Origin of the sequence: Coleofasciculus sp. (assembly GCF_046565525.1) — a bacterium.
GTDB lineage: Bacteria > Cyanobacteriota > Cyanobacteriia > Cyanobacteriales > Coleofasciculaceae > Coleofasciculus.
Genome location: NZ_JBKHUP010000073.1, coordinates 1 through 41,828 on the forward strand (window position 1 = coordinate 1; position 41,828 = coordinate 41,828).

38 protein-coding genes, 2 tRNA genes and 2 pseudogenes are annotated in these 41,828 nt (G+C 45.7%); 18 read left to right on the forward strand and 24 right to left on the reverse strand.

The window, feature by feature from the left end; translation table 11 throughout:
- Window positions 1-112, forward strand: a 112-nt coding sequence (locus ACLGGO_RS23655; RefSeq protein ID WP_446421151.1) for a ribbon-helix-helix protein, CopG family, incomplete at its 5' end; no start/stop codon positions are given.
- Window positions 113-173: 61 nt separating this feature from the next.
- Here the strand turns inward: ACLGGO_RS23655 and ACLGGO_RS23660 are convergent.
- On the reverse strand, window positions 174-677 hold the full coding sequence (locus tag ACLGGO_RS23660) for an AI-2E family transporter (RefSeq protein ID WP_446421138.1): 504 nt from the start codon (window positions 675-677) through the stop codon (window positions 174-176).
- Between the two features lie 261 nt (window positions 678-938).
- On the opposite strand from ACLGGO_RS23660, the gene ACLGGO_RS23665 reads away from it, so the two are divergent.
- On the forward strand, window positions 939-1,241 hold the full coding sequence (locus ACLGGO_RS23665) for an RNA recognition motif domain-containing protein (protein ID WP_446335075.1): 303 nt from the start codon (window positions 939-941) through the stop codon (window positions 1,239-1,241).
- A 72-nt stretch (window positions 1,242-1,313) separates the two neighbouring features.
- Window positions 1,314-1,481, forward strand: a complete 168-nt coding sequence (locus tag ACLGGO_RS23670) for a hypothetical protein (protein WP_446335076.1) — start codon at window positions 1,314-1,316, stop codon at window positions 1,479-1,481.
- A gap of 135 nt (window positions 1,482-1,616) precedes the next feature.
- Here the strand turns inward: ACLGGO_RS23670 and petA are convergent, their stop codons facing one another.
- Entirely contained in the window at window positions 1,617-2,606 is a 990-nt protein-coding gene (gene petA, locus ACLGGO_RS23675) for a cytochrome f (protein WP_446335077.1), read from the reverse strand.
- A gap of 76 nt (window positions 2,607-2,682) precedes the next feature.
- On the reverse strand, window positions 2,683-3,225 hold the full coding sequence (gene petC / locus ACLGGO_RS23680; protein ID WP_446335078.1) for a cytochrome b6-f complex iron-sulfur subunit: 543 nt from the start codon (window positions 3,223-3,225) through the stop codon (window positions 2,683-2,685).
- A gap of 466 nt (window positions 3,226-3,691) precedes the next feature.
- Here petC and ACLGGO_RS23685 point away from each other — a divergent pair, with 466 nt between their 5' ends.
- On the forward strand, window positions 3,692-4,009 hold the full coding sequence (locus ACLGGO_RS23685) for a DUF3067 family protein (protein ID WP_446335079.1): 318 nt from the start codon (window positions 3,692-3,694) through the stop codon (window positions 4,007-4,009).
- A gap of 35 nt (window positions 4,010-4,044) precedes the next feature.
- Here the strand turns inward: ACLGGO_RS23685 and ureA are convergent, their stop codons facing one another.
- From ureA to ACLGGO_RS23705, 4 genes are all read right to left on the reverse strand, one after another.
- Window positions 4,045-4,350, reverse strand: coding sequence for an urease subunit gamma (gene ureA, locus ACLGGO_RS23690; RefSeq protein WP_446335080.1), 306 nt, complete (start codon window positions 4,348-4,350; stop codon window positions 4,045-4,047).
- A 6-nt stretch (window positions 4,351-4,356) separates the two neighbouring features.
- Complete coding sequence (locus ACLGGO_RS23695) at window positions 4,357-5,367, reverse strand: AI-2E family transporter (RefSeq protein WP_446421139.1); 1,011 nt, start codon at window positions 5,365-5,367, stop codon at window positions 4,357-4,359.
- Window positions 5,368-5,632: 265 nt separating this feature from the next.
- On the reverse strand, window positions 5,633-6,511 hold the full coding sequence (locus ACLGGO_RS23700) for an urease accessory protein UreD (protein WP_446421140.1): 879 nt from the start codon (window positions 6,509-6,511) through the stop codon (window positions 5,633-5,635).
- A 90-nt stretch (window positions 6,512-6,601) separates the two neighbouring features.
- Window positions 6,602-7,288 (reverse strand): GDSL-type esterase/lipase family protein, encoded by a 687-nt coding sequence (locus tag ACLGGO_RS23705; protein ID WP_446335087.1) that lies wholly within the window; start codon window positions 7,286-7,288, stop codon window positions 6,602-6,604.
- A gap of 205 nt (window positions 7,289-7,493) precedes the next feature.
- Between ACLGGO_RS23705 and ACLGGO_RS23710 the strand changes: the two are divergent.
- The 5 genes and pseudogenes from ACLGGO_RS23710 to ACLGGO_RS23730 all read left to right on the forward strand — a co-directional run.
- Window positions 7,494-7,607: pseudogene (locus tag ACLGGO_RS23710) on the forward strand (Uma2 family endonuclease); the annotation flags it as partial.
- A 137-nt stretch (window positions 7,608-7,744) separates the two neighbouring features.
- A complete protein-coding gene (gene ppk2 / locus ACLGGO_RS23715; protein WP_446335141.1) occupies window positions 7,745-8,545 on the forward strand; it encodes a polyphosphate kinase 2 in 801 nt (266 codons plus the stop codon).
- 169 nt (window positions 8,546-8,714) lie between these two features.
- Window positions 8,715-10,052 carry an adenylosuccinate synthase gene (locus ACLGGO_RS23720; protein ID WP_446335088.1) on the forward strand — a complete coding sequence of 446 codons (1,338 nt, stop codon included), beginning with the start codon at window positions 8,715-8,717 and terminating at the stop codon, window positions 10,050-10,052.
- A gap of 260 nt (window positions 10,053-10,312) precedes the next feature.
- Window positions 10,313-10,921, forward strand: coding sequence for a 50S ribosomal protein L25/general stress protein Ctc (locus ACLGGO_RS23725; protein ID WP_446335089.1), 609 nt, complete (start codon window positions 10,313-10,315; stop codon window positions 10,919-10,921).
- Between the two features lie 107 nt (window positions 10,922-11,028).
- Window positions 11,029-12,567 (forward strand): bifunctional aminoglycoside phosphotransferase/ATP-binding protein, encoded by a 1,539-nt coding sequence (locus tag ACLGGO_RS23730; RefSeq protein WP_446421141.1) that lies wholly within the window; start codon window positions 11,029-11,031, stop codon window positions 12,565-12,567.
- 94 nt (window positions 12,568-12,661) lie between these two features.
- Here the strand turns inward: ACLGGO_RS23730 and ACLGGO_RS23735 are convergent, their stop codons facing one another.
- Window positions 12,662-12,829, reverse strand: coding sequence for a metallothionein (locus ACLGGO_RS23735; RefSeq protein WP_446335091.1), 168 nt, complete (start codon window positions 12,827-12,829; stop codon window positions 12,662-12,664).
- Window positions 12,830-13,287: 458 nt separating this feature from the next.
- Between ACLGGO_RS23735 and ACLGGO_RS23740 the strand changes: the two are divergent.
- Window positions 13,288-13,347: pseudogene (locus ACLGGO_RS23740) on the forward strand (PEP-CTERM sorting domain-containing protein); the annotation flags it as partial.
- A gap of 9 nt (window positions 13,348-13,356) precedes the next feature.
- Here the strand turns inward: ACLGGO_RS23740 and ACLGGO_RS23745 are convergent.
- Window positions 13,357-14,781 (reverse strand): protein adenylyltransferase SelO, encoded by a 1,425-nt coding sequence (locus tag ACLGGO_RS23745; protein ID WP_446421142.1) that lies wholly within the window; start codon window positions 14,779-14,781, stop codon window positions 13,357-13,359.
- Between the two features lie 376 nt (window positions 14,782-15,157).
- On the opposite strand from ACLGGO_RS23745, the gene ACLGGO_RS23750 reads away from it, so the two are divergent.
- Window positions 15,158-15,409: a chlororespiratory reduction protein 7 gene (locus ACLGGO_RS23750; RefSeq protein ID WP_446335093.1), complete on the forward strand. Its 252-nt coding sequence runs from the start codon at window positions 15,158-15,160 to the stop codon at window positions 15,407-15,409.
- 133 nt (window positions 15,410-15,542) lie between these two features.
- On the opposite strand, the gene ACLGGO_RS23755 is transcribed toward ACLGGO_RS23750, so the two are convergent.
- Complete coding sequence (locus ACLGGO_RS23755; protein ID WP_446421143.1) at window positions 15,543-15,734, reverse strand: DUF2795 domain-containing protein; 192 nt, start codon at window positions 15,732-15,734, stop codon at window positions 15,543-15,545.
- Between the two features lie 203 nt (window positions 15,735-15,937).
- Here ACLGGO_RS23755 and ACLGGO_RS23760 point away from each other — a divergent pair, with 203 nt between their 5' ends.
- The gene (locus tag ACLGGO_RS23760) at window positions 15,938-17,185 is read left to right on the forward strand and encodes a cation:proton antiporter domain-containing protein (RefSeq protein ID WP_446421144.1); all 1,248 of its coding nucleotides are present in this window, start codon (window positions 15,938-15,940) and stop codon (window positions 17,183-17,185) included.
- A gap of 144 nt (window positions 17,186-17,329) precedes the next feature.
- Here the strand turns inward: ACLGGO_RS23760 and ACLGGO_RS23765 are convergent, their stop codons facing one another.
- The gene (locus ACLGGO_RS23765; RefSeq protein WP_446335095.1) at window positions 17,330-17,881 is read right to left on the reverse strand and encodes a DUF2854 domain-containing protein; all 552 of its coding nucleotides are present in this window, start codon (window positions 17,879-17,881) and stop codon (window positions 17,330-17,332) included.
- Between the two features lie 353 nt (window positions 17,882-18,234).
- Between ACLGGO_RS23765 and ACLGGO_RS23770 the strand changes: the two genes are divergently transcribed.
- Together ACLGGO_RS23770 and ACLGGO_RS23775 are read left to right on the forward strand one after the other, a co-directional pair.
- The gene (locus tag ACLGGO_RS23770; protein ID WP_446335096.1) at window positions 18,235-18,495 is read left to right on the forward strand and encodes a hypothetical protein; all 261 of its coding nucleotides are present in this window, start codon (window positions 18,235-18,237) and stop codon (window positions 18,493-18,495) included.
- 141 nt (window positions 18,496-18,636) lie between these two features.
- Complete coding sequence (locus tag ACLGGO_RS23775) at window positions 18,637-18,822, forward strand: hypothetical protein (protein ID WP_446335097.1); 186 nt, start codon at window positions 18,637-18,639, stop codon at window positions 18,820-18,822.
- A 401-nt stretch (window positions 18,823-19,223) separates the two neighbouring features.
- Here the strand turns inward: ACLGGO_RS23775 and ACLGGO_RS23780 are convergent, their stop codons facing one another.
- Genes ACLGGO_RS23780 through ndhC form a run of 3 tightly spaced genes read right to left on the reverse strand, consistent with a single transcriptional unit; the run spans window position 19,224 to window position 20,852 of the window.
- Window positions 19,224-19,757, reverse strand: a complete 534-nt coding sequence (locus tag ACLGGO_RS23780) for an NAD(P)H-quinone oxidoreductase subunit J (RefSeq protein WP_446357735.1) — start codon at window positions 19,755-19,757, stop codon at window positions 19,224-19,226.
- A complete protein-coding gene (locus tag ACLGGO_RS23785; RefSeq protein WP_446366325.1) occupies window positions 19,750-20,493 on the reverse strand; it encodes an NADH dehydrogenase subunit K in 744 nt (247 codons plus the stop codon). The genes ACLGGO_RS23780 and ACLGGO_RS23785 overlap by 8 nt, the downstream gene beginning before the upstream one ends.
- Window positions 20,490-20,852, reverse strand: coding sequence for a photosynthetic/respiratory NAD(P)H-quinone oxidoreductase subunit C (gene ndhC, locus ACLGGO_RS23790; protein ID WP_446335100.1), 363 nt, complete (start codon window positions 20,850-20,852; stop codon window positions 20,490-20,492). The genes ACLGGO_RS23785 and ndhC overlap by 4 nt, the downstream gene beginning before the upstream one ends.
- Before the next feature lie 332 nt (window positions 20,853-21,184).
- Here ndhC and ACLGGO_RS23795 point away from each other — a divergent pair, with 332 nt between their 5' ends.
- A complete protein-coding gene (locus tag ACLGGO_RS23795; RefSeq protein WP_446421145.1) occupies window positions 21,185-25,012 on the forward strand; it encodes an N-6 DNA methylase in 3,828 nt (1,275 codons plus the stop codon).
- A 93-nt stretch (window positions 25,013-25,105) separates the two neighbouring features.
- Here ACLGGO_RS23795 and ACLGGO_RS23800 read toward each other — a convergent pair whose 3' ends face one another.
- Window positions 25,106-29,161: an amino acid adenylation domain-containing protein gene (locus ACLGGO_RS23800; RefSeq protein WP_446421146.1), complete on the reverse strand. Its 4,056-nt coding sequence runs from the start codon at window positions 29,159-29,161 to the stop codon at window positions 25,106-25,108.
- Window positions 29,162-29,765: 604 nt separating this feature from the next.
- On the reverse strand, window positions 29,766-31,214 hold the full coding sequence (locus ACLGGO_RS23805; RefSeq protein ID WP_446335102.1) for an amino acid permease: 1,449 nt from the start codon (window positions 31,212-31,214) through the stop codon (window positions 29,766-29,768).
- A gap of 1,053 nt (window positions 31,215-32,267) precedes the next feature.
- Here ACLGGO_RS23805 and ACLGGO_RS23810 point away from each other — a divergent pair.
- A complete protein-coding gene (locus ACLGGO_RS23810; RefSeq protein WP_446421147.1) occupies window positions 32,268-32,738 on the forward strand; it encodes a GNAT family N-acetyltransferase in 471 nt (156 codons plus the stop codon).
- Here the strand turns inward: ACLGGO_RS23810 and ACLGGO_RS23815 are convergent.
- The 7 genes from ACLGGO_RS23815 to ACLGGO_RS23845 form a co-directional block, all read right to left on the reverse strand.
- A complete protein-coding gene (locus ACLGGO_RS23815; RefSeq protein WP_446421148.1) occupies window positions 32,683-33,687 on the reverse strand; it encodes a sensor histidine kinase in 1,005 nt (334 codons plus the stop codon). The genes ACLGGO_RS23810 and ACLGGO_RS23815 overlap by 56 nt on opposite strands.
- 146 nt (window positions 33,688-33,833) lie before the next feature.
- Complete coding sequence (locus tag ACLGGO_RS23820) at window positions 33,834-34,451, reverse strand: L-threonylcarbamoyladenylate synthase (RefSeq protein WP_446421149.1); 618 nt, start codon at window positions 34,449-34,451, stop codon at window positions 33,834-33,836.
- A 236-nt stretch (window positions 34,452-34,687) separates the two neighbouring features.
- Window positions 34,688-35,533, reverse strand: a complete 846-nt coding sequence (gene prmC, locus ACLGGO_RS23825; protein ID WP_446421152.1) for a peptide chain release factor N(5)-glutamine methyltransferase — start codon at window positions 35,531-35,533, stop codon at window positions 34,688-34,690.
- Between the two features lie 130 nt (window positions 35,534-35,663).
- On the reverse strand, window positions 35,664-36,401 hold the full coding sequence (locus ACLGGO_RS23830; protein ID WP_446335106.1) for a Tic22 family protein: 738 nt from the start codon (window positions 36,399-36,401) through the stop codon (window positions 35,664-35,666).
- A 148-nt stretch (window positions 36,402-36,549) separates the two neighbouring features.
- A complete protein-coding gene (locus ACLGGO_RS23835; RefSeq protein ID WP_446335107.1) occupies window positions 36,550-37,341 on the reverse strand; it encodes a Tic22 family protein in 792 nt (263 codons plus the stop codon).
- 634 nt (window positions 37,342-37,975) lie between these two features.
- Window positions 37,976-38,049: transfer RNA gene (locus ACLGGO_RS23840), tRNA-Pro, on the reverse strand.
- 59 nt (window positions 38,050-38,108) lie between these two features.
- Window positions 38,109-38,645: a GNAT family N-acetyltransferase gene (locus tag ACLGGO_RS23845; protein ID WP_446335108.1), complete on the reverse strand. Its 537-nt coding sequence runs from the start codon at window positions 38,643-38,645 to the stop codon at window positions 38,109-38,111.
- A gap of 745 nt (window positions 38,646-39,390) precedes the next feature.
- Here ACLGGO_RS23845 and ACLGGO_RS23850 point away from each other — a divergent pair.
- Together ACLGGO_RS23850 and ACLGGO_RS23855 are read left to right on the forward strand one after the other, a co-directional pair.
- Window positions 39,391-40,116: a hypothetical protein gene (locus tag ACLGGO_RS23850; RefSeq protein ID WP_446335109.1), complete on the forward strand. Its 726-nt coding sequence runs from the start codon at window positions 39,391-39,393 to the stop codon at window positions 40,114-40,116.
- An 86-nt stretch (window positions 40,117-40,202) separates the two neighbouring features.
- Window positions 40,203-41,165, forward strand: a complete 963-nt coding sequence (locus ACLGGO_RS23855) for an alpha/beta fold hydrolase (RefSeq protein WP_446421150.1) — start codon at window positions 40,203-40,205, stop codon at window positions 41,163-41,165.
- Window positions 41,166-41,334: 169 nt separating this feature from the next.
- Here ACLGGO_RS23855 and ACLGGO_RS23860 read toward each other — a convergent pair.
- Window positions 41,335-41,407 (reverse strand) — tRNA-Arg (locus ACLGGO_RS23860).
- Window positions 41,408-41,828: the final 421 nt, after the last annotated feature.

Here is a 41,828-nt window from a genome sequence, read left to right on the forward strand (position 1 = left end):
CAGATTAACTAAGTATGAAATGCGACAACTAAAGGAAGAGGCTACCAGGCGGGGAATGAGCAAGTCTGAGTTGATCAGAAGCTTGATAGCTCGTTTAAGAGCACCTTTGTAATTTGGTCATCTACGTCCCTCCGATGACCCGCCTCATATCCTACGCTTAAAAGACGTGGGTTTTACGGCGCTTCTATAAATAGGCTTAGCCCATCCCAGAGAAACTTGAGTCCGCCCAACGCTTCATTGGTTAATTGACCCTGGGAACTTTGTGAAGATAACTGTTCAACGGGAAGCCCCCGTTGTCTTGCCCAAGCCATGGCACCCTCGAACATCTGCTGCAAGCGCTCCAGGTATTGGGGTGCCTTAGGTTCCACGATTTCCGCACTCAATAGCAGTGCGCCGATGGCTAACCCAACAACGCTAGCCAGGACTACCATGACAATGACCAAGCTAAGCCAATGGGGTAAGTGACGGTTAAGCCAACATTGCAGGGGATGAACTAACACCGCGATGAAAAAGGCAAACGCCAAGGGTATCGTAATCGCACTGGTTGCCTTAAGAGCCGCGATCGCTAGGATAGTGGCAATGATCGCCAGTAAAATTTGAATCGTTTTTCCCGATACGCGCATAGGCACTGCTTGAGCGATCTCACTATTGTTGGCAACGATGCCTTCCCCTGTCATCTACCTCAAGACTTGAGTTGAAAATGCTGATGCTGTAAGTATCTAAGTTGAATGTATCAGGGATAGCTCCCGAAAAGCGCAGGAATTCGTTACAAGATAGCTCCCGAAAAGCGCAGGAATTCGTTACAATATATATTGAGACTCAAAGCGGTGACTACGTTTGTTTTCAGTATTCATAGGTTTTTCCCCTAAAGTATTGACAGGCTGTTCTCCGAAATCTTGGCTCTCGACACACTTTCTGATTGGGGAGAACATCAATCGATGTCAATTTATGTAGGCAATCTCGACTACTCCGTTACCTCGGAAGACCTTTCCGAAGTCTTTGCCGAGTACGGTACCGTCAAGCGGGTTCATTTGCCGACTGACCGCGAAACCGGCCGCCTGCGGGGGTTTGGCTTTGTGGAAATGGGGACAGAAGACGAAGAAGCCTCAGCAATTTCTGAGCTAAATGGCGCTGAATGGATGGGTCGTGAACTCAAGGTCAATCAAGCGCGACCTCGTGAAGATGGTGAAAAAAGAGGCTCTTTTGGTGGTGGTGGCGGTCGTAGAAACAACCGCTTCTAGACTTTGAGTTGACTTTGGCGCTTATGTGTGAATCTACAGAAGCGTTTTGTTGTATTGATGGAGACATCCGAAATGGCTAAACGCCGCAATTTGAAAAAAGAGAAAGCTTCTCGCAACCAAGCTTATGCTCGACAGTTTCGCAAGAAGTCATCATCTTCTTCTTTCTCAAGAAACAAGCGTTATTTTGGGAATCGCGATAATAAAAGCGAAAATGAAGGTGAAGAACAAGAAACTGAGTAGTAATCACTCATAAGTTTTGTCTTGGGTCAAGTTAACCCGATAAAACACCGATCAAACAAGGGACAGGCTAGCTAACCTGTCCCTTTTTTTATTGGAATACTAATGAGTTGGCTGGGAAATAGCCAATCGCTGAACTTAGAAATTCATTTCAGCCGCTTGTACCTTCTCAATCTGCTTCTTCTTCAAGACGAGAAAGAGTTGAGAAAGCATAATTGCGCCAATGAAGACCATCAGCCACTTAATTCGAGTCGGGTCTTGTAAGACGATTTCACTGTCTACCTGACCAAATCCACCTACATTGGGATCGGTGGTTAAAGCCTCACCGGCTGCGATTTCTTGCCCTTGTGAAATCACTAATTCCGGTCCAGGGGGAATGGTATCCACAACTGTCCCCGCCTCAGGGGTTTGAATAGTTACTTCGTAGCCCCCTTCCTCCAATTTGGTAATTTGAGAAATTACACCGGCTTTCGATGCATTGTAGACGGTGTTGTTACTCTTATTACCTGCGGGATAAACCTGACCGCGACCTCGGTTTGCCCCAATGTGAACTGAGTATTTGCCAAAATAGACGTCTTTTTCCGTTTTGGGATTGGGAGAAAGAACGGGGAAAACAATTTCTTGATACTGTTCACCCGGTAGGGGACCGACAATGACTACATTTTCCTGATCGGCGCTATAGGGTTGGAAGTAAAGTCCGCCAACTTTTTCCTTTAATTCTTCAGGAATACGGTCTTCGGGAGCAATTTTAAAGCCATCGGGCAACATAACCACGGCACCCACATTGAGACCGCCCTTGGAACCGTCTCCTAAAACCTGTTGTGTGTCAAGGTCATAAGGAATTTTCACTACGGCTTCAAAGACGGTATCCGGTTTAATGGATTGGGGAAGTTCAACTTCTGTGGGTTTCGCGGCTAAGTGACAGTTAGCACAAACAATCCGTCCTGTTGCTTCGCGAGGGGTTGCTGGGGCAGTTTGCTGCGCCCAGAACGGATAAGCCGCAGCAGATTGGGGAAGGGAAATATCACTAATGAAGAAAAATGCCACAGTTGCCAAAGTCAGCAAGAGGGTTTGGGTAATGATCCGCTTGCTGCTTTTGTACATCACCGATAAAGAAGGTGTTCTCATCGCTTAAGGAAAAAATTCACAATTCAAAAATGGGCTATGTCATTTGCCAATCACCAAGGACAAATGACGAAAATAATTAAGTCCACCACGGATTGTCGCCCGTGCGGAAATCGGTTTCAGTCCACTGGGAGAAGGTGAGGGTATCGTCTTCGGTGACGTTGGCGTGAACTAACGCTAAAGACAACGGTGCCGGTCCGCGTACCACTTTGCCCTGACTGTTGTACTGAGAACCATGACAAGGACAGATGAACTTGTTCTCACTGGCATTCCAGGGAACAACACATCCGAGGTGAGTGCAGACGGCGTTGATCCCGTAGTCAGCAATCGCTTTGTCTTCGGTCACCACTACATAGGTGGGATCGCCTTTGAGACCTTGAGCCAAGGTGCGCTCGCCTGGGTTATGGCTGCCTAAAAACTCGCTCACCTTGATATCATTGCCCAAAGCATCTTTGGCACTGACACCACCGCCAGTACCACCACTCGATGGGGGAATAAAGTACTTGACGACTGGATAGAGGGCACCAACGAGAGTACCCGTAATCGTACCAAACGTCAAGAGGTTCATGAATTGACGACGCCCCATATCGGGGACATCTGGGGAGCCAGATACTTGAGCCATAACTGAATGCCTAAGGGTATATTTTTTTTAACAACTCTGGGATGATTCCCAGCATTTTCTTTACCCCGCTCCTTTTATGAAGAGGGATTCAACCGCGAGCAGGGTTGCCACAATCCTTATGTAAGTAAGGATTTACAGCTTAAGCTATGAGTATTATTACATTCTTTGTACCCTTCTCATAAATTGACCTCTCCTTGGTGTAACTAAGGATTCTCAGCAGATAGTTATGGACGGACTACAGTCACGTCCCTGCCTGTCTTATCTGGCTTAGAGTTCCAAGGACTATAGAAAGCCTTGGCTTGATTTCATGTAGACCTCGTAGGTCTTAGGCGGGTCAGGTTTGGGCTCCCTTCAAGCCCTCGGAACCTATAGCAGTGGGGTTCCTGACCCTTACCTTTGAAAAAGGAAGGCTGTTATCATCGTGCCTTTGTCAAAAAATGTAAACACTCAGCTAGGTAAGGGATCTATGACAGGACAACAGTTGCACCAAATCCTGCTCAGCAAGTGGGGACGCTCTTATGATATCCAGCTTCGGCGGACTCAAGGGAAAATCTTTGTTCAGGTGATGTGGAAGTACCTAGAGCAGAAGTCGTTTCCCCTCTCCGAAGCTGAATATTTAGAGCATCTGGACGCCATTGCCCATTATCTTCATGGTTGGGGTGCGGTTCCCCAAGTGCAAGAGTACATCGAGCAAACTCGTGAACGTCCCCGACTGGGGAAAGCTGTGAGTATTCCCATTGAGATGGGTGAGCGGGCGTCGGAATGGATGTTGGATGATTTTTAGGGGTTTGGTGACCTAGGGGTTTGGTCACCAAACCCCTACGAGCGGATGGGATTATGAACCGTGACGAGTTTAGTCCCATCAGGAAAGGTGGCTTCAACCTGAACTTCCTGCACCATCTCTGGTATCCCTTCCATGACCTCATCCCTTGTTAAAAGAGTAGTTCCATCACTCATTAACTCTGCCACAGTACGCCCCTCTCTCGCCCCTTCTAAAATAGCCGCAGAAATATACGCTACGGCTTCTGGATAATTCAGCTTGAGTCCGCGTGCTTTGCGTCGTTCCGCTAATAGGGCGGCGGTGAAAACCAGTAATTTATCTTTTTCCTGGGGTGAGAGTTGCATAATAACTTAGTCTGTTCCCTTCATTTCATTGATTTCAAACAAACTGATCATAACTCCAGCCAGAGGAATTGCCAGAAAAACTCCCAGAAGTCCGGCAACTCTCGCACCTACTAATAAAGCAAAGAACATGACAACTGGATTCATATCAAGTGAGCCTTGCATAATTCGAGGCATCAGCAAATTCTCTTCGACTTGTTGTAAAATTACACAAATTGCTAAAACAGTGATACTTAGCAAAATTCCTTGAGGTAACACAATTAATGCGACAATGGTAATCCCTAAAGTTGCGCCAATTGCCGGAATCAGATCAAACACTCCCGCGATCGCGGCTAAAACTAAGGCATAGGGAATTCTAAACAGTACAAAAATAACAAAGGCAGAAATGCCAAAAAAAGCTGATAGTAGAAGTCGTCCCCAAAAAAATCCTAAAAAGTTGCGTTGAATAGCAAGGCTTAGCTTATTTCGCAGGGGAGGGGGAAATCGTTGAAGAATGAAAGACCAAAGCCTTCCTCTATCTAGCAACATAAAAAATGCGACAACAGCAATCAATATAAGATTGACGAACTGGGTTAGTAACTCGGATAATATTGCTAAAATAAGGGCAATTCCTGCAAGGGTTTGATTGCGTAAAAACCCTTCAATTGCTTCGAGGTCAATTTGTAGATTCCATCTCTCCAAAAACCTCTCAATTTGTCCTCCTATAAATATAACTTGATCGATAATACCCGGTAATTCATTAATTAATTCTTGCCCTTGAGATAAGAGTGCAAACCCTATTGTAACCGTAAAAATAAAAACTATAATAATGAGAATTAAAAATACCACAACAACGGCAATAGTATGTGGTATAAAATGCTGCAACCATCTCACTGGATAGGTGAGCAAAAATGCTAATACTGCGGCTAATGCAAAAACAACTATAACGGTTTCAAAATAAACAATGACTTTAAAAAAAATCAATCCTAAAACAATTAAAAGTAAATATCGAATTAATTCACGGTTAGTTAAATTAATCATAAATATAATCGATTCAGTGGTGTTGAGTTCATTCTACATTTACCGAATAATCTAAAATTAGAATGACAGTTAAGGTGATCACTTTCTTGTCACATTTATCTTTTAAGATGAGTCTAATTTTCCTTGGATTGACGAGAAATTTTTCTGTGCAACCCAGTGGGGTGATTGGTGATAATGTTCTCTTTCTCGTTTAAGGGCAAAATTATCCCACCGATCCAACGAGGGTGCTGTCCTTTGAGACAGGGTGTAGCTTCCAGCGTTTTGGCTAAACTAGCCAAACTCGTGGTTGGGAAACATTGCGTCCTAAATAAGTAAGGCGCAGACATTGCCAAACCTGGGTAAACCAGTTTCGCACTTCTGTAGTTGATGAACCGCGATAACGGCATAATAATCCTTGTGCCTGAGTTTGGGTCACTCCCGCTTCTCCTTGGCGCTGGGTTGCTGTCCACAGGCTTCTGGCATTGTCTACTATCTCCGATGATACGGGTTGCCCAATCCAGATCAGAGTTCCGACAATTGGCTGTCCGGCTAATCCATGGGGACTATCAAGTACTGCTTCCCCGCCTGGTAACCACTGACGATCAATCCACAACGGACGTCCTTGCTGCCAAATTTCGCTATGCGATCGCCAATCCCCTTGTAAGAACCTCTCCTTCCTAGCAGTACGCCCAAACCGGGTAATTTCCCAGGCTAACCAACTGGCTCCCGGAGCTAATTCTACCGTCATCTGCTGCTGATAAACGGCACCATTAAATACAATCGTTTCCTGAGGTAACCATTCCAAACAAGCCCCGGCTTCGACGTGGATATGAATCTTTTGTCTGGCTCTTTGCCCATTGCTGCGATAGATTTTACTCGCCGCCGCTGTGGTAATCAAGGCTTGGGCATCTTCTTGCAGGTGGATGGTTTGAGATAAGCGATCGCCACCGACAATACCCCCGGCTGTATGTAATACTACGGTATGACAAACCCCTTGTCCTTCTGGGTAAAAAGGGCGCTGCACCTTCAGAGGGGAACCCACGCGATCGCGCACTAAGCGGGTTTTACCCTGATCATCGGCATAGACTAACTCTAAACTGCCCTGCCATCCCTTCTGTTGGGGGATTAGATCTTCAGATTGGGGATCAATGAATTGGTTTTCCACAATGGGGACAAAATTTTGCAGTTCTTATTTTTTGACGTCACTTGATTCTCGCTCCCTTGAATATTGACAAATGACGAATGACAAAATTTTTCAAAGTTTACGGAACGGTTCCCAATGCAAAACATCGTCCAACAATGTCCGGTAACCCATCACATTGGGATGAAGTCCATCTGTAGACAGTTGCTTTGTCCACCATTGTGTTCCCCGATTCATCCACATATCAAAAATATCCAGATAAGGAATCTGGCGTCTTAGACAAGCCAGACGGGTTGCTTCTTTGTAGCGATACTGATCAGCATGAGTATAGTAGAAGCAATCCAGAAAGGGCATTTTCGTTTCATCCACAGGAACCATCCCCACAAATAGAACGGGACATAAGCGCTGGGCTTGGTTGAGTAGATTTGCCAGTTCCTGCTCAAAGCTATCAAAGTCTGTATAATTCCGACCCGTGGAACGTCCGACACGGGCAGAATCATTCACGCCTACAGACAAAATTATGGCATCAGGGACGCGATTTCTCAGTTCACCCCGACGGCGAAACTCATGTTCAAGACGTTCTTCGACTTGCTTGACACCATCACCTCGGACGCCCAAATTGTAGAGGACATGACCGGGACTCTCTGGTAACATGCATTGGCGTCGCAGCCGTTCAACCCAGCCACCGCCTTCGGGATCACCAAATCCATAGATCAGGCTATCTCCCAAGACAACTAGTTTTAGGGGGTGTCCTGGATTTCCATGGGAAGGGTGAAGGCTAGGAGAAACGATGGTTTGCATAGACAATTGTAGTTCGTCTGGGGTTTGTTAACAAATCGATACATTTACACGAGTTGATACAATGTTACCTTATCGGAGGCTCACGCCATAGTCACTAGATTTCTGTGTTAGCTAAGCAGGATGTTAGCCAACGCCCAGTTAAGATTAATGGCACTGACAACAAGCGTGCATTTGGGGCGACCGACATTTAGTGTTTACCAACTAACTCATTGACGGTGAATACCAGGTAACTCAGTTTAGGGGAGATGACCGCATTGTTTCACCCACCTTCCCCGATCTAAATTTGACGGTTCAACAGGTCTTTCAGGCTGGGGAGTGATTTTTGATACAAAAAAATAGTGTAGTGGGGTTTTCTATAATTGCCTTAGCTAGATCTATCTTTAAGTAATGTACAACAAGTCAACCAACGAAAAAGTGACAGATAAACCAAATTTCCTGGTCAAAGAAAAAGAAAAAATGAAACTCGACAAAGGCAAACCCAAAAAACTGAAGAAGAAAGTTTACACACAGGAATTGCGTCGGTTACAGGTTGAGTTAGTCAAATTGCAGGAATGGATTAAACAAAAGGGATTAAAAGTCGTCGTTATCTTTGAAGGGCGGGATGCAGCAGGGAAAGGTGGTGCGATCAAGCGGATTACGGAATGCTTGAATCCCCGTGTGTGTAAAGTTGTGGCTCTGGGTACGCCCACAGAGCGAGAGAAAACCCAATGGTATTTTCAACGTTATGTGCCATATCTGCCAGCAGCCGGGGAGATGATCCTGTTTGACCGCAGTTGGTACAATCGAGCCGGTGTGGAACGAGTGATGGGGTTTTGCACGGATGATGAGTATCAGGAGTTTTTGCGATCGTGTCCAGAATTTGAATGCATGATTCAGCGAGCAGGAATTATTCTGATCAAGTATTGGTTTTCCGTAAGTGACGATGAGCAAGAACGTCGTTTTCGTCAACGCATGGAAGATCCAACCAAGCGCTGGAAACTTAGTCCGATGGATTTAGAGTCTCGCGCTCGCTGGGTGGAGTATTCTAAAGCTAAGGATGAAATGTTTGCCGCGACGGATATTAAGCAATCGCCTTGGTATGTGGTGGAAGCCGATGATAAAAAACGCGCCCGTCTCAATTGTATTTCTCACCTGTTAAGTCTGATCCCCTATAAAGATCTAACACCAGACCCAATGGAATTACCCCCCCGACAGCAGGAATGGGATTATGTTCGTCCGCCTATGTCTACACAAACCTTTGTCCCAGAGCTTTTCTAAGGTTTCGGTGTAGGGTGCTGGGGAGATGAGGGAGATGAGGGAAGGGAGCAACGAATAACGAATGATGAATGACAAATGACAAATGACGAATGACAAAATCCATTGACAGCGATCGCACCTGCTGCACATAATGGTGATTTGTGTAAACTTTAGCGCGTATAATAAACCCTTGGCTAACGTTGTTGTAATCGGTGCCCAATGGGGCGATGAAGGAAAAGGTAAAGTCACCGACTTACTAAGCAAGTCCGCAGATGTCGTCGTCCGTTACCAGGGGGGGGTCAATGCGGGACATACCGTGGTGGTTCAGGGTCAAACCTTTAAGCTGCACCTGATTCCCTCTGGGATTTTATATCCAGAAACAGAATGTATTATCGGTTCGGGGACAGTGATTGACCCCCAAGTCCTGATTGGTGAACTCGATCAGCTAGAGCAATTGGGCATTTCTACCCAAAAACTGCTCATTTCCGAAACTGCCCACGTCACTATGCCTTACCATAGGTTAATTGACCAAGCATCGGAAGAGCGACGGGGAGACCATAAAATCGGCACCACCGGTCGGGGAATTGGTCCAACCTACGCCGATAAATCGGAGCGCATCGGGATTAGAGTCGTTGATCTGATGGACGCTGATATCCTCCGCAAACAGCTTAATTGGACAATTAATTATAAAAATGCTGTTATAGAAAAACTCTATAATATACCTCCCCTAGATCCCGCGACCGTGATCGAGCAGTATCTAGCTTATGCTGAACGATTACGCCCTCATGTTGTTGACTGTTCCCTCAAAATCTATGATGCCATTCAACAACGGCGCAATATCTTATTTGAAGGGGCGCAAGGGACGTTACTTGACTTGGATCATGGAACCTATCCCTACGTCACCTCATCTAACCCTGTAGCCGGTGGCGCTTGTGTGGGTGCAGGGGTAGGACCAACGATGATTGATCGGGTCATCGGTGTAGCCAAAGCCTATACAACTCGTGTCGGTGAGGGACCGTTTCCCACAGAACTCCATGGCGAACTTGGACAACTATTATGCGATCGCGGCGCAGAATTTGGTACAACAACCGGACGTCGCCGTCGCTGCGGTTGGTTTGATGCGGTCATTGGTCGCTATGCGGTTCGCATTAATGGGATGGATTGTTTAGCGATCACAAAGCTTGATATTCTCGATACCCTAGAAGAACTAAAGGTTTGTGTCGCCTACGAAATCAACGGTCAACGCTGTGAGGACTTTCCCAGCAATGCGCGTCGGTTTGCTCAGTGTAAACCCATCTATAAAACTCTACCCGGTTGGCAACAATCCACCGTTCACTGTCGCGCATTAGAAGATTTACCCAAGCAGGCGTTGGCTTATCTAAAATTCCTGGCAGAACTGATGGAAGTTCCCATTGCACTCGTGTCTTTAGGTGCTAGCCGTGATCAGACTATCATCGTAGAAGATCCCATCCATGGACCCAAACGAGCCTTGCTAGATGCTAATGGTATCCCAGTAACATCGGGATAACTTGTCATTTGTCCTTTGTCATTTGTTCTTTGTCAAAACAATAGTGAGATTGGATTTGACTTTTGAACTGAACGATACATGTAGTCGCGGGAGGACATTCCGAGACTTAAAACGGACAGGGAGTGCGTGTAAGACCTTTTATGAGGCGGTGTGCGTAGAGCTGTCAACTCCCCAAAAGCGATCGTAAGGGTTTGGTTACCAAACCCCTACGGCGTGGTGAGGATGTCAACAACACCAACACTTGAACCAAAAGATTAACTATGGAAGTTAAAGTTGAATGTCAAAAGCGAGCCGAGGGAAGCAAACCCAAAGCCTTACGTCGAGAGGGTTTAATTCCAGCAACACTCTATGGTCACCAAGGAGCCGAATCAGTCGCGCTCACGGTTCCAGCTAAAGCCGCAGAAACCTTGCTCAAGCAGGCTGATATTAACCATACCCCAATTGAGGTCAACATTCCTGACCTACCTTGGAATGGAAAAGTGCTGCTGCGAGAAGTACAAACTCATCCCTGGAAACCTATCCTTTATCACCTCAGCTTTTTCTCTGTGGCAACTCAGGATACCATCCAGATATCCTTACCTGTAAATTTGGTCGGAACTGCTGTTGGAGTGAAGCAAGGTGGCATTGTAGAACATGTCATGACTGAACTTCAAGTCGAATGCGCTCCGAATAATATTCCAGAAACCATTGACGTTGATATCTCGAACTTGGATGTAGGCGCCAGCTTGCATGTTAACGAAATTGTCCTACCTGCAGGCGCTACTGCTATGGATGATCCACAACGACCGGTGGTTAATGTCCTCGGTGCGCCCACTATGGCGGCTGAACCCTCACAGGAACAGCAACCGACATCCCTGTTATCTGAATAAATTTAACCTGAGGGCAATTGCTTTTCTAGCCAGGGAACATAAGATTATCCCTGGCTTTTTTGTCATTAATCACTTGTCCTTTGATATTTTTAACTAAATTAAACGATATGTCACAAAGCACTATTTCAGATCTAATTAACCAAATGAAGCAACCGGATTTTTATCCTCATCCGGTTAAAACACCCATTGAATTGATTCAGACTCATGTATCTTACGTGTTTCTGACAGGGGATTATGCCTATAAAGTAAAAAAAGCCGTTAACTTTGGCTTCTTAGATTTTTCAACCTTGGAGAAACGACAACATTTCTGTTGGCAAGAGTTACAGATGAATAAACCCCAAGCACCGGAGATTTATCTGGACGTTTTGCCGATTACTCAAAAAGGCGATCGCTTTATTCTCGGAGATGACACTCAGCCTGTAGAATATGCCCTGAAAATGCGCCAATTCCCCCAGGAGGCACTATTTAGCACCAGGTTCGATCAAGGCAAATTGACAGCAACTGATATGGAGAACCTGGGACGAGTCGTGGCTCAATTCCATGCTCAAAGCCAAACCAATGACTACATCCGCAGCTTTGGTACACCTGCGAAGATTCGTGAAGCGTATGACGAAAATTATCAGCAAACGGAAAAGTATATCGGTGGACCGCAAACCAAAGAGCAATTTAAAGAAACTAAACAATTTAGCGATCGCTTTTTTGCCCAACGACAGGCGTTATTAGAGCAGCGCCGGGAAAATAACCGGATTCGGGAATGTCACGGAGATTTGCACCTGAGAAATATTTGCCTGTGGCAAGATAAGATTCAACTGTTTGATCGGATTGAATTTAATGAACCGTTCCGCTTTGTGGATGTAATGTATGATATTGCCTTCGCGGTGATGGATTTGGATGCGCGGGATGCCAAAGATTTGGGGAATGCGTTTCTCAATACCTATTTGGAGCAAACCGGAGATTGGGAAGGGTTACAGGTATTGCCATTGTACTTAAGCCGCCAAGCTTATGTGCGGGCGAAGGTTACGTCGTTCTTACTCGATGATCCGGCTGTTCCTGAGGAGACGAAGCAAGACGCCGCGAAAACAGCAGCGGACTATTATCGACTGGCTTGGGAATACACGAAAACGAATTCCGGACAAGTCGTGATTATGTCAGGGTTATCGGGTTCGGGGAAAAGCACAGTAGCGCGACAATTGGCGCAGCAGTTGGGGGCAATTCACCTGCGCTCCGATGCGGTACGTAAACATTTAGCGGGTATTCCGTTGGATCACAAAGGACCCGATGAACTTTATACCCCACAGATGAACCAGAAAACTTACGATCGCCTGTTAGAATTGGGTATTATGTTGGCACAGCAAGGCTTCCCCGTGATTCTCGATGCTAAGTATGATCGACAGGCATTTCGAGGGGACGCGATCGCAAAAGCACAGTCACATCAGTTACCCATACGGATTCTACACTGCACTGCCCCCATGGAAGTCCTTCGCGATCGCCTCTCATCCCGCACAAAAGATGTATCCGATGCAACGGCTGATTTGCTCACTCGCCAACAAGCCACGGCTGAACCCTTCACCGAGGCGGAACAATCTCTAGTCACGACAGTAGACACGACTCAAGATTGGCAATCACAGTTAGGGGTTGCTGAATAAGTATTGTGGTGAGAGGAGGGAACAGGGAACAGGGAACTACACCCTACACCCTGCCTCCTATTCAAGTAGCTTACCCGCCCCTTCAGCGACGTGACTAAGCGTGACATGCACAACCCGAATGCCCACAGCCAGCTCCGTTGGGATGACCGTTAGCGCAAGCATCGCTACAGTAGTATTTGCCGTCTTTTTGCACGGCTGAATCGGGACTTACCATGCACTCACAGGAGTCACAGGCACATTGGGTTTGAGTGGCAGTTGTCATTACTTCTCTCCAGAATAGAGTTTGACTCAATATCTGAACAGGTCTTCAGATATTTTTTTTATCGTAACACCTGAATAGTCGTTCAGATGTTAAATTTCTCTTAAGGTCTACCTCAAGACGATAAGTTACTCTGTGATTAAAAACTGCCAAAACCCTTGATGTACCGTAGGAGGGGCATCGTCACCAGTCTTACTCCGCAAAATCCCTGACAAGGGTTTCAGGCATTTTTACTCTTTCCCTTACCAGGGAAAGGTTTTCAGTCCCTAGATGGGGTATAAAATGTCTACGTCCCACTATAATAATCAGCCCATGCAGAAGGGGTTTCAGTTGAGTAAGTCAATGTTTGTATATAATTGAAGCTGTAAGTCATCGGATAAAAGTTTTTGGTGTCAAAGATCAACGCTATTTATTTTTGTATCTTGACCTAGTAATGCTTATTCTATGTCCGATAACTTAAAACAGCGCTCGGCTTTGGAGTCTTATTTAATCGAAAAAATTCAAAAAAGCAGAAGAAATAAACAAGGGGTCTATTCCTTGACTTGTAAACGTCTCACCAACTCATCAAACGGTTGCCAATTATCGTCCTGATCAATCGCTGCCCAAACCTCTTCAATAACAGGTCGTAGTAATGCGGTTTTCGGATTCTTCTCCTGTAACCGCTCAGTCATTTTCTCCAACTCATCTGTTGACAAATCCTGCAATATATGGTGGTATAATTCGCACCAATTGGCTAACAACACTTGCTGTTCAGCCGACTGGCAAAACGAGACCTGATCAGAAATTTGTGAGACATCATCGCGCCAAGTGGGGTGAAACTGCTGGGTCAATTCGGTGAAGAAGGCATGATATCCTACCTGAGTTTCCTTTAACAACTCAATCGTCCTCTTCAATAACTCATTCCCTTGTGGTTCATTCACTTGCTCAAATCCCAGCTTATTCAGCATCAACTGTCGATAAGCTTGATGATAGTGTTCGTCATAAGCCGCTAACCCAGCTTCCATATCAGCAACCGGAATCACCATGCCTAACGGCTGCTGCAACATTTCTAAATTCAACCGACAAATACTCGGTTGATTGCCATAACAATAGCGTCCATAATAGTCGAAATACGCCGCCGTGAACACAGGATTATAGGTGGGGATAAAAGCATAGGGACCATAATCAAAGCTTTCCCCCGTAATCGACATATTATCCGTATTTAAAACAGCATGACAAAAGCCAGCTGCCATCCATTGAGCAACTAACTCTGCCACTCGTTTCACTAACTCTGCATAAAATTGGCGATATTGCTCAACTCTATCCTTCTGTTGCAATAGATGGGTGTAGTAACAGTCAATGACATGATCAAGCAGCGTTTTGATTAAATCCCCACGTTTAAAATAGCGCAACCGTTCAAACGTGCCAAACCGGATATGAGAACGACTCATCCGTACCATCACCGATGAACGAGTTGGAGATGGTTCATCCCCTCGCCACAACTGTTCCCCGGTTTCAATCAAACTTAAACAGCGAGAGGTACGCACACCCAAACTATGCAACGCTTCCGCCGCGAGAACTTCCCGTACTCCACCTTTGAGCGTCAATCGACCATCAGCTCCCCTAGAATAGGGAGTTGTCCCGGAGCCTTTCGTGCCAAAATCATAGAGTTCACCGTCCGTTCCCCGCACTTGACCATAGAGAAACCCGCGACCATCTCCCAATCTGGGATTATATTCGCCAAACTGATAACCGTGATAGCGCAAGGCTAAAAAGGGTCGTATACCCACAAACTTACCAAAAGCCTGGATGAAATCACTATCTGCTACCCTTTGCGGGTCTAACCCTAAAATTGGCAGCAGTTGGTCATTGCGGAACCGCAGGTGATGACAGGGGAATTCGGCGGCGGCGACTTCATCAAAATAGTCATAGCCGAGGGATTCTAAGGCTCTTTCGTATTCTAGGGAGAGAAACATATTGATGTTGGTCAGTTGAAGCTAAATGTAGGAGAGTACATTTATAATAGTCTCCTGCTGCTCGGCTATGTGGATAATCTAGCCCATTGGCAGTATTCTAGTTACCGTGAAAGCTTGGAATAGTTTCTCTACCGTTGAGCAATCGGAAAGTCACGCCTAAACCTGAAATAACAGGTTCTCAAAAAAAGAGGGAGTCATTGGGGTTGCTCGTGGGTCTTAGGAATCCGTCATCTAAGGTTAAATATGTTCAATTGGATTTGTTTAATCTGAAAACGGAATGGGAAACAGGGTGAAACCTGCTTCCAGAATCTAAAACTATAGCGTTAGCTTAGTTTTATTTTTTCAATAACTGTTGAACTAAATCCTGGAATGAACCATGCCAGATTCAATCATGTATCAAGAAGATGCTTATGTGGTTCTGGAAACGAATCAACCTGAGCAATTTCTCACACCGGAGGAGTTACTGGAAAAACTTAAATCCATTTTGGCAACACGGCAGGATAATTTACCCCGTGATTTACAGCAGTTTTCCTCTGTAGAGGAGCAAGCCAAGTATTTAATGGAAACCTCTTGTGACTTAGACATGGAACCTGGAGAATATTTGCAATGGTATGTCGTGCGGCTATAAAAGCCGTAGTAAAAAAGAACTCCTGCTCTCAAACGTCTGGAGTTCTTTTTAATTAAATTGATTTTTTTAAATTAACCTCTAAAACACCCTCCGTAATAGGCTGGTTGCTATTTTATGCCAATAATTCCAGGAACTATTTGATTTCGCCAAAGCCTTTTTCTACATCAGCCATACTTCCATAGTCTTGGTCTGGCATTTGTTGTAGGGTATTAATGACCTCCTCACTTGCATTTTGGTTTCTGGTGTAGTCAATCAAATTCTGCTTATTGGCAGGAAAGTCTAAACCACTCAGATTTTTGGAAATGTCAACAGCAGAAACAGTCATAAATGTACCTCTCAATAGTTTATGTATCTTAATGTAATTACCTTACCCCTCACGATAATCTACCTATGGGTATATTTGGAACATTACAGTTTTGTTTTAACTTATAGAGAATGATTCAAGTTTTGGAAAAAGCGATAATTTAGTTAAAAAATATTAACTAAATTGTCAATAAATATGTGTCAACCAGCCCTATCCTACTCATCATGAATCAGCTAAACATTGCTATAACCGCCATCGCCGCACTGGTTGTGGCTGTGGGGCTACTCTCTAAACCACTGCGGCGGATGTATTTTTCCGACTCGACGATTGCGCTGCTGTTGGGCGTTCTGATGAGTTCAGATGTTCTGGGGTGGCTTGATATAAGTAGCTGGTGGGGCAATAAAGAACTCCTGATTGAGGAAGCCGCTCGTTTAACCATTGCCATTGGTTTAATGGGTGTTGCCCTACGCATACCCAAAGGATATGTTCCCCGACATTGGAAGTCTTTAGTGGTGATACTTGGGCTAGTCATGCCCCTGATGTGGTTAAGCAGTGGTTTACTGGTGTGGTGGTTATTGGGTCTTCCCTTTGGCGTAGCCATGCTGATTGGGGCAGTGATAACACCAACTGATCCGGTTGTCTCGACGGATATTGTTACGGGTGTCATTGCTGAGGAAAATATTCCCGGACGCCTACGTCACCTCATCTCCAGTGAATCAGGGTTGAATGATGGGCTAGCTTATCCGATAGTCTATCTACCCATTCTACTCCTGACGCGATCGCCAGGAGTTGCTCTTTCCCATTGGTTGCTGCACACCATACTTTGGGAAATCGGTATCGCTGTTTTAGTGGCTGTATTTTTGGGTTACACGGCGGGTCGATTATTAGTCTGGTCTGAAAAAAAGGACTTAATTGAGAAAAAGTCGGTTCTCGCTTATACGATTGCCCTTTCACTTCTGGCATTGGGGGCAGCGAAGTTACTGGGTAGCGATGGTATTCTAGCTGTTTTTATAACGGGATTAGTCTTTGATGGATTGGTAAATACTCAGGAAAGAACTCAGGAAGAGCGCATCCAAGAAGCTGTGGATCGCTTCTTTACTCTACCCATTTTCCTGTTATTGGGTTTAGTAATGCCCTGGCAAGACTGGCTGCAACTGGGCTGGAAAGGCTTACTGCTAGTGGTAGCTGTCTTGTTCTTGCGCCGCATTCCAGCAATCTTAGCTCTCAGTCCTTGGATTAAGCGCCTACATGGTGTCTCAGATCCTCTGTTCGTGGGTTGGTTTGGTCCAATTGGCGTTGCGGCTCTTTACTACTCTCATCTAGCGCTGCGCCTCACAGGTAATCATCAGGTTTGGGTAGTTAGCAGCTTGATAATTTTTGCCTCTATCCTCGTCCATAGTATTAGTGCCACACCTTTGAGTCAGCTCTATGGCTCTAAACATCAGCATCGCCAACCCTCTGAGGCTCACTAAATCATGGATTCACTCATTGAAAGAATCTGCAAGAAAGTGGAGGTGGCTGGGTTGGTTCGTAGTTGCGCTGTCTTCGCTCAAGCCCACCTACAAACTACACAGCACACCATCTCCCCACTTTCCTACCTAATAGTCTCAATTTAATCAGGTTTGGGATGCCGCAATCAACGCCACATCAACCTGGTCTTCCTCAGATTGGCTCAATTCAACTCGGATATTCGGACCGAAAAACTTCTCAATCTTTTCCCGCTTTTGTTCCCATGTTTCAAAAGGAATCAGTGGCGAGTAAAATTCCAGTACTAAAGTGTAAGCGCCATCCACTATAGTTTCTCGTAAACTATTGAGGACAGGGCGTTCCTCATCGCTAGGAGACAGACCCAAACTTTCCAGGGAGCTATCCAGGTGAGCGTCTTGACCGTAACGATAACGCATCACATCTTGGCGAATTTGGTTTTGAATGGGAGTAGCCGTCTGCTGTCGCTGTTGTAACACGTCCGGTGGTGTGGGTTGACTTAAGGGTACAGGCTTGAGTTCGGCAGCTTTCAGGGCAAAACCACCCAGTAAGATGGGGACGCCGTAGAAAAATCCTACTAAATTTAAGGTAGCGTTCTCGGTGGCATAAGCCACAAAGCCGATGATGGTAAGTACTCCCCCAACCCACAGTCCTACCGTTCCCAAGGAAATTTTGCGTAACATCTTAATTCAACTATCTACACAACAATCACTTTAGCTTAAACGGTGGGAAGTCCCGCGCTGTAATCATAGAGTCAACATCGTCTTGTCTTCGTTATACTAGGCAAATTCGCTCTCAATACTGCAAAGGATAGACTGATCACCCATAGTTCCGCTTTTTGATCCCCCTCTATCTCCCTTCCGTCCCCCTTGGGAGATCCCCCTCCCGTCCCCCTTCAAAAGGGGGAAGCCAGAGGATGCTTCGCTTTTTGTTCCATGGGGGAGACCAGCGGATAGTCTAGTATTCTCTGTAGCATAGTAGGTAAACAGTTTTTATACGACCAGTTTGATTGAATCGGTTGTTATCTTTTTTTAAAATGATTCAAGAAAAAAAGCAACAAGCATCCTCAAAAAAACACCGTTTTCTCGATCAGCTTGATTCGTTAAAACGCGAGGATGAAACCCTTAATAACATTCTAGCTGTTGATGTTTGGGCGTTAGCAAAAACCATGGATGAATTTTATCCCGGCTTTTGGTCAGCGTTTATGAAAAATCGCGAAAAGGCATTAAAGCGATTTATTGCCGAAGTGATAAAAAATAAACCGCCTAAATCCAAGCGCCCCCCTTTCCTCAGCTAGCACACCAGTCTAGTACCGTTACCTGGGAATTAAAAAGCTTGCCCTTTAGCGAAGCGAAGAGGAAAAAACAAGTGAACGGCGAGAAAATGTCTGTTACGATATCATTCAGGTAGACATCAAAGGAAACAAAGGATACTAATTATGGATTCACAAGCTATGCGAGAACGCATAACCGTAATTGAGAGTAAGCGACAGTTTCTCGTCCAACTTTTGGAGCAACCTAATTTAGGGATTCTCAGAATCGATGTCAATCAAGCCCTAGAAGAACTTGACGAACTGATTGATGAATTTAAGCGAACATTTCCTGAATCTATCGGTAATCCTTAAGCAATACTATCAAGTTCGGTAGCATCGGTTGTGTATAGTGGGGAAGGGGTAGAAGGGTAAAAGGGTAAGGTTTTTGTCCCAGTAGAAAGACGCGAGCAAGATGCTCGCACTACTTTCTTTTGCCCAAATGAATGAGATAAGTGGTTGACACTCTCCGCCTTAGAAGAACGGGGAGCCTAATCCCATTAATTCCGGTCAACAGGGCTTATAGTTTCAGCTACCCGCCCCACGCCCACACTATACCCGTAGAGTTAATGTGGGCAGTTGATTGACATACTCCCGACGCCGACTGCTTAGGCGGTACGGGGTGGGCTTCTCCTCTCAGAACGGGATTCGCATTTTATAGTGAGGCGAACGCAAGAGCCCCACTTTCTTGATGAGCATCCCAGAGTTTACCTAAATTAATAAGCATCCTGCAATTCATAGAAGTCGGGCGAGATATAATCCTTCCGCAGGGGCCAACCCACCCAATCTTCCGGCATCAAAATCCGCTTCAGGTTGGGGTGTCCTTCATAGACAATGCCAAACATATCGTAGGTTTCCCGCTCTTGCCAGTCAGCACTCTTCCAAATCCAATAGACTGATGACACCGTGGGATTTTCTCGCGGTAGAAATACCTTCACCCTGACTTCTTCAGGTTGCTCAGCATCATCACTAACCTTAGTCAAATGGTAGAAACTGACCAACTCTTCCCCAGGACCGACATCATAGCCACCTTGACATTGCAGGTAGTTAAACCCATAAGCATACAAAGCGGTGGCAACGGGAATCAATACCGACCGATGTACCTTAATCACCTCAATTCCCAGGTGGTCTGGTTCCATTAACTCGGTTTCAAAACCGTTTTCCTGGAGCCAGCCGTGGACTTTTCCCGTCTCTACCAGTGGGGATTCTTCAGTATTCTCTTGTGTCTGTTCTTTTGATTCTTCAGCCACGATTCACCTCCTGCTGTTGAGCAGACTTCAGCGCAGGTGGCACAGGCATTCCCATCGCTTCGGTTAACTCCTGGGGCGGAGTTTGACGAGTTTCAGACAGCAAATACTTACCCGTAAGCACTTCTGGTACAACTTTCATGCTATGAGTGGTGCTGTAATAGCGGTGGGTTTGACTCAGGTTTGCCCGTTCCTGCATAGACTCATTCGCCACCTTTTTGCGAAGTTTAATAATCGCATCCATGATTGCTTCTGGACGGGGTGGACAGCCGGGAATATAAACATCCACGGGAATCAACTTATCGACACCACGCACAGTTGTTGGCGAATCGACGCTGAACATCCCCCCGGTAATCGTACAAGCCCCCATCGCAATCACATATTTAGGTTCTGGCATTTGCTCATACAGACGCACCATCGCTGGTGCCATTTTCATCGTGATTGTGCCAGCGGTAATAATCAAATCCGATTGTCGGGGACTAGAACGCGGCACTAATCCAAATCGGTCAAAGTCAAACCGAGAGCCAATCATCGCGGCAAACTCAATAAAACAGCAGGCTGTGCCATACATCATGGGCCACAGGCTGGAAAGCCTAGCCCAGTTGTACAGGTCGTCTACTGTCGTCAAAATGACGTTTTCTGAGAGGTCTTGCGTGACCTGAGGACGACTAATGGGATTGAGGATTTTCTCTTTTTGTTGCTGCTGTTGGGAAGCAGCGTTTGTTGTATCTGTATTCATGACCATTCTAAAGCTCCTTTGCGCCAAGCGTAAACGAGAGCAACGACAAGAATTGCAATAAAGATGAGTGCTTCGATAAACGCCAGTAGTCCTAGCTGATTGAAGGCGACTGCCCAGGGATAGAGAAATACGGTCTCTACATCGAAAATCACGAAGACCAGGGCAAACATATAGTACCGGATATTGAACTGAATCCAAGCGCCCCCAATCGGTTCCATGCCAGATTCATAAGTCGTCCGGCGTTCGGGGTCACGGATGTTGGGTCGCAGCAGCTTAGAGGCTGCCAGTGCTAGGACGGGGACTAAACTGCTTGCCAGTAAGAACCCTAAAAAATATTCGTAGCCGCTAAGAACAAACACAATGGGTAAGTGTCCCTAAATCTTGTCGTTATTACTTCTTTACATTCTCTTATCCATTATAAGGGTCGTTGGTTTTCTGCAAATTGAAGTGGGTCAAGTTTTTCCGAGACGATGAGATTTCCGCGATCGCGTTTATGGTATGTATAGATTAACCCTCTTGTGTCACTTAGGAAAAAAGAGGGTTACTCAGGGGCTGTATGTGGGCAAGTTCGACAATGGGGAGACTGTACCCGATCTTGAGAATCAAACGATTACAGCGTGATCGCCTGTTTGGTTGGCACTTCGGCAAACACTTCGACAGTGTAGGCTTACCTGGTTATAATTGACAAGCTATGACTGAGCTACCGATGTTTGACGAGTTCCTACACGCCTTTTTTGGGATATTCCAAAAGAGCTTCAAAAAAGAAGCTGATTTCTTGAGCTACATAAATCGCCCAGATGCTCAACGCCGAGGAGATGAAGCCTCTATTGTTGACAACGCTATTATCAGTCCTTTGCTTGAGTTACTGGGTTTTGCACCAGGGGAGCAAGCTTATAACCAGCAGAAACAAAGTAGTCGTCCTGATTTTGCTCCAAGCGATCCGGTGTACGGCACTTGTTTTATTGTGGAGGACAAAAATACATCGCTGACGCTGACCCTGGATCTGAATGATCCGAACAGTAATCTATCGCAGTTACGGGGTTATATACGTGGGTTGCGGTTCGGATGGCTGACAAATGCTAGACAGTTTATGGTTTGGGAATTTTCCAATCCAAATCAGCCTAGATGCATTGTTGATTTGGATCTTCCCACTGCAATTCAGGAATGGAACCAGGGAGGAGTCGCAAACCTTTCTGATAATACGACAAGAGCATTACGGGATGTATTTGATTTGTTCCGTAAGGTAGCATTTACCAGTCTGGAGCGGTTAAAGGATGAACTGGCTATCGATCTGGAGGAATGGCAGCAACGGGCGTTACCGCTTGGCAATGGTGGTGGAAATGAGCCGATTTTGGTGGAGTCGTTGCAGTCGTTGGTGGAGGAGCTTAAGGGGGATGCGCGGCGATCTCTGAATCATCACCTAACCTTACATGATGAATACCTGAATAAAGCCAATCGACTGACGGATGATGCTATTGAATCAGCGACACAACAGATTCAACAGTTGCGGGAACGGGTGTTATCTGGTCTAACGAGTATTCAAAGCTTGGTAGGTTTGAGTACAGAGGAACAGGCAACCATTCAAGAAATGCTGATTCGGCTCGAACAGGATGCCAGGGCATTTATTAGCCCCAAGGAGTTGTTCAATCAGGTGCTTGGGGTGCTAAATCAGGCATTTAAGCGTAAACACGCGGATAAAGCCAAACCGCCAAAAACTCCATCTTCTTTAGAAAAGGATTATACACCACTCCATGATGTGCTAGTTTCCTATGCCAATATGGTCTTTGGTTGGCATCAGCGACAGGCAACCCTGCGCCAAACCTATCAAGCAAATATTCGTGTATTTGATGATTACACGGTTTGGACGGCTTTGGTGCAAGAAACCATGCTTGGTGGATTGAGTGAAGACCAACGACGAGATGAGTTTGCATTGCAGGCGGCGTATGTGGTGTTTATCAGGCTGCTGTTAATTCGAGTTTGCGAGGACAAGGAGATTTTTCAGGGCGAGGATCGGGTTGCCCATCGGTTTGTGTCAGATGGGGGGATGAAGCAATGGCAGGAAACGATTAAACGGTATTGGATCTTTGCGACAGGCAATCCTTACAGTCCGTTGCTGGATATGGCGTATAACAACGCCCAAAATATTTATGCTCACTTTTTTACTGGACGGGAACTGTTTAACTGGTATCAGTTGAATGAGCAACAGTTGATTATGACACTGTACCAACTCAGCCGCTTTAACTTTGCTGGGGTAGATTCGGACATTGTAGGGACGGTATATAACACCTATGTCAGCCGCAAAGAGAAGAAGGAAAAAGGGCAGTATTACACACCTCCCGAAATTGTGAATTACATTTTGGATGAAGTGGGATATATATCGGGTGCGGGAATTATTGGCAAGAACAAACGCTTGATAGATCCGACGTGTGGGAGTGGTTCGTTTTTGGTGGCGGCAGCCAAACGGTTAGTATCGGCTTACAAGAATAATGCGGATCAGATTGATGATCCAGTTACTGTTTTGGAACGGGTACAAGCCAATTTGTTTGGTTTTGATCTGAATCCTTTTGCTTGTTATCTAGCAGAGGTCAACTTGTTGATTCAAGTGTTGGATCTGGTAAAACTGGCACATGAAAAGCAGCAGCATCAACCAATCAAACGTTTTCATATTTACAATGTAGATGCCTTGGCTCGTCCTGCTGGAACTTATCGCTTTGCGTTGTTTAATACGCTGATTGCAGAGGAAAGCGACCAAGTAGACCAGATTAAAAGCCGTTCTCCTAATACACCTTATGCCAATGGATTTGCGTTTGTAGTTGCCAATCCACCCTATGGGGCAAAGCTGGGTGATGCCTACAAAGATATTCTTCGGGCTGATTATGCTGATATTTTCTTTGGCAAACCTGATTCTTACACCTTTTTCCTAAAGCTTGGAATTGAACTACTGGCAAAAAATGGTAGGCTTGGTTTCATCACTCCAAATACTTATTTGACAGGTAAAAATACTACAGCTTTACGTAGGGAGCTACTCCAGGGGGGACGAATTGAGCAAATAGTAGATTTACATCAAGGAATTTGGTCTGATGCTACTGTAGATTGTTTGCTTCTATTTTTGAGCCAAGAAGATAACGAAGCACATCGAAAAGCTCAAAAAGTACAAGTTAATTTATTAGATTTTAAAGATACTCTAGATAAACTTACAGAAAGAAGGTGGAATGAAACGCTTACACATCTACAAGAAAGCTGGTTAGATGATTCTAGATTTGAGATAAAAATTCGTTATAACGCTCTTATGCAGCAAGTTGAAGAAGCTTGCCGAATGCCCATAAATGGAAATACGACTTTAACGAAAATCTTACGGCTCGAAGATATCACGGAGATTAATCAAGGAATTATCGTATATAAAACGAAAGCCAATAGTCAGGCTAACTTGTATGTAAAACCTCGGAGAGATTTACCACAAAATGAACCTGATTGGAAGCCCCTGCTTGACGGCAGCGGATGTGTTGGACGCTATGGATTACGCTGGGGAAAAACACAGCCTTACTTAAAATATGGTGAGTGGCTTTGGCGTGCGCGGGAGGAAAAATATTTTGATTCTCCTAAAATCATCCTTGTGCGTTTAAGGAATAAATCACTAAGAAGGAGGCTAGTAGCAACATTTGATGATACAGGTTTTTACAATCGAGATAACTATAATAACGTTATTGACGCTGAAGATTCACGCTACGATCTGAAGTTTATCTTGGCGCTTTTCAACTCTTCATTATTGAATTATTGGTATTCCAGAACATACTTTAATGTTAATATCAACCCTGATACTATTCGCCAGCTACCCATCTATCCGGCAGATGCTGACACACAAGCAGAATTTATTGAACTGGTCGATCTCATCCTCGTCAAAAACGCCCAACTAAACCAACTGCGAGAACAGGGTTATGTCATTAAGCGCCAACGGGACGGTAACACCCTGATCGAAATTCCCTATGATCGCCTCTTGAGCGAAATTCAACAGCAAAACCCCAACTTTTCAACGCTGAATTTCTTTGATACCAGAGCCGCACAGTTGTTTAGCATTCCCGAAAAGTGCAACCTGCAAGAAACCATCAGCAGTAATGTTTTTATTCCACCCCAATATCCAACCAGTCTAGTATTGCGTAACAATAAACTTTGGTTTGAAGTCCCAGATGACAACATCCGGCGCTATCTGTTGGTCTACCTTAAAGCTCCTCAATGGCAGGGGAAAACCTGGGATGAGATCAAAAACCAAGCACAGATTCCAGAAGAAGAAAGTGACCTCAACGCTTTCTTTGCTTTGGAAGACCAAAAACGCCAAACCATTCAAACCCTACTGGATGAAGTTGACCAAATTGACGCAGAAATTGACGAAAAAGTTCTGAATCTATACGGCATCACCGATCCAGCAGACCGACAGCGCATCTTGGAGAGTGGAGCAAAAACTGATGAGGAAGCTGAGGCAACGGATACAACTGAAAAGGAGTCTGAACCAGAGGAAGAATAACAAAGTAGGAGGGCGATCTCCCTCCTACGATTCCATCAACGACTGCACCCATTGAAAAGGAAGTTGGGTATCTGGTTATCACCCAACAATGGTTCACACCAACTGGTTGTAGGCAAGGTAAGCTTGAATTACCTGGCTATTGACTGGCGGGCAGACAATATTCGTTCCGGCTAAGCCGGATAAAGTATTCTGGGAGTCAAACGCCTGAGAGACTAAAGCCGCTGTTTCCAGATAGGGACGCTGGTTTTCACCCACCCATTGAGTAAACAGGAACACCAACGGACTCAAGACATTGTCAGGCTGGGAACTGGCAACCTGGACGAGCTGGTCTTGCCAGGTGGAATAGTCGATCCACTTTAGAGGATGACCGATCGCGCGGATTTCGTCCACCAGTTGCTCTAAGGACACCATCTCCGGACTGACCAAGTGAAACGCTTGACCCCATAAATCTGGCTGCTGGGACAGATGGACGATGGATTGGGACACATAGTCTACAGGAGTCAAGCTGAGATTTAACTCTAACTCCGGCGCACTCCCCAATTGAATCAACCCTCTAATTAATCGGTCAATCAGATCCCCCGGTTGAGACGCCCCAGTTTGGCTATGTCCCGTAATCATACCCGGTCGGTAAATCGAAGCCGGAATTCCCCGTGCGTGGGCTTGTTTGACCAACTTCTCACCCACCCATTTACTCTGGGCATAACCGTCAGATAATTCCTCCCCTGACTCTAAGCTATCCTGTTCTAAAATTACCGACATTTGAGCATAGCGCGGAGATTGAAACACATCCAGCGTCGAGACGAAGTGAACGGGTTTAACCTTGGTTTTGCTGGCTAATTTGAGAATCTCTTGAGTTCCCAGAACATTGGCGGCTCGCAAGGCGCTGTAAGGATAAATTAAATTGACAAACGCCCCATTGTGATAGATGGTGTCAATCTCGCTGGTTAACGCTTTGTACTGCGACTCCGACAGTCCCAACCGAGGTTGAGCTAAATCACCCAACACAGGGACAACCCGCGACTCCAGCTTATCGGGTGAGAGTAAATAGCGGTTGAAGTTCGCCGCAATCTTTTGCTGAGCAGCCTCTAAGGTTTTAGCACGCACTAAGCAATAGACTGTAGCATTAGTGTGCTGGAGTAATTCCTGCAATAAAAATGCGCCCAGAAAACCTGACGCACCTGTAATCAAAATCTTTTCCGGTGCAGTGTCCGGCTGACGATAAGGCTTTTCTGGATAAATCGTCCCATCCAAAACTGCGTCGTTGGCTAAATCCGTGACCGCAATTTTACCTGTAACCGTTGTCCCATCCCCTTGGTCAGGTTGAGACGGATCATCGTGAGTCTTTGCGGTAATGGTTTGAGCCAGTTCCGCCACTGTAGGCGCTTCAAATAGAGCAAACAACGGTAACTCTACCTGAAACAGTTCTCGCACCTGAGACAACAGTTGCGCCGTCAGCAGCGAATGTCCCCCCAGTTCAAAGAAGTTGTCATAAACACCCACACGCTCAACATCCAATACTTTTGCCCAGATTTGTGCTAACTCCTGTTCAACGGGTGTGCGCGGTGCGACGAAGGTATCCTGGGAAACTTGTTGCGCCTGGTTAGGGTCAGGTAACGCCTTGCGATCAACTTTTCGGTTGGGTGTTAGGGGCAGACTATCCAGTAGCACAAAGGTAGAGGGAACCATATAAGCCGGTAGCTTATCACTCAAGAATGATCGCAACTGCGCCAGAGATAATCCTTGAGTTTTAATAATATGCTCAATGCTCTGATGGATTTGCTCCTGCTGGGTGGGCGTGGTCTCAAAAATCACCCCGGCGTTTTCCTCAACATGCCAAGCGACAGTGCCATGCAGCCACAAGGGATTTTGCACCCCTGGCAGTTGCACCCGTAATAGTATGGGTTGGTTGTTTTGCCAAAACGTTGGGGTCAGTGCTTTTAAGCTAATCCCATTGCGGCTGAAGTTTTGCGTCGTTACTCCCACTTGTTGACCCGACTCAAATTCAGCAAGGCAATTAATCTGGAGTGGAATGCGCGGTTCTGTCCGCAGATTTCCCAGACTGCGATGGAGTTTCGCCTTCTGGCTGGGTGTGGTGTCAAACTTGACGCCAACATAGTCTTCAACATGCCAAACAATGATTCCTTGTAGCCATAGCGGGGTTTCGACTCCGGGCAATTGTAATCGTAGCAATAGGCGTTGATCCGTTTGCCAGAGTTCAGAAGTTGATACCTTTAAGCAAATCCCCTCATGGCTGATATTTTGCGTCATCACCCGGACTTTTTCCCCGGACTCCAATTCCGCCAGACAATTAATATTTAGGGGTATTCGAGGTTCTTGGCGGCGTAAGTCATGAACCACCAATCCCTGGGTTTGGGCAATGTGTTTGATACTCTGACGTAAAAGCGCCTGTTGGGTCGGTGTGGTGTCGAGTCTTACTTCTATCCGTTCCTGGGATTTTGTGGCGATGGTTCCGGTGAGTTTAAGTTCATCGGGGACGCCGGGAAATTGACAACGCAGCGTCAAGGATTGACCGTTTTGCCAAGGGGTGGTTCCATTGATTAAGGTGATGCGATCGCAAGAGAAATCGCTGGTGGTTAATTCAATTTCTGGATTCCCTTGGTACGCTACCCAGCACGTCGTTTGCAGGGGGATATGTTCGACATTCAAGTCACTGACGAGATAGGCAACCAACCGTTTTTCGCCAGAACTGTCATCACGGGCGACAACCACCGCGTCTCGGATACCCGCATGTTGATAGAGGGCAGATTCAATATCGCCGAGTTCAATCCGGAAGCCACGAATTTTTACCTGATGATCCAGGCGACCTAAACATTCGAGAGTCCCATCGGGTAAGTACCGGGCTAAGTCTCCCGTGCGATAGAGACGGGCATCCGGTTCTCGACTAAAGGGATCGGGAATAAATCGTTCATCGGTTAGGTCAGGTCGGTTGAGATACCCTCGTGCTAAACCCACCCCACCAATCAGTAATTCTCCTGGTTCTTCCAGAGGTACAAATTTAATCGGGTCAGATGAGTTTTGCTCAGGATGAGCCAGATAAATTTGGGTATTGGCAATGGGGCGACCAATGGGTATTGATTTTTCCGCCGATTCCACCTTATGCACCGCTGACCAGATTGTGGTTTCTGTCGGTCCGTACATATTCCACAGGGAACCACTCCGTTCTAGGAGTTGACGCGCCAACTCGCGGGACATGGGTTCTCCACCACAGAGAACTTTAAGCTGGGGATTTCCCTGCCAACCTGCGGCTAACAACATCCGCCAAGTGGCGGGGGTGGCTTGCATGACAGTAGCACCGGATTCTTGCAAAACTGGGATTAACTGAGCAGCATCTGCAGCTACATCTGGCGTCACTAACACAATATCAGCGCCAACGATTAAGGGTAAATACAGTTCCAATGCAGCAATATCGAAGCAGATGGTGGTTACAGCCAGCAGGGTGTCATCTGGGGTGAGTCCGGGTGCGATACTCATTGAGGTGAGGAAATTTACCACCCCACGATGCAAAACTTGTACGCCTTTGGGTTTACCGGTTGAGCCGGAGGTGTAGATTGTGTAGGCTAGATTGTCAGGTGTGACGCCACTGTCTAAGTTCTCCTGACTATGTTTAGTAATTGCCTGTTGATCTCTATCCAGGCACACTATTCTTGCTTGGGTTTTCGGTAACCGGGTCAGTTGTTCTTGTTCGGTGACGAGAACGGTGACTTGGGAATCTTCAATCATCAACGCTAAGCGTTCTTGGGGATAGGCGGGATCAAGGGGGACATAAGCGCCCCCAGCTTTGAGAATCCCCAATAGACCAATCACCATATCCAGCGATCGCTCCATACATATCCCTACCAGTACCTCTGGTTTAACCTGTAGCGTTTGTAAGTAGTGAGCAACCTGATTAGCGCGGTGGTTCAGTTCCCGGTAGGTTAGGGTTTGACCCTCAAACCGAATCGCGATTTTGTTAGGCGTGCGACGCTCTCCTTGTTCAATGAGCTGATGAATACATTGAGCTGCGGGATAGTGGGTTTGGGTTTGATTTAACTGTTCAAGTCGCTGCTTTAATTCACGTTTTCTGTTTGTATCCGGAATACCGTCAAGTTGAGCAACTTCTAATGATGATTTATAGAAACGATTCATCATGATTTCCCCTTGGAACAGGTTTAGCGTGGTCGTTGTTTTTGGTTGAATTCGGTGATGTTCAATTCACAAGTAAGCTAGCCATTCGCTATTCTTCTCTGATACAAAGAGCATTTTTTTACTGTCACCTATTTACTCCAATTGTCTCACTTAAATTCAATATTTCGCTTGAGCAATATTTTTTTAATTATTGCTAAACCGCTATCTGAATTTTAATTTCTGGTCTTTGCTTCTCAAGGGGGTGGATAACACTCATCCATCACTAGGGCATGACATAAACGATTTAATGTTCCTCGATTACAGTCTCAGAAAATCATCAATTTATTCGGTCATAGCGATACAAGAGGGGTAAAGTATCTGTCACGATTGAGTTTGTCGGCTTTTGTCGCCTGTAATACAAGCGTATGACTTGTATTTTCTCTTTTCGTATAGTATTCCAATTCCCCGATCTGAGCAACAAGATGATGGGAACTTTACGGAGTCTTTAAAATAGCGAGGTACACAGACAGATCCCCGACAACTCCTACGAAGTCGGGGATCTTGCTTGAGGGTGTACCTCATCAACCACCAAATCTGCTGTAAACCCGCCCCGACTCCCCTATCTCCCCTACTCCTGATACCAAGTTAACCCTAGCGCCGCCGTTTCTTCTGGCGCTTGAGCCACCAGTCGATTACTCCGGAACACTAAAAAGTAGACACTTGCTAAAATCAGCGCTACGCCAATCCCCCAAACACCGCCTCGGTAATTAGGTATGGAAACACAAGCAACTAGGGCAAATGTGGCTAAAGCCAAACCCACAAATGCTCCCGCCGTTCCCAATGGACTTTCGTAGGGTTTGGGTAAATTAGGATTCCCTTTGAGCTTCATGTAGCTAACCATGACCAAAATATAGGAAATTAATGCCCCAAACACAGCCATATTCAAAATCACGGCATCTACGGCTTCAATACCGATATTCACCAGTAGCACACAGAGAAATCCAATCGTCGCCCCCACAATTAATGCCCGATGGGGGGTATTCGTTTTACTCGTAACCGATAGCCAACGGGGTAAGTACCCAGCACGGGATAGGGAGAAAATAATCCGTCCGTAGGCAAACATATTACCGTGGAGACTGGCAATTAAACCACAAATCAGTGCGAGTGCTGTGACAATGGTACTGGTAGCGCCTGCGCCAAAATAAGCCTCTAACCCATCTCGTAGGGGAGCATCGGATTGAGCAATCGCCGCCGCGCCCCCGCCAACACCGGAGTTAATCACCACGGTGAAAATTGACAGAATAATCAGAGTAAACATGCCAGAAATCATTCCCGTTGGCATATCCCGAGGCACATCATCAGTTTCCTCAGCCGTCATGGGTAGTTGTTCAATCGCCAGATATAACCATATCGCAAAGGGAATCGCGCCAAACACCCCAAACCAGCCTTTCGGTAACCAGGTTTGTGACTGTTCCGGTTCAGCCGGAATATTAAACAGTAGGCTAAAACTAAATTCACCCGATACCAGCATACTTACATAGAAGATGGCTAATACCGTCATCGCGATGATAGTTAGCCAAAGACAGACTGTCACACTCAGTTCAAAGCCTCGGATGTTAATCGCCAAGAAAATAGCGTAGGCAAACACCCAGATAAAAAAGCTGGGCAGATTGGGTAATAAGGGCTTGAGGTAGTTGCTTAAACTGAAAACCAGCGCCGCATTGGCGAGGACATATTCAATGGTGACGGTAATCCCACAAATAAACCCCCAAAAAGGACCGAGGGCATAGCGTGTGAACGAGTAGAATCCGCCAGCATAGGGGAGGGCGGCTGAGAGTTCGGCGCTGCTATAGACCAAACAGAGATACATGATTGCCATTAAGAAAGCGGCAATACTAAACCCCCAGAATCCTCCGGAGGCTAAACCATAGTTCCAACCATAGAAATCACCTGAGATAACAGCGCCAACCCCTAAACCCCATAAGAGTAAACCCCCGGCATTTCCTTTCAATTGTCGGCGTCTGAGATAGCCATTATTTACTGTTTCGTAAACAGCAATACCTTGAGAGTGTTGCATAGATAAACCTTATATTCAACTGTTTACCTTGCACCCCAATAATTCTTCATTCAGCTCAAACCTTGGGTTGTTTAAGTTCACAAGATTGGACGGCGTTTCCTGCTATCTTTTTCCCCGAATGAGAGAAAAAACGAACGCCGCCCGTTCCTTGTTAATTGTTGATTGCAAAGAACCCTGTAGCTTGCTTGGAGAGAAGCGAGTAGCATCTAGTTCTTTGACAGCATCATTCCATCATTCAGCAGATCGTAATACAGATCCGGATTGACCGCTAAGTTAGTTTAATTGCTGATATAGCGCTATTATACTTGCCAAACAGCTCAACGTGTATTACACTAATCACGCACTTGGCTCGTCATTTGTATGACAAAAGATTCTAGGTGATCTTAATCTTTATATAAAATACACATGCAGCTTTATCGGGACGTGCCAACGGATCAACTCCACCCAATTCTGGCAAGCGTTCAGTAGATTGATTTTAAAAAGAATGGCGGGGATTTTTATGCAAATTTCAGTGAATTAGTCAGGGCGCTAGATACAGATCGGGAGCATTTGCAGGTGCATACACGCTTACTGGCGCGGGCGATGGAGTGGGATAGGGAAGGAAGGGCGTGATCCCAGTTTTTTGCTGCGGGGGAAGGATTTAGGAACCTCAGAACAATGGGTTAAGCTGACAACTATTTGACACCGGGCAACAACTATGCTAGCTTGCTCCAAATGTTCTTGATCCAAATGTTATAATTTCCTAACAAAAAAAACCTTTCCTCTCTTGCATTTATTGTTAGAAACGCTACAATTTTTGGTGACAGAAATAAAATCGTCAACTCACAATACGACTGAAAATCAATTACCCCACCTGAGTTCAGAGGCAATTAACCCTAATCCTGAAACCGATCAATACTCAGGTGAGTAGTCTACAAACCAACTAAAATCTGAAGATTTTCCCCCAAGTTAACCAAAGCTAGATGGGGTAAATCTTCAACTGAAAACATCGAGACATTTGCAACAAGCGTGAGATAACCTTTGACAACCAAAACCCAAGGAGTTTAGGGAAAAATGGATTGCCGTACTATTCAATTTTGCGATCGCGCCGCTCAAATCGATTATGTCCAACTCCAGGCTCTGTTTCGCCTCGGCGCTTTCTGGGCAAAGGATCGCAGCATTGAGGACTGGAAAATCGCGATCGCGAATAGTGAACCTGTAATTACCTTATGGGATGACCAACGCCTGATTGGATTTGCTCGCGCCACCTCCGATGGGATTTACCGCGCCACGATTTGGGATGTCGTCATTCACCCCGACTATCGCGGCGTTGGTTTGGGACGCAAGCTCGTCGAAACTGTCCTCACTCACCCTAAAATGTGTCGGGTTGAGCGAGTTTATTTAATGACCACTCATCAACAACGCTTCTACGAACGCATTGGATTTGAATGTAACTCGACAACCACAATGCTGCTATACAATCAACCGCTCATGAGTGCTCTGCCAACACCCGCTCGATCATCTCCGGAGTTGCTAGAGGCATAGAACATTGTAACCGGATACAAGTGTCTGTGGCTGAATCGTCGGTTGGTTCCTTACCAGGAATGGGTAGCAGTTCTAAGCGTCCCTGCATCACGTTCACCAAGGTTTGCACCATCAACCAAGTCATTCCAGGTGACGTTGTTGATGAGGTTGTGTCACTCTCACTTGTTTGAGTCTCCGATTCAGATTCACAAGAGAGTAAATCAATGGCTTCACTCAAAATCGCGTGGGGACAGTCCACATCAACACAGATATTAACCATCTGGGAGTGGTCAGAATTTGCCACACAAACATGAATACTCCCTTCTTCCATTTGGGCAATGATGCTGTCCACCATTCCCATTAATACCTGACGAAAACGCCGGGGATCAGCTAATATTTCTATCTCTGGGTCAGGGGAAATCACTTTCAGCCGCAGATTCCGATTCCCCGCTTGCATGTGGGTGAGGACTTCGAGTTCTTCAAAGCATTGGCTCAATTGCAGGGGGCGAGTCTCTGGACGATTAGTACCGTGTTCCGTTTTTGCCACGGCAATCACCTCATCTAAAAGTTTTACCATCTTCTGCGCCGAGATATGGGCTTGAGCCACGAATTCCTTAACTTCTTCCGGTGAGTCACATAAATCGGACAAAATGAGCTGATGCATCCCCATTAAACTACTCAGGGGAGATCGCAGTTCGTGGGATGTCCGCGCTAAGAACCCAGCTTTATACTGGCTTATTTCATGCGCCATTTGGTAAGCCAATTGGGTTTGCTGGAGTTCCTGCTTCAGGGGTTCAAGTTCATCCTCCTTCACGGGTTCCGCCTTGGCTGGCTGGGATTCCTCCGGTTTTGACATTGGCGATTCTGATACCGTTGAACCGTCTGGCTGTTTGCTGGAACGAGTAGCGCGGCTGACAACGAGTCCCATGACAATACCCACTACCAGATAGATCAGCTCCATGTTGCCCATATTTTTTCCAACTCTTCAACGTAATCTTGGCAGGAGTCCCCATCCACAATCTGTAATTTGGGTGGGGTAGTGGACTAACGAATTTTACTTTTGATTCTTGCCATACCCGCCTACAGCTCAAGCATAGCCCGTTTTCCTCATCGTCATCATCCCTTAGACACTGAACAGTTGAATGAGACAGCACCTTGGCGCAAAATTTGCCAACTGTCTCCTGTCCATTTCACCACTGTGGAAGGTACGCCTTGGGTATTGGAGTGAGGCTCTTCTAGTTCTGTGGATTCCGTGGGATGAAGGGTCAACACCTCCGGAAACTCTGCCTCAATTTCTGACATTGTATGTAAGGGAGGTTTCCCGGAAATGTTGGCGCTTGTCGTGGCTAAAGGAGCCGTCTGCGACAAAATCGCGATCGCCACTCTAGAGTTGGGAACCCGCAAGCCAATCGTAGTCGGATCTGTGGGGTTCATCGCCCCTGTAACTTTATCCGAAGCGGGCAGGACTAATGTTAGCGCTCCGGGCCAATATTTCTGCGCCACTTGCTGCCAAATCTCTAATTCGGCGTCTGTCCCCTTGACATAAGACCAAAGTGATGCAGGAAATGCTCCCATTAAAATTAAGGGCTTGTTATTGCTTCGCTGCTTGAGCGTAAATATCAATTCTGCATAATCCGGTCGTACAGCCAGAGCGGGTATCGTGTCGGTGGGAAAGCTTACGATCTGACCAGAATTAGCGCCAGCCACTAGGGCAGACATGAACACATGAGTCATGTTGAGGTTAGATAATACTCTGATAGCTTCAGGGGAATATTTAATATTTTGCTAGAAATTAAGGCAAAAGTCAAAATTTGTCATTTGTCATACTCAAGGGAGCGAGAAGCAAGCTACGTCATTTGTCATATTATGTTTTAACGATTGCCTCTAATTGCGATCCTGTCAAAGCTATCTTTATTAAGGGTGTTTGACAGAATATGATATCATTCGTTTGACTTATAACTTATCACTTATTATTGCCGATACGCCAAAGCAAAACGGTCAATTCCAGCTAAATCTGGAATTATCTGAATCTGACCATAACTGCCCTGTTGATGCAATAACTGGGCAATCGTATTACTTTGTCCTGCCATCATTTCTATCATCCAAACGCCCCCAGGACGCAGGTAATCGGGAGAAGTATTAATCAGGTGTCGAATGCAGTCTAGACCATCAATTCCCCCGTCAAGTGCCATAAGGGGTTCGTGATCCCGTACTTCTGGCTGTAACTGTTGTAGTTCATCTGTGGGAATATAGGGAGGATTGGATACTATACCACTCAATTGACCTTTGAGTGCTGCCAAGGGGGAAAACCACGACCCTTGATAAAATTGAATTCTTGACTCAAATCCTAACTGTTGAGCATTCAGTTGGGCAATAGCGAGGGCATCGGTACTGTAATCAACGGCGTGAATCGTCGCACTCCGAAACGCCTCAGCTAATCCTAACGCGATCGCGCCGCTGCCTGTGCCTAAATCTGCCCACTGTCCCGAGTCAAGTTGGGGTGTGGGACTCTTCCCCGTCGCGCTTACCGCCAAATCGATTAAATATTCCGTTTCCGGTCGAGGAATTAAAACAGCAGGGGACACATTCAGCGAAAAATGCCGCCAAGGAGTGATCCCCACTAAATACTGTACAGGCAAGCGGTCATCAAGACGCCGCTGCCAGAGTTGAGCCAGGACTGACAGCGGATAGCGTAATTCGATGTGCGATCGCGTCTTAAAAGACTCTAGGCGCAGTGATAGGGGGTCAAGTCCTGCTACCTCTTGAAGTAACCAATCTACTTCAGCCACAGGGATACCCGCCTCTCCCGCAGACATTCGGGCATCTTGTCGCCACAGCCACAGATCTTGACCCGATACCACAAGAACTGAAAATTGTTGAATCAGTAAATTATCTTTCTCAGAATTGATAAACTTCAAATCCTTATGCTCATGGGTTGTTCGTACCTTATCGACGTTGTAAAAATTCTATCGTTTCTGGAGATGGTAAGAGTTCAAATCGGTTGAGTTCTGGAGCGTCTTGGGTTTTCCAAGCTTCAATTAAGCGTCCTAAACTCAAAACCTGAATCTTCACTGTAGATGCGATCTCAGGATTGCCTTGTTTGTAACGCTCAACTTGCTGCTGTAATTGATCCTTATCAAAAAAGAGAGGAATTATCGGCTGACCATTTTGTTGAGTGGTTAGATATGCCGGATTTTCTCCAGCCGTAGCATAAAACAGGGGAACGTCAGGAAATTGCTCTACTTGCTGTCCTCTTTGACGCAGCAGATTTATTGCTGATTCTACCTGCTGCTGAACAGGTACGACGACAAAATCTACACCTTCTGGATTATTTTGACCCTGCTCCAGCTTGTAAATATCTGCTATTGTTACTACGGCTACTTGAGCTGTATTACCTAATTCAGGGTTATTCTTCTTGATCCGCTGCTCAATGAAAGCCTGAGCATCTTGCCCACTAATAAATGCACCGGCTACTGGTATTCTTTGATTTTCGTCTTGGGCAATCGATAGAGTTATTAATGCTCCTTGTTCATTGGTAATTGTAAACACTGGCACAGTTCCTAACTTTTGAAGAATCTGCTGTTCGGTCAAAGCCTCTACACTCAGATTTCCTATAAACAGGGAACCCAGCAAAGCCGTACTAACCAAGCCTATTTTTTTACTCCAACCCATCAATAATTTCATTTGAATTACCTCAATTTTGACCCTAATTTTCACACCGAGAACACTCCTGTTTTTTGAGGAGCAACTTTTTCATTCATTTTGAATCATGGATACAGAACCCTTTCTAATCCTGGACATTCAGACCTCCTTTAAGTCACCTCAAATTAAATTAGTTAGAGGGGCGGGACGATGGGCGCGATTGTAAAAATTGTATAGCTTCTGGTGATGGTTCCAAGAAAAACTTTTCTAGAACGGGATCATCGCTGTTTTTTAGTTCGCTAATTAGACCCTCTAAAGTAATCACCTTAATCTCAATCTGAGAGGCTGCTTCAGGTTTTTCGGCTATTAACTGATCGAGATTTCTTTGTAATTGATCTTTATCAAAGAAAAAAGGAATAACTTCCTGATTTCCATTTTGACCAGGTAGATATACTTGATCTTCACCTACTGTAGCTACCGCAAAAAACAGAGGAACACCATTAAATTGTTGGATTTGCTGACCCTCCTGTTGGAGCAAATTTATTGCTGAATTCACTTGTTGCTGTCTTGGCTCTAAATCAACGACTAGGCGTTGCTGTTGGTCTTGATTTGCTTCCTCTAACCGTTGATAAACAAATCCTAATGATCTCGGGACAATCTGAAGATTGCTTCCCGCCTCTGGTTGCTGAGTTTTTAGTTCATTTAGAAGAACCTGAGCATCTTGTGGACTTAGAAAAAAAGGAGTAACTACAACGCTGTTTTGAGCGTCACAACCTATCGGCTGACCTGTATCTGGAGCAACACACCGATGAAGAGGTATACCATCTGCGCGAGCAATCATAAAAACTGGCACAGTTCTCAGCTTTTCAATCACCTGCTGTTCAGTCAAAGCCAGCGCCCGCATATTTCCACCAAACAAGGAGCCTAGGAGGGTCGTCCCCACTAAACCTAATGTTGCACTCCAGCGAACTAATGATTTCATAAAACAATTGCCTCTTGAGTTCCAGTATAGCTACCTCATCAAAACTAGGATACCGCTCTCAGTTAATGATGACATCTCTCTCATAAATCCGTTGAAACCTTCATGTAGAGTCTATCCATCCTGAGCTAGGTTGTTTTCCTAGCACTATCGATAATTACGATAGTTACGATTGACCTCCCGCAAAAGTGGCGAGGGTTCCATGAACCGCTTGTACTACTTAGTGGTCAAGTGCGGTTGTTGAGTGACGAGAGTTGAGTCATGTATTCCTGAGCATTCCCAGTCGTATCTGAGTTAACAAAATTGACTATGTTCAATCCCACAGAGTTCCACTTGTTTAAGATTTGGGTTAATGTTATTATTTCAAATTAACAAAAAATGGCGGGTCTTAACTCCTCTTCCCCAAAGGATTATAGTATAAAAGAATCAGCACTCGTCAAAAAATTTAGGTAAGCTCATCCCCTGCTTAAAAGACGGGGTCTTTAACTTATTTCTTCAACCCCAAACCAGCTAAATCGCTCACGGCGAGAGGTTTATGCACCATGAACCATTAACCATCAGCTGTGAACAGGGGGCGTTTCCTTCCACCCTAACTGAAGTCCATAGACTTCCACGCCACCCTTTTGTTATTAAAAAATCGGGATGACAGGATTTGAACCTGCGACATCCTGCTCCCAAAGCAGGCGCGCTACCAAGCTGCGCTACATCCCGATGCCTATCTTGATAGTATACCCTAGCGTCCAATTTGCCTAGTCTCCACCGCACAAAAATTAGTCTGGATACCAGAACATCCCTTTGATCCCTTCGGGATCGGACATAAATCCCATTTGCCGATAAAAATTGACCACCTGGGGATCAGCAAAGAGAGTGATATTACTGATATCTTCACTGCGAAGTTTCTTGATTGTGTACTTCATTAACGCCTTACCCAGTCCCTTGCCTTGGAATTCGGGGTGAACCACCACATCCCAAATTGTGGCATTAAAGGCATGGTCGGACGTAGCCCGGGCAAAGCCAATCAGACGCCTAGTGTTCCCTCGCTGCTGCCACATAGACACCACCAGGAAACTGTGTTGAATTGCTTTGCGAACTTTCCGCATGGGTCGTCGTGACCAACCCACGGCGTCGCAAAGCTCCTCTAACTCATACAGATCGAGTTCTCGCTCCGTACTAAAAAGGATACGCTCATTATCAGCGCGATCGCCAGAGCCTGGAGACTCGCTTAGATTTGAAACGGCATCCCCTTCCAATTTCGTCGATGTAGAAGCAGTGTCAGCACTGCCAAAAAAGCTCTTCCAAAAACCCATGCCGGTGTGGCTATAGCATTTTATACTGGTATTCGTTACATAAAACTTATTCTCAGCTACTTACAACTAGACATATCTAGCTGGGTAACTTGCTGGGTAACTTGATGGTTATTCAAAAGTTTGACGTTTTGAACTTTAAGGACTTACGGGTACCATAGAATCCCGCCACACGACAAAAACTGCTCAACCAGTATGCTTTGTCGTTTTGTCTATTCCATCTACAAGAAGCTACATGGGTTGAGTCGTAACAACAACTTGTAGAGGTTTTGACCAATGGAATAGCCAAGCCATACAACAAGTGGAAACGTTCCACTTGTTCAACTTTATCACATAAAGTGTCGGAGAAGTTAGTTGTCATGCATAAGTTTTTTCTTGACTTTTGGTAGGACAACTTTCAACTGACACGCTTATCGTACCACAATTGGATTGAGATGCTCCTATCACCGTTATGACCTTATAACCCCTGGCGCTTAGGGTCACAGTACCCCAAAGCTTCTAACTAGAGCTTATCCTAACCCCCAGTTCCCAGCATGTTTGGCTAGTGCCGTCCTTCAACGATGCCACTTTATTTCTACGGCTCAGTGGCAAATTGTGACTCAGGGCAAGACTTTCTTTAGCTAGACTGAGGCTATTGTGCCGAATTTGTGAGAGATTAACCAGATACGGCAGGTTTTTGCCTTGAGGCTGAGCTTGCTGGTCTATCCCAAAAGCTTTTTACCAAAGCGAACGCCTTTTCCCCCTACTTATGGCTGCGGGTCTGAAATCATCAACACTAGAACTGCTAAAGCGCTTCAACCGGGCGTTTCCGGAATTTTACGAGCAGTTTGTCAGTAGTGAGATCCAATTGCAAAACCTTCGGCTAGCTTATAAACTCTACAAAACTCGGCGCGTCGTCATTGAGATCAAACCCGAAGGCTCGAAAAGCGCCCTACATTTTGCCTACCGCAACCAGTCTTTTCTCCTCAGTGATATTTTTGGGGTTTTAGCTGCCTATGGATTGACAATTCACAGCCTGAGTCTTCATGGTCAAATCAGTCCCCCCATGCTGGTGTTCATCAAGCTAGTGGTATCCCGTGGTAGCAAAGCTTTGACCCCCAAAACCGCCGATAACGTCTGCCGTGCCATTCGGGAGGCGCTGGCAGGACGTTTTGAAGTTGAAGAAATGCTAGCAGTGGAATTTAATCTGGATGCTGGCTTAGAACAAGTAGAAACTGAGTTCTATGTAGACCCAGTATTTCATCTACCCGCCCTGTTAATTGAAGCCGATAACCAGCCAGGATTGTTTTATAAGGTAATGTATGCTGTTTGGCAAGAAGACTTACTCGTCGTCAACGCTAACTTACTTGTCTGGCGTGGACGTACCCGCCTCATTCTCTACTTGCTCGGTCCCAATGAAAACTTGATTCCCGAATATTTGGGTCAAAAAATTGCCGAAAGTGTCCGACAGCGATTATTAGGGCGTCGGTTTTGAGTTTTGAGTGGGATAAACTCTTTCCCCTACACCCCTACACTCCACACCCTTGACCACCTGTGCCAATTCTCGGATAGGATGGATGTATGGCAACGATTGAGATTCTTGGGGCTACCCACGCCTACGAATTAACGCCTCCCAAGGCATCCTCATCCCCAGTTTTGGTTTTTATCCACGGCTGGCTGTTAAGTCGTAACTATTGGCAACCACTGATTGACCGATTAGATGCTGATTATCAATGTTTAGTCTATGATTTGCGGGGATTTGGTGATTCTCAATCCCCAACTGATAAAACACCACAAACCGAATCGGCTTTTAGGGCTACTACTTCTGGCGGGGCGGGTGAGAACGATAATGCCACATTAACATCGGCAGACGTTAGCGCCACTGGTTTATCGACCAGTAACTATACCCTTGCTGCTTATGCCAGGGATTTGGGTATTCTATTGGAAAAGCTGGCAATCGATAACGCTTGGCTTATTGGTCACTCTCTGGGTGGCAGTATCGCCTTGTGGGGAGCCTCAGTGGCATCAGAACGGGTCAAAGGGGTGATTTGTCTGAATGCGGGGGGCGGCATTTATTTAAAAGAAGAGTTTGAACGATTTCGGAATGTGGGTAAGCAGTTGGTCAAACGCCGCCCTCAGTGGTTGTGTTATCTGCCCTTGATTGATGTACTGTTTACACGGGCACAAGTGGCGCGTCCTCTGGCACGGCGTTGGGGACGGCAACGGGTCATTGATTTCGTTGTGGCTCACCCAGAAGCGGCACTGAGAAGTCTGTTGGATTCGACAACCGAGGCTGAGGTTCACCGTTTGCCTCAGGTGGTATCACAGCTTCAGCAGCCTGTTTATTTTTTGGCGGGTGCGAATGATACGATAATGGCACCAAAATATGTGCGCCATCTGGCTAGCTTCCATAAGCTTTTTCAAAATGGGGGTGCCAATGTGATTGAAATTTCTAATTGTGGTCATCTGGCAATGGTGGAACAACCTGATATTGTGGATGCTCAAATTCGGAGAATTTTGGCTGAGTCTTTGAGTTTCTCGTAATCAAAGCTCGTTCTGCCAACAGAATATTTCTACCACTTGCCCTACTGCACATGTTTGTCTTTCTGTCAATGCGTAAGTCCTGACGTACCCACTGTGACATCCTCCCCCCGTGAATCGAAGATTACACAGGGAGTTTTATAGCTCCCCCAATCCCCCACTTTTTGATAAACGAGCACGGAGGGATTTGAACCCCCGACACCCAGAACCGGAATCTGGTGCTCTATCCACTGAGCTACGCGCCCTTTTGTGCAGCGGCGTTCAGAAAGAAACACACTGGCACAAATCATATTATAACTTCGATTTGGGAAAAATGGCAATCTGGGTAATTGATGCTTCCTTCAGTGACATACTCCTACACCAACTGAGTACAGTATGGTGTAGGCTCTAGAGCGACTTAAAAGGGAGATATAGGTAGCGAATGTTACCTCAAGCCGCTTTCCCTTTTGACTTTCCCGAATATTCTCCCTTTAGATAGATGCACATTCCCCTCTTCTTTGTGAAAAAGAACTTGTGTGTATGCTTTGTAATCCCTAGGGCGACCTAATACAGGTTCAGTACTAACTTGCCTATTATCAGGACTCGTTTGTTGACACTCCCCGCCCTATAAGTGCGGGGATTCTTAGTTCCGCGACACACCTTACAATTATCTATCCTTGCGGCAAT

Bases quoted from the DNA above. Each gene is read 5' to 3' on its own strand.
- ACLGGO_RS23660 (WP_446421138.1), bottom strand. From the start codon at position 677: ATGACAGGGGAAGGCATCGTTGCCAACAATAGTGAGATCGCTCAAGCA.
- ACLGGO_RS23665 (WP_446335075.1), top strand. From the start codon at position 939: ATGTCAATTTATGTAGGCAATCTCGACTACTCCGTTACCTCGGAAGAC.
- ACLGGO_RS23670 (WP_446335076.1), top strand. From the start codon at position 1,314: ATGGCTAAACGCCGCAATTTGAAAAAAGAGAAAGCTTCTCGCAACCAA.
- petA (WP_446335077.1), bottom strand. From the start codon at position 2,606: ATGAGAACACCTTCTTTATCGGTGATGTACAAAAGCAGCAAGCGGATC.
- petC (WP_446335078.1), bottom strand. From the start codon at position 3,225: ATGGCTCAAGTATCTGGCTCCCCAGATGTCCCCGATATGGGGCGTCGT.
- ACLGGO_RS23685 (WP_446335079.1), top strand. From the start codon at position 3,692: ATGACAGGACAACAGTTGCACCAAATCCTGCTCAGCAAGTGGGGACGC.
- ureA (WP_446335080.1), bottom strand. From the start codon at position 4,350: ATGCAACTCTCACCCCAGGAAAAAGATAAATTACTGGTTTTCACCGCC.
- ACLGGO_RS23695 (WP_446421139.1), bottom strand. From the start codon at position 5,367: ATGATTAATTTAACTAACCGTGAATTAATTCGATATTTACTTTTAATT.
- ACLGGO_RS23705 (WP_446335087.1), bottom strand. From the start codon at position 7,288: ATGCAAACCATCGTTTCTCCTAGCCTTCACCCTTCCCATGGAAATCCA.
- ppk2 (WP_446335141.1), top strand. From the start codon at position 7,745: ATGAAACTCGACAAAGGCAAACCCAAAAAACTGAAGAAGAAAGTTTAC.
- ACLGGO_RS23725 (WP_446335089.1), top strand. From the start codon at position 10,313: ATGGAAGTTAAAGTTGAATGTCAAAAGCGAGCCGAGGGAAGCAAACCC.
- ACLGGO_RS23730 (WP_446421141.1), top strand. From the start codon at position 11,029: ATGTCACAAAGCACTATTTCAGATCTAATTAACCAAATGAAGCAACCG.
- ACLGGO_RS23735 (WP_446335091.1), bottom strand. From the start codon at position 12,829: ATGACAACTGCCACTCAAACCCAATGTGCCTGTGACTCCTGTGAGTGC.
- ACLGGO_RS23745 (WP_446421142.1), bottom strand. From the start codon at position 14,781: ATGTTTCTCTCCCTAGAATACGAAAGAGCCTTAGAATCCCTCGGCTAT.
- ACLGGO_RS23750 (WP_446335093.1), top strand. From the start codon at position 15,158: ATGCCAGATTCAATCATGTATCAAGAAGATGCTTATGTGGTTCTGGAA.
- ACLGGO_RS23755 (WP_446421143.1), bottom strand. From the start codon at position 15,734: ATGACTGTTTCTGCTGTTGACATTTCCAAAAATCTGAGTGGTTTAGAC.
- ACLGGO_RS23760 (WP_446421144.1), top strand. From the start codon at position 15,938: ATGAATCAGCTAAACATTGCTATAACCGCCATCGCCGCACTGGTTGTG.
- ACLGGO_RS23765 (WP_446335095.1), bottom strand. From the start codon at position 17,881: ATGTTACGCAAAATTTCCTTGGGAACGGTAGGACTGTGGGTTGGGGGA.
- ACLGGO_RS23770 (WP_446335096.1), top strand. From the start codon at position 18,235: ATGATTCAAGAAAAAAAGCAACAAGCATCCTCAAAAAAACACCGTTTT.
- ACLGGO_RS23775 (WP_446335097.1), top strand. From the start codon at position 18,637: ATGGATTCACAAGCTATGCGAGAACGCATAACCGTAATTGAGAGTAAG.
- ACLGGO_RS23785 (WP_446366325.1), bottom strand. From the start codon at position 20,493: ATGAATACAGATACAACAAACGCTGCTTCCCAACAGCAGCAACAAAAA.
- ACLGGO_RS23795 (WP_446421145.1), top strand. From the start codon at position 21,185: ATGACTGAGCTACCGATGTTTGACGAGTTCCTACACGCCTTTTTTGGG.
- ACLGGO_RS23800 (WP_446421146.1), bottom strand. From the start codon at position 29,161: ATGATGAATCGTTTCTATAAATCATCATTAGAAGTTGCTCAACTTGAC.
- ACLGGO_RS23805 (WP_446335102.1), bottom strand. From the start codon at position 31,214: ATGCAACACTCTCAAGGTATTGCTGTTTACGAAACAGTAAATAATGGC.
- ACLGGO_RS23810 (WP_446421147.1), top strand. From the start codon at position 32,268: ATGGATTGCCGTACTATTCAATTTTGCGATCGCGCCGCTCAAATCGAT.
- ACLGGO_RS23815 (WP_446421148.1), bottom strand. From the start codon at position 33,687: ATGGGCAACATGGAGCTGATCTATCTGGTAGTGGGTATTGTCATGGGA.
- ACLGGO_RS23820 (WP_446421149.1), bottom strand. From the start codon at position 34,451: ATGACTCATGTGTTCATGTCTGCCCTAGTGGCTGGCGCTAATTCTGGT.
- prmC (WP_446421152.1), bottom strand. From the start codon at position 35,533: ATGTCTGCGGGAGAGGCGGGTATCCCTGTGGCTGAAGTAGATTGGTTA.
- ACLGGO_RS23830 (WP_446335106.1), bottom strand. From the start codon at position 36,401: ATGAAATTATTGATGGGTTGGAGTAAAAAAATAGGCTTGGTTAGTACG.
- ACLGGO_RS23835 (WP_446335107.1), bottom strand. From the start codon at position 37,341: ATGAAATCATTAGTTCGCTGGAGTGCAACATTAGGTTTAGTGGGGACG.
- ACLGGO_RS23845 (WP_446335108.1), bottom strand. From the start codon at position 38,645: ATGGGTTTTTGGAAGAGCTTTTTTGGCAGTGCTGACACTGCTTCTACA.
- ACLGGO_RS23850 (WP_446335109.1), top strand. From the start codon at position 39,391: ATGGCTGCGGGTCTGAAATCATCAACACTAGAACTGCTAAAGCGCTTC.
- ACLGGO_RS23855 (WP_446421150.1), top strand. From the start codon at position 40,203: ATGGCAACGATTGAGATTCTTGGGGCTACCCACGCCTACGAATTAACG.